This window comes from Microbacterium sp. H37-C3 (genome assembly GCF_027157935.1).
Lineage (GTDB): Bacteria > Actinomycetota > Actinomycetes > Actinomycetales > Microbacteriaceae > Microbacterium > Microbacterium plantarum.
This window is the reverse complement of record NZ_JAPVLR010000005.1, coordinates 168,004-224,941: the sequence shown is the minus strand read 5'-3', so window position 1 is coordinate 224,941 and position 56,938 is coordinate 168,004. Positions and strand designations below refer to the sequence as shown.

General features: G+C 66.9%; 53 protein-coding genes and 3 tRNA genes (2 of these 56 running past the window's edge). 22 read left to right on the top strand and 34 right to left on the bottom strand.

From position 1 onward, the window contains the following. From O1W71_RS14170 to O1W71_RS14140, 7 genes are all read right to left on the bottom strand, one after another. Nucleotides 1-525 carry the 5' portion of a F510_1955 family glycosylhydrolase gene (locus O1W71_RS14170; protein ID WP_269268461.1) on the bottom strand. 207 nt of this gene lie to the left of the window's left edge, so only the first 525 of its 732 coding nucleotides appear in the window; its start codon is at nt 523-525; its stop codon lies off the left edge, out of view. Nucleotides 526-730: 205 nt separating this feature from the next. Then, nucleotides 731-1,348, bottom strand: coding sequence for a DUF305 domain-containing protein (locus tag O1W71_RS14165; RefSeq protein WP_269268460.1), 618 nt, complete (start codon nt 1,346-1,348; stop codon nt 731-733). 84 nt (nt 1,349-1,432) lie between these two features. Next, nucleotides 1,433-1,768, bottom strand: coding sequence for a hypothetical protein (locus O1W71_RS16455; RefSeq protein ID WP_442924503.1), 336 nt, complete (start codon nt 1,766-1,768; stop codon nt 1,433-1,435). Between the two features lie 158 nt (nt 1,769-1,926). Beyond that, nucleotides 1,927-4,065 (bottom strand): heavy metal translocating P-type ATPase, encoded by a 2,139-nt coding sequence (locus O1W71_RS14155; protein ID WP_442924487.1) that lies wholly within the window; start codon nt 4,063-4,065, stop codon nt 1,927-1,929. A 43-nt stretch (nt 4,066-4,108) separates the two neighbouring features. Beyond that, nucleotides 4,109-6,376 (bottom strand): heavy metal translocating P-type ATPase, encoded by a 2,268-nt coding sequence (locus O1W71_RS14150; protein ID WP_269268458.1) that lies wholly within the window; start codon nt 6,374-6,376, stop codon nt 4,109-4,111. Further along, nucleotides 6,373-6,696: a heavy-metal-associated domain-containing protein gene (locus tag O1W71_RS14145; protein ID WP_269268456.1), complete on the bottom strand. Its 324-nt coding sequence runs from the start codon at nt 6,694-6,696 to the stop codon at nt 6,373-6,375. The genes O1W71_RS14150 and O1W71_RS14145 overlap by 4 nt, the downstream gene beginning before the upstream one ends. Nucleotides 6,697-6,720: 24 nt before the next feature. After that, nucleotides 6,721-7,002: a metal-sensitive transcriptional regulator gene (locus O1W71_RS14140; RefSeq protein ID WP_269268455.1), complete on the bottom strand. Its 282-nt coding sequence runs from the start codon at nt 7,000-7,002 to the stop codon at nt 6,721-6,723. A gap of 320 nt (nt 7,003-7,322) precedes the next feature. Here O1W71_RS14140 and O1W71_RS14135 point away from each other — a divergent pair, with 320 nt between their 5' ends. The 6 genes from O1W71_RS14135 (at nt 7,323) to O1W71_RS14110 (ending at nt 14,505) form a co-directional block, all read left to right on the top strand. Next, nucleotides 7,323-7,601, top strand: coding sequence for a hypothetical protein (locus O1W71_RS14135; protein WP_269268453.1), 279 nt, complete (start codon nt 7,323-7,325; stop codon nt 7,599-7,601). Nucleotides 7,602-8,124: 523 nt separating this feature from the next. Then, nucleotides 8,125-8,601, top strand: coding sequence for a DUF2975 domain-containing protein (locus O1W71_RS14130; protein WP_269268452.1), 477 nt, complete (start codon nt 8,125-8,127; stop codon nt 8,599-8,601). Further along, entirely contained in the window at nt 8,601-8,819 is a 219-nt protein-coding gene (locus tag O1W71_RS14125) for a helix-turn-helix domain-containing protein (protein ID WP_269268450.1), read from the top strand. Before O1W71_RS14130 ends, O1W71_RS14125 begins: the two co-directional genes overlap by 1 nt. A 121-nt stretch (nt 8,820-8,940) precedes the next feature. Further along, the gene (locus O1W71_RS14120; RefSeq protein ID WP_269268449.1) at nt 8,941-10,413 is read left to right on the top strand and encodes a DUF3375 domain-containing protein; all 1,473 of its coding nucleotides are present in this window, start codon (nt 8,941-8,943) and stop codon (nt 10,411-10,413) included. Continuing rightward, nucleotides 10,406-11,149 carry a DUF4194 domain-containing protein gene (locus O1W71_RS14115; protein ID WP_269268448.1) on the top strand — a complete coding sequence of 248 codons (744 nt, stop codon included), beginning with the start codon at nt 10,406-10,408 and terminating at the stop codon, nt 11,147-11,149. Before O1W71_RS14120 ends, O1W71_RS14115 begins: the two co-directional genes overlap by 8 nt. Next, nucleotides 11,146-14,505: an ATP-binding protein gene (locus tag O1W71_RS14110; RefSeq protein ID WP_269268447.1), complete on the top strand. Its 3,360-nt coding sequence runs from the start codon at nt 11,146-11,148 to the stop codon at nt 14,503-14,505. The genes O1W71_RS14115 and O1W71_RS14110 overlap by 4 nt, the downstream gene beginning before the upstream one ends. Here the strand turns inward: O1W71_RS14110 and O1W71_RS14105 are convergent. The 3 genes from O1W71_RS14105 to O1W71_RS14095 all read right to left on the bottom strand — a co-directional run bounded on the left by O1W71_RS14105 (nt 14,468) and on the right by O1W71_RS14095 (nt 15,884). Further along, a complete protein-coding gene (locus O1W71_RS14105; protein ID WP_269268446.1) occupies nt 14,468-15,064 on the bottom strand; it encodes a GNAT family N-acetyltransferase in 597 nt (198 codons plus the stop codon). The genes O1W71_RS14110 and O1W71_RS14105 overlap by 38 nt on opposite strands. Nucleotides 15,065-15,293: 229 nt before the next feature. Continuing rightward, the gene (locus tag O1W71_RS14100) at nt 15,294-15,692 is read right to left on the bottom strand and encodes a hypothetical protein (RefSeq protein WP_269268445.1); all 399 of its coding nucleotides are present in this window, start codon (nt 15,690-15,692) and stop codon (nt 15,294-15,296) included. Nucleotides 15,693-15,800: 108 nt separating this feature from the next. Continuing rightward, a tRNA-Leu gene (locus tag O1W71_RS14095) sits at nt 15,801-15,884 on the bottom strand. Between the two features lie 141 nt (nt 15,885-16,025). On the opposite strand from O1W71_RS14095, the gene O1W71_RS14090 reads away from it, so the two are divergent. Genes O1W71_RS14090 through pknB form a run of 7 tightly spaced genes read left to right on the top strand, consistent with a single transcriptional unit; the run spans nt 16,026 to nt 25,013 of the window. Then, nucleotides 16,026-16,766: an FhaA domain-containing protein gene (locus O1W71_RS14090; RefSeq protein ID WP_269268444.1), complete on the top strand. Its 741-nt coding sequence runs from the start codon at nt 16,026-16,028 to the stop codon at nt 16,764-16,766. Continuing rightward, nucleotides 16,763-17,320 (top strand): FHA domain-containing protein FhaB/FipA, encoded by a 558-nt coding sequence (locus O1W71_RS14085; protein ID WP_269268443.1) that lies wholly within the window; start codon nt 16,763-16,765, stop codon nt 17,318-17,320. Before O1W71_RS14090 ends, O1W71_RS14085 begins: the two co-directional genes overlap by 4 nt. Nucleotides 17,321-17,329: 9 nt before the next feature. Beyond that, entirely contained in the window at nt 17,330-18,565 is a 1,236-nt protein-coding gene (locus O1W71_RS14080) for a PP2C family protein-serine/threonine phosphatase (RefSeq protein WP_112615549.1), read from the top strand. Nucleotides 18,566-18,621: 56 nt separating this feature from the next. Continuing rightward, nucleotides 18,622-19,947, top strand: a complete 1,326-nt coding sequence (locus O1W71_RS14075) for an FtsW/RodA/SpoVE family cell cycle protein (protein ID WP_112616917.1) — start codon at nt 18,622-18,624, stop codon at nt 19,945-19,947. Continuing rightward, nucleotides 19,944-21,401 carry a peptidoglycan D,D-transpeptidase FtsI family protein gene (locus tag O1W71_RS14070; protein ID WP_269268442.1) on the top strand — a complete coding sequence of 486 codons (1,458 nt, stop codon included), beginning with the start codon at nt 19,944-19,946 and terminating at the stop codon, nt 21,399-21,401. Before O1W71_RS14075 ends, O1W71_RS14070 begins: the two co-directional genes overlap by 4 nt. Then, nucleotides 21,398-23,251 (top strand): serine/threonine-protein kinase, encoded by a 1,854-nt coding sequence (locus O1W71_RS14065; protein WP_269268441.1) that lies wholly within the window; start codon nt 21,398-21,400, stop codon nt 23,249-23,251. The genes O1W71_RS14070 and O1W71_RS14065 overlap by 4 nt, the downstream gene beginning before the upstream one ends. Nucleotides 23,252-23,264: 13 nt before the next feature. After that, nucleotides 23,265-25,013: a Stk1 family PASTA domain-containing Ser/Thr kinase gene (gene pknB / locus O1W71_RS14060; RefSeq protein ID WP_269268440.1), complete on the top strand. Its 1,749-nt coding sequence runs from the start codon at nt 23,265-23,267 to the stop codon at nt 25,011-25,013. A gap of 32 nt (nt 25,014-25,045) precedes the next feature. Here the strand turns inward: pknB and O1W71_RS14055 are convergent, their stop codons facing one another. Genes O1W71_RS14055 through O1W71_RS14045 form a run of 3 tightly spaced genes read right to left on the bottom strand, consistent with a single transcriptional unit; the run spans nt 25,046 to nt 26,567 of the window. Then, complete coding sequence (locus O1W71_RS14055) at nt 25,046-25,687, bottom strand: anthranilate synthase component II (RefSeq protein WP_269268439.1); 642 nt, start codon at nt 25,685-25,687, stop codon at nt 25,046-25,048. After that, nucleotides 25,684-25,842, bottom strand: a complete 159-nt coding sequence (locus O1W71_RS14050; RefSeq protein WP_181574158.1) for a hypothetical protein — start codon at nt 25,840-25,842, stop codon at nt 25,684-25,686. Before O1W71_RS14050 ends, O1W71_RS14055 begins: the two co-directional genes overlap by 4 nt. After that, nucleotides 25,842-26,567, bottom strand: coding sequence for a class E sortase (locus O1W71_RS14045; RefSeq protein ID WP_269268438.1), 726 nt, complete (start codon nt 26,565-26,567; stop codon nt 25,842-25,844). The genes O1W71_RS14050 and O1W71_RS14045 overlap by 1 nt, the downstream gene beginning before the upstream one ends. 202 nt (nt 26,568-26,769) lie before the next feature. On the opposite strand from O1W71_RS14045, the gene O1W71_RS14040 reads away from it, so the two are divergent. Continuing rightward, nucleotides 26,770-27,009 (top strand): cell division protein CrgA, encoded by a 240-nt coding sequence (locus O1W71_RS14040; RefSeq protein WP_023953414.1) that lies wholly within the window; start codon nt 26,770-26,772, stop codon nt 27,007-27,009. A gap of 76 nt (nt 27,010-27,085) precedes the next feature. Here O1W71_RS14040 and O1W71_RS14035 read toward each other — a convergent pair whose 3' ends face one another. Continuing rightward, the gene (locus O1W71_RS14035) at nt 27,086-27,985 is read right to left on the bottom strand and encodes a rhomboid family intramembrane serine protease (RefSeq protein ID WP_269268436.1); all 900 of its coding nucleotides are present in this window, start codon (nt 27,983-27,985) and stop codon (nt 27,086-27,088) included. 7 nt (nt 27,986-27,992) lie between these two features. Further along, nucleotides 27,993-28,550: a peptidylprolyl isomerase gene (locus tag O1W71_RS14030; RefSeq protein WP_269268435.1), complete on the bottom strand. Its 558-nt coding sequence runs from the start codon at nt 28,548-28,550 to the stop codon at nt 27,993-27,995. A gap of 92 nt (nt 28,551-28,642) precedes the next feature. Here O1W71_RS14030 and O1W71_RS14025 point away from each other — a divergent pair, with 92 nt between their 5' ends. The 3 genes from O1W71_RS14025 to O1W71_RS14015 all read left to right on the top strand — a co-directional run bounded on the left by O1W71_RS14025 (nt 28,643) and on the right by O1W71_RS14015 (nt 30,342). Continuing rightward, nucleotides 28,643-29,221, top strand: coding sequence for a DNA helicase (locus O1W71_RS14025; RefSeq protein WP_112615535.1), 579 nt, complete (start codon nt 28,643-28,645; stop codon nt 29,219-29,221). 5 nt (nt 29,222-29,226) lie between these two features. Continuing rightward, nucleotides 29,227-29,712 carry an aminoacyl-tRNA deacylase gene (locus tag O1W71_RS14020; protein ID WP_269268434.1) on the top strand — a complete coding sequence of 162 codons (486 nt, stop codon included), beginning with the start codon at nt 29,227-29,229 and terminating at the stop codon, nt 29,710-29,712. A 69-nt stretch (nt 29,713-29,781) separates the two neighbouring features. Further along, complete coding sequence (locus O1W71_RS14015; RefSeq protein WP_269268433.1) at nt 29,782-30,342, top strand: hypothetical protein; 561 nt, start codon at nt 29,782-29,784, stop codon at nt 30,340-30,342. On the opposite strand, the gene O1W71_RS14010 is transcribed toward O1W71_RS14015, so the two are convergent. The 7 genes from O1W71_RS14010 to O1W71_RS13980 are packed head-to-tail and all read right to left on the bottom strand — an operon-like array spanning nt 30,293 to nt 40,516. Then, entirely contained in the window at nt 30,293-31,108 is an 816-nt protein-coding gene (locus tag O1W71_RS14010; RefSeq protein ID WP_269268432.1) for an ABC transporter permease subunit, read from the bottom strand. The genes O1W71_RS14015 and O1W71_RS14010 overlap by 50 nt on opposite strands. Further along, on the bottom strand, nt 31,108-32,040 hold the full coding sequence (locus tag O1W71_RS14005; protein ID WP_269268431.1) for an ABC transporter ATP-binding protein: 933 nt from the start codon (nt 32,038-32,040) through the stop codon (nt 31,108-31,110). Before O1W71_RS14005 ends, O1W71_RS14010 begins: the two co-directional genes overlap by 1 nt. Beyond that, a complete protein-coding gene (locus O1W71_RS14000) occupies nt 32,037-33,311 on the bottom strand; it encodes a metalloprotease (protein ID WP_269268430.1) in 1,275 nt (424 codons plus the stop codon). The genes O1W71_RS14005 and O1W71_RS14000 overlap by 4 nt, the downstream gene beginning before the upstream one ends. Further along, nucleotides 33,308-34,390, bottom strand: coding sequence for a thiopeptide-type bacteriocin biosynthesis protein (locus tag O1W71_RS13995; RefSeq protein ID WP_269268429.1), 1,083 nt, complete (start codon nt 34,388-34,390; stop codon nt 33,308-33,310). The genes O1W71_RS14000 and O1W71_RS13995 overlap by 4 nt, the downstream gene beginning before the upstream one ends. Before the next feature lie 50 nt (nt 34,391-34,440). Continuing rightward, a complete protein-coding gene (locus O1W71_RS13990) occupies nt 34,441-37,197 on the bottom strand; it encodes a lantibiotic dehydratase (RefSeq protein WP_269268428.1) in 2,757 nt (918 codons plus the stop codon). A 2-nt stretch (nt 37,198-37,199) separates the two neighbouring features. After that, nucleotides 37,200-38,783 (bottom strand): nitroreductase family protein, encoded by a 1,584-nt coding sequence (locus tag O1W71_RS13985; RefSeq protein WP_269268427.1) that lies wholly within the window; start codon nt 38,781-38,783, stop codon nt 37,200-37,202. A gap of 29 nt (nt 38,784-38,812) precedes the next feature. After that, entirely contained in the window at nt 38,813-40,516 is a 1,704-nt protein-coding gene (locus O1W71_RS13980; protein WP_269268425.1) for a TOMM precursor leader peptide-binding protein, read from the bottom strand. Between the two features lie 75 nt (nt 40,517-40,591). On the opposite strand from O1W71_RS13980, the gene O1W71_RS13975 reads away from it, so the two are divergent. After that, nucleotides 40,592-40,750, top strand: coding sequence for a hypothetical protein (locus tag O1W71_RS13975; RefSeq protein ID WP_269268424.1), 159 nt, complete (start codon nt 40,592-40,594; stop codon nt 40,748-40,750). A 409-nt stretch (nt 40,751-41,159) separates the two neighbouring features. Here the strand turns inward: O1W71_RS13975 and O1W71_RS13970 are convergent, their stop codons facing one another. The 3 genes from O1W71_RS13970 to O1W71_RS13960 all read right to left on the bottom strand — a co-directional run bounded on the left by O1W71_RS13970 (nt 41,160) and on the right by O1W71_RS13960 (nt 44,712). Continuing rightward, the gene (locus O1W71_RS13970) at nt 41,160-41,336 is read right to left on the bottom strand and encodes a hypothetical protein (protein ID WP_269268423.1); all 177 of its coding nucleotides are present in this window, start codon (nt 41,334-41,336) and stop codon (nt 41,160-41,162) included. A gap of 119 nt (nt 41,337-41,455) precedes the next feature. After that, entirely contained in the window at nt 41,456-43,402 is a 1,947-nt protein-coding gene (locus O1W71_RS13965; RefSeq protein WP_269268422.1) for a hypothetical protein, read from the bottom strand. A gap of 164 nt (nt 43,403-43,566) precedes the next feature. Then, a complete protein-coding gene (locus O1W71_RS13960) occupies nt 43,567-44,712 on the bottom strand; it encodes a sensor histidine kinase (protein ID WP_269268421.1) in 1,146 nt (381 codons plus the stop codon). A gap of 257 nt (nt 44,713-44,969) precedes the next feature. Here O1W71_RS13960 and O1W71_RS13955 point away from each other — a divergent pair, with 257 nt between their 5' ends. Continuing rightward, on the top strand, nt 44,970-45,629 hold the full coding sequence (locus tag O1W71_RS13955; RefSeq protein WP_269268420.1) for a response regulator: 660 nt from the start codon (nt 44,970-44,972) through the stop codon (nt 45,627-45,629). 176 nt (nt 45,630-45,805) lie between these two features. Here the strand turns inward: O1W71_RS13955 and O1W71_RS13950 are convergent. The 9 genes from O1W71_RS13950 to dnaA all read right to left on the bottom strand — a co-directional run bounded on the left by O1W71_RS13950 (nt 45,806) and on the right by dnaA (nt 55,781). Then, a tRNA-Ala gene (locus tag O1W71_RS13950) sits at nt 45,806-45,878 on the bottom strand. A 14-nt stretch (nt 45,879-45,892) separates the two neighbouring features. Next, nucleotides 45,893-45,966 (bottom strand) — tRNA-Ile (locus O1W71_RS13945). 61 nt (nt 45,967-46,027) lie between these two features. After that, nucleotides 46,028-46,432, bottom strand: coding sequence for a DUF3566 domain-containing protein (locus O1W71_RS13940; RefSeq protein ID WP_112615523.1), 405 nt, complete (start codon nt 46,430-46,432; stop codon nt 46,028-46,030). Next, nucleotides 46,429-49,008 carry a DNA gyrase subunit A gene (gene gyrA / locus O1W71_RS13935; protein WP_112615521.1) on the bottom strand — a complete coding sequence of 860 codons (2,580 nt, stop codon included), beginning with the start codon at nt 49,006-49,008 and terminating at the stop codon, nt 46,429-46,431. The genes O1W71_RS13940 and gyrA overlap by 4 nt, the downstream gene beginning before the upstream one ends. Nucleotides 49,009-49,041: 33 nt before the next feature. Next, nucleotides 49,042-51,099, bottom strand: a complete 2,058-nt coding sequence (gene gyrB / locus O1W71_RS13930) for a DNA topoisomerase (ATP-hydrolyzing) subunit B (RefSeq protein WP_269268419.1) — start codon at nt 51,097-51,099, stop codon at nt 49,042-49,044. A gap of 123 nt (nt 51,100-51,222) precedes the next feature. Next, nucleotides 51,223-51,711 carry a DUF721 domain-containing protein gene (locus tag O1W71_RS13925; protein WP_112615518.1) on the bottom strand — a complete coding sequence of 163 codons (489 nt, stop codon included), beginning with the start codon at nt 51,709-51,711 and terminating at the stop codon, nt 51,223-51,225. Next, entirely contained in the window at nt 51,698-52,864 is a 1,167-nt protein-coding gene (recF, locus tag O1W71_RS13920) for a DNA replication/repair protein RecF (protein WP_269268418.1), read from the bottom strand. Before recF ends, O1W71_RS13925 begins: the two co-directional genes overlap by 14 nt. A gap of 58 nt (nt 52,865-52,922) precedes the next feature. Beyond that, complete coding sequence (gene dnaN / locus O1W71_RS13915) at nt 52,923-54,062, bottom strand: DNA polymerase III subunit beta (protein WP_269268417.1); 1,140 nt, start codon at nt 54,060-54,062, stop codon at nt 52,923-52,925. A gap of 393 nt (nt 54,063-54,455) precedes the next feature. Then, complete coding sequence (gene dnaA, locus O1W71_RS13910; protein WP_240309637.1) at nt 54,456-55,781, bottom strand: chromosomal replication initiator protein DnaA; 1,326 nt, start codon at nt 55,779-55,781, stop codon at nt 54,456-54,458. A gap of 396 nt (nt 55,782-56,177) precedes the next feature. On the opposite strand from dnaA, the gene rpmH reads away from it, so the two are divergent. The 3 genes in view from rpmH to yidD are tightly spaced (at most 13 nt apart) and all read left to right on the top strand, a layout consistent with a single transcriptional unit that may run on beyond the window. After that, entirely contained in the window at nt 56,178-56,315 is a 138-nt protein-coding gene (gene rpmH, locus O1W71_RS13905; RefSeq protein WP_036304730.1) for a 50S ribosomal protein L34, read from the top strand. Nucleotides 56,316-56,328: 13 nt separating this feature from the next. After that, nucleotides 56,329-56,667 (top strand): ribonuclease P protein component, encoded by a 339-nt coding sequence (gene rnpA, locus O1W71_RS13900; protein ID WP_023953438.1) that lies wholly within the window; start codon nt 56,329-56,331, stop codon nt 56,665-56,667. Further along, nucleotides 56,664-56,938 carry the 5' portion of a membrane protein insertion efficiency factor YidD gene (gene yidD / locus O1W71_RS13895; protein WP_269268416.1) on the top strand. The gene runs 82 nt beyond the window's last position, so the window shows 275 of its 357 coding nt (coding positions 1-275); it begins with the start codon at nt 56,664-56,666; the stop codon falls past the right edge of the window. Before rnpA ends, yidD begins: the two co-directional genes overlap by 4 nt.

Genomic DNA, 56,938 nt, shown 5'->3' with positions numbered 1-56,938 from the left:
GTTGAGCAGCGCGATCAACGGTGCTTCTTCCCAAGGGGTGAAGGTGGCTGCGTTGTTGGTGCTGAGTTGCAGTCCGTTGGGGGTGGACGCGATGATGCGGCCAGTCGCGTCAACGGTGAGGTTGAAAGCGGCGAGCGAGGCACCCGCAGGCGTCCACGTTTCTCCGAGGTTTGTGCTGGCGAGGATCTGTGAGCTGTCGGTGGTGATCCCGTAGACGGTCTGGTCGGGGCCGGCGGTGAGGACGTGGAAGTCTTTCTCGCCGGTGAACGCGAGCGGTTCCCAGGACTGCGCGCCGTCGGTGCTGCGGATGATTCCCAGGTGTGGGGACCCGAGCTCGGCCGGTGTGGTGAAGTCGGGGTGACCGGAAGCGAGGAGGGTGTCACCGGTGAGGGTGAGCCCCATGGCGTCGAAGGTGGGCCCCGGCACGGCGGCGCCGACTTGCCCATCTTCGGTGACGGTGAAGATGCCTTCGTGTGTGCCGAGGAGGAATCCCGGTTCGGTGGGGTTGGGGACGATGCCGTGCACGTGAGTGATCGGGATCTCCGCAGCCGATTCGGCAGGCGTTGTAGTGGAGGCGCAGCCTGCGAGGGCAAGCGCGGCCGCGAGGGCGACACCAGCGGCGGTGACAACGCGGCGGGCGGAGGATGTGGGGGCAGGGAAGAGGCGTGTCATGGTGGAACCTGCAGCGTGACCGGAGGTGGGGCGGCAGCTGCCACCCCACCAGGTTCGGTCAGAGGCTGGCGAGGATGTCCTCCATCGTCGCGATCTCGGCGGTCTGGTCGTCGATGATCTTCTGCGCGAGATCGACGGCGTCGGGATTCTGGCCGTTATCGACCTGATCCTGAGCCATATCTATCGCGCCGGTGTGGTGCTCGATCATCTGCTCGAGGAACAGCCGGGATGCCTCGGTACCGGTGGCGGTGTCGAGGGCCTGCATGTCTTCCTCGGTCATCATGCCGCCGCTGTGGTCCATGCCTTCCATGTCCATGTCGGCGGTGTCGGCGCCCCACTCGTCCAGCCATCCCTGCAACTGATCGATCTCAGGCTGCTGGGCGGCTTTGATCTGTTCGGCCAGGGCGGTGACCCGCTCGTCGATACCGTCCTTGGCCAGGAGGGTGTCTGACATGTCGATGGCTTGGGTGTGGTGTTCGATCATCATGCTCGCGAACATGATGTCGGCGTCATTCGCGTTCGCTGCCGGCGCCGCGCTGCTACTGCTGCTGCTGCTGCTTCCGCCGTGGTCCATGCCGGACATACCGCCGGACGCGTTGCCGTTGTCAGCGCAGCCGGCGAGGGCGAGAGCGGTGGTGAGGACGAGGGCGGCGGATGCCGCGGTACGGATCTTCATGAGTGTTCTCCAAGAGTCGGTGAGGTACCCGGCCGGGGGCGCGGGGTGACGCGTGTGCCTGCATGAGGGCAGGCGTCAGCGATCTCAGGTGCGACTGATGCAGAGAACGGTGAGCGAGGGGGGTCGTAGCGGGCGCGCCCGGGCGGGCAGTATGGCTGCCAACAGGGACGCCGCGTACGGTGTGGACCCTCGCCAGGAGCCGCGGTGGAAGCGGGCGATGAGGAGCAGGGTGACCAACAGTGCGAGGACGCAGGTCATCCACGACATATCGCCACCACCGGAGCAGTCGACACACCCGCTTGCCGGTGCCCCCTCAGGGGCGGGTGCAGCATCGGTGTGGTGGGAGCTGGTGTCTGCCGGTGCCGCCGCGACGGTATCGGCGTATCCGGCACCGGCGGGGTGGGTGTTGAGGGAGTGCATCGCGAGGAGACCGCCGACGATCCCAGCTGTGATAGCAACGAGGATCAGGAGGGTGCGGGTGAGGGTGCGCGATCGGTCCATCGCGTTTGCGAGTGTGATCAGCGACATCCTCACCTCCCTGTTCCTCCCAGCGTATGTGGGTGCGGTCGTGGTTTCGGCTACTTGCCAGTGACCTCATCGGGGTTTAGATGCAACCGGCGCAGCAGCTGCGCGTTGAGGGCGACGACGATCGTCGACAGCGACATCAAGAGCGCGCCGATCGACATCGGCAGCACGAACCCCACGGGTGCGAGGATTCCGGCGGCCAGCGGGACGGAGATCAGGTTGTATCCGGCCGCCCACCACAGGTTCTGCTTCATCTTCTGGTAGCTCGCACGGGACAGTTCGATCACTGACAGCACCGAGCGGGGGTCGTCGCTTGCGAGGATGACCCCGGCTGAGGCGATCGCGACATCAGTGCCGGCACCGATCGCGATTCCCACGTCGGCTTGGGCGAGGGCGGGGGCGTCATTCACGCCGTCTCCGACCATCGCTACCTTCCGGCCTTCGTCTTGCAGCTCTTTCACTTTCGAGGCTTTATCCTCGGGGCGCACCCCAGCGAAGTACCGGTCGATACCCAAGTCGGCGGCCACGGATGCGGCGACCGCGTCGGCGTCGCCGGTAATCATCACCACCTGCACGCCCCGGTCGTGAAGATCACTCACCGCGGCCCGCGACTCGGCGCGAATTTCATCCGCTAACCGCAGCGCCCCCGCAACTTTCCCATCCACCAGGACGTGGAGGATGATCGCGCCTTCCTTGCGCCACTCGTCTGCGACAGGGAGCTCGTGGGCGCCTTCCTGCTCAAGCAGGTACGGGCCACCCACCTGCACGGTACGACCGGCGACTTGGGCGCGAACGCCTACCGCCGGCGAGGACGCGAAGTCGGTTGATGCGGGAACGGGGAGCTGCTTGTCTTTCGCGGCGTTCACGATCGCCCGGGCCAGTGGATGCTCCGAGTCCGACTCGGCTGCCGCGGCCAATGCGAGCAGTTCGTCGGCTGGAACATCGCCAGCGGGGTAGATTGAGGTCACGGCGGGGGCACCCTTGGTGAGGGTGCCGGTCTTGTCGAACAGCACCGTGTTGACGGTGCGCATGCTCTCCAGTGCAAGCCGATCCTTCACCAGGACACCGCTGCGCGCGGCACGTTCGGTGGCGATCGAGACAACCAGCGGGATCGCCAGGCCCAATGCGTGCGGGCAGGCGATGACAAGAACAGTGATCGTGCGGATCACGGCGTCATCGGGCACCCCGACCACCGTCCATACGATCGCGGTGACGACCGCAGCGGCAAGGGCGAACCAGAACAGCCAGGCCGCGGCGCGGTCCGCGAGACGCTGCGCGCGAGAAGAGGAGTTCTGCGCGTCGGTGACGAGCTTCCGGATACCGGCCAGGGCGGTGTCCTCCCCGACAGCGGTGATCTGCACCCGCACCCCGGAGTCAGTGGCAACCGTTCCCGCGACGACCTGGTCGCCCTCGCTACGGCGAACCGGGCGGGATTCGCCGGTGATCATCGACTCATCCATGCTGGCCGAGCCCTGCACGATCCGCCCATCCGCGGGCACCCGCCCGCCCGGGCGGACCACCACGACATCATCAACCTGCAGGTCAGCGGGAGCGACCGTAACAGTTGTGTCCCCGTCGACCTTTTCAGCTTCGTCAGGCAGAAGGGCCGCCAGGGAATCAAGGGCGGAGGTCGTTTGGGCGAGAGAACGCATCTCGATCCAGTGACCGAGCAGCATGATCACGATCAGCAGCGCGAGCTCCCACCAAAAGTCGAGTTCGTGATCCAGCACGCCCAGGCTGGCCCCCCAGGACGCGATGAACGCGACGGTGATCGCCAACGCGATCAGCAGCATCATCCCGGGCTTGCGGGCACGCAGCTCACTGACAGCTCCGGTGAGGAACGGCGCACCGCCCCACACGTACATCACCGTTCCCAGCACCGGGGAGATCCACCCCACCCATGCGGCGTCCGGGAGGGGGTACCCGATGAGCATCGCGAACATCATCGAGAAACCCGCGACCGGGACGGCGAGGATCAGCATGATCCAGAACAGGCGCCGGAACCGGGCGACGTGATCGCCGTGCCCGGCGTGACCGCCATGGTCGGCGTGCCCCTGCTCGGAGTGACCCGCCGCCGGTGCGGGGTCGTGGTGACCGTGACCGCCCGTGTGGGCTCCTGCCGTGGCGGCACGGCCGCGCTGCGGGCTGTGGTTGTGGTTGTGGTTGTGGTTGTGGTGATCGAGCTGGCTCATCAGAGCCTCCTTCGCTAAGCGAGCCGGTGCCGGCTCCGCGGGGTCAGGTCAGCTGCGTCGCCGGGGCAGCCGTGGTTGGCGCCACCGGGGCGGGGTGGGGGCGGAACCGGCGAAGCCGGAGACTGTTGGTGACGACGAACACCGAGGACAGGGCCATGGCTGCAGCCGCTACCAGCGGGTTCAGCAGCGCCGCCATCGCCAATGGGATCGCGGCGACGTTGTACGCGAACGCCCAGAACAGGTTGCTCTTGATCGTCGCGAGGGTGCGGCGGGCCAGCCGGATCGCGTCGGCTACGACGAGGAGGTCACCGGAGACGATGGTGATGTCACTTGCGGCGATCGCCGCATCGGTGCCGCCGCCCATCGCTAGTCCCAGATCGGCTGCGGCGAGGGCTGCGGCGTCGTTGACCCCGTCGCCGACCATTGCCACCACACGCCCCTCCGCCTGCAGCTGGCGGATCACATCGAGCTTTCCCGCCGGGGTGACCCCTGCCCGCACGTCATCGATCCCAACCTCAGCCGCGATTCGCGCCGCAGTGGTCTCGTTGTCACCAGTCAGGAGAACCGGCGACAGCCCCAGGGAACGGAACCGGGCGATCGCTTCAGCACTCGTGGGTTTGAGGGTGTCGGCAACACCGATCACACCCAGATACTCCCCGTCACGAGCGACCGCGACGACCGTCCCCGTCTCAGCGAGCTCTCCCGCCCCGGCCAGCGCGGTTGGGGGGATAGTGATGCCCCACTGTTCCTGCAGCCAGCCCACCCGACCGGCAACGACAGCGGAGGAACCGGTCGTTCCCTGCACGCCGAAACCAGCGTGAGAGGCGAAGGTGTCCGCCGGGGGCACGGCACCAGCCTCCGTGACAATCGCGCGGGCGACGGGATGCTCGGACCCGGACTCAATGGCGGCCGCAGCACGGAGCACGTCGCCGCGGCTGATGCCGGCTGCGGGGCGCACATCGGTGACGCTCATCCGCCCAGTGGTGACCGTTCCGGTCTTATCAAGCACGACAGTGTCGACCTTGCGGGTCTGCTCGAGCACCTGCGGGCCACGGATAAGAATGCCCAGCTGCGAACCTCGGCCCGTGCCGACCATGAGGGCTGTGGGAGTGGCAAGCCCCAGCGCGCACGGGCACGCGATGATCAAGGTCGCAACCGCTGCAGTGAACGCGAGTTCCAATGATGCGCCGGCGATCACCCATCCCGCAAACGCAGCCACGGCCAGGGCGATAACCACCGGAACGAACACGGCTGAGACGCGGTCCGCGATCCGCTGCACCTTCGCCTTCCCGGTCTGAGCTTCCTCCATCAGCCGCCGCATCCGGGCCAGCTCCGTGTCCGCACCCACACGGGTGATCTCCACCACAAGGCGGCCGCCGACGTTAACCGTCGCGCCCACCACACGAGATCCTGCGGTCACTTCCACCGGCACCGACTCACCGGTGAGCATGCTCGCGTCCACCGCGGACGCCCCATCGGCCACCAGCCCATCAGAGGGAATCTTCTCGCCCGGACGAACCAAGACGATGTCCCCAACGATGAGCTGCGTTACCGGGACGGTGCGCTCGGCGCCGTCGACGAGTTTGGTGGCGTGTTTCGCTCCCATCTCCAACAGAGCGCGCAGCGCCTCCGAGGAAGACTTCTTCGCCCGCGCTTCGGCGTACCGTCCGGCGAGGATGAACACGGTGACAAGAGCTGCAACCTCGAGGTAGATCTCGTGCCCGCCGGCCTGCGGGGTGCCCACGAGGGTGAACGACATCGTCATCCCCGCCATCCCTGCACCCCCGAAGAACAGGGCGTACAACGACCACCCGAACGCGGCGATAACACCAACGCTGATCAGGGTGTCCATCGTCGCCGCACCGTGACGGGCGTTGATCGCCGCGGCACGGTGGAACGGCCACGCCCCCCACACCGCCACCGGCGCCGTCAACGTCAGCGCCAGCCATTGCCAGTTCTCGAACTGCAGCGCCGGAACCATCGACAGCACCGCGACCGGGAGGGACAGGGCGGCCGTAATCAACAGTCGGCGGCGCAGCTGTGCTGTCTCGTCGTCTTTCCCCTCCGCGGGGGCCGTTTCGCCGGTCTCGGGAGCAGGGGGCTGAGGGATCGCCGCTTGATACCCTGCGGATTCCACCGCGGCGATCAGGTCGGCGGTGTCGACGTCGGTCCCGCGAACGCGTGCCTTCTCCGTGGCGTAGTTAACCGTCGCTTCCACGCCGGGGAGCTTGTTTAGCTTGCGTTCGATCCGGTTCGCGCACGAGGCGCACGTCATCCCGGTGATATCGAGCTCGACGTCGACAGCACTCATGCGGACGCGCCCTCCAACGTGTAACCGGCCTCCTCCACCGCGGCCTGCACGGCCTGAACATCAACCGGGGCGGCGCTATGGATCGTGACGCGCGAGGTACCGCCAGCGTTCAGCTCAACCGACACGTTTTCCACGCCGTCGATAGCCGTCAGCTCCTCAGTCACACTCGACACACAGTGCGAACACGTCATTCCCGATACCAGAACCTCCTGCGTCGCGGCCGCGTTCGCGGAGACTGTCTGGTCAGAGGTGTCAGGGCCAGCGCAACACGCGCAGCCCGCGTTCGAGTCGGTCAAGCCCAGGTCGGTGCGATCAGTCATCAGAGTTCTCCTTGCAGTGGTCGGTCAAGAACGGACGAGACGGGCAATAGCGTCGTTGGCTTCGCGGATCTTCTCGGCAGCCACCTGGCCGCCCTCGGCGGTCGCTTCCGCGACGCAATGCGTCAGGTGATCCCCCAGCAGCGACAAAGCGACGGTCTCGAGCGCCTTCGTGGCGGCGGACACCTGCGTGAGGATGTCGATGCAGTACTGGTCCTCATCAACCATCCGCGCGATCCCGCGCACCTGACCCTCGATACGGCGAAGCCGCTTCTGCAGGTCCTCCTTATTGCCCTCGTAACCGTTCATGCTGAATACCATACCCCCCTAGGGTATGTGTGTCTAGGGTTGTGGGCTTTGCCACTCATGTCCCGACGACCCGTTCCTGGATTGCGGGGGCGGCTACCGCCGCGTCGTAGGCGGCGGTACGTATCGGCGCCGACGCACGAAGCTCACCCACTGGATAGTCAGAGCCCTCACCTCACCCCCACCGTCAAGAACGTCTGCCAAAACCCGGTTTCGGACAGTGTTTCTGACCAGGCCTTCGAGGCGGGAGGTCGCCCCCCCCCTGCCGCAAACGATCGTTATTGGCAGGCGCTGCCGGTGTGCTGGCCCGTAGGGTTGCCGCCATGACAGCCGACCGGAAGAACCTGCTTACTCGACGAGAGATCGTCGCAGCCTACGTCGCGGTGTTAGACCGGCTTGATGAGTTCGTCCAGATCTGCGCCACGACCCACGGCGGACGTGACCAGGTGAGAGCGGCCGTGCAGGACGCCTTCGGCCTTACCGAGATTCCTTCTGAGGCCGTCTTGACGACGCAGATGTACCGGCTGTCGCCGCCCGAGCGACAAAAGGTCAGAGATGAGCTTGCCGCTCTAGACGCAGAGATTGAGCGCAACGGGTACTGACCCCGGCGTTCTCGCCGGAATCGATCGTTTGCGGCGATCCCTGCTCCGGCGCCGGGCTGGTCGGGTTGCCGCTAGCCGACGACCTCAACCCCTTAAGGACTGCGCTGCGACCAACTACCTGCTCACCGACATTCGTGCCGCCGGTCAGACTGAAGCTCGGCGCGACTACAACACAGCCGCCGAGGTCTTACGGAAGTCAGCTCGGTCTGCAGGCCCGTTCGACATCTTCCTGAGCCACAGCTTCTACGACGCGGAACTCGTTCTCGGGGTACGGGCGATCCTGCAGCGCGCAGGGGAGAGCGTGTACGTCGACTGGATCGACGACCCCGAGCTCGACCGCTCCCGGGTCTCCATGCGGACGGCCGCACGCCTTGATTCGCGCTGTGGATCCCGCTGACCCGGCCGGCATCCCGGCCGCCCGCGGCCGCCTGACCGGCGTCTGCCGTGGCGCAACGCGTCCAGGGGGTAGACGCCTATCGAAAAACGATCTATTGTTTCTCGATACTTAGTGAAGGAGCGCGATATGAACCGGACCCTGATCGCCGCCGCCAAGATCGTCTTCGCCGTACTTGCCCTCATCGGGCTCGCGCTCCAGCTCTTCATCATCCCCGCGAACGTCGCCGGCCTCGCCAGCGCCTACGCGGAGGTCGCCCGCATCGAGCCCGTCATCATCGGGTGGGGAGCCTTCGTCATCGCCTGCGGTCAGGCAGCGGTCATCGTCACGTGGCCCTTGCTCGATCTTGTGCGCGACGACAGCATCTTCACGACCGACGCCTTCACGTGGGTGCGCGCGCTGACGTGGTGCCTCGCCGCGATTGGGCTCAGCACCCTCGCGATGTTCGTGGTGCTCAACGCCGCGCACGTCACGCCGCCGGCGCTCATGCTCGGCATGCTCGCCGCGATCGGAGTCAGTGCCGCGGCGACGTTGATTCTGGCCGTGCTGTTCACGCTGCTGCGGCAGTCCGCCTCCATGCGATACGACCTTGCGGAGGTCATCTGATGCCGATCGTCGTCGACATCGACCGGCTTATGGAAGAGCGCGGGATGACCGTCGCTGAATTGTCCGCGGCGATAGGAATCACGCCAGCGAACCTTGCCGTGCTCAAGAACGGTCGCGCGAAGGCCGTCCGCTTCTCCACGCTCTCTGCGCTCTGTGAGGCGCTCTGCTGCCAGCCCGGCGACATACTCCGATACGACAACGCCCCAGCCGTCACGTAGGCTCGGGCATCCGCCGGTGTCTTGCATCCGGTCGCCGGACGTGCGGATGGCGAGATTCGCCCACGCTCGACGGGATCTGACCTGACAGCTCGATGTCGGCGCGCCGGATACTGTTGCATGGATGGGAAGTACTCGCGCTGAGGCCGCATATCTGCGTGCGTTGTCGGCGTTCCGTACCCCCACACTCGACCTCCTCCACGGCCGTTACGCGCCCTTCGTGGTCGCGACGCTCTCGCTCGTCTTCTCCGTCGACCGGCCGTCCGTCGAGATCTCGGATGCGCACGCCGAAGTCGCCGAGATCCTCGACGAGCTGCGTGCGGCCGGATACGACGAGGACGATCGCGCACTCCCGGCGGGCACCGCCCGTGAGATCTGTCGCTACTGGGTGCGGGTGGGATGGCTCGTCCCCCAGATCGACGGCGACGTCGAGGTCTACCGGCTGACGGCGCATGCGGTGGGCGCCCTGGAGATCACCGGGCGCACCACCGGGGGACGCACCCGGGTCTCGAACTCCCGTGTCCGCACCCTCCTGGAGGCCGTCGAGCGGCTCTCCGACCACGCTGAGACCGACCCTGAGGTGCGCCTCGCGCGCCTCATCCGCGAACGCGACGCGCTCGACGCCGAGATCGCGCGCCTTCAGCTCGGGGAATCCGAGCCGATCGACGATGAGCAGCTCCTCGAAGAGGCGGAGAACGTGCTGCATCTCGCGCGTGAGCTGCCCGCCGACTTCACGCGCGTCGCGGAGTCGATCAAGGCCATGCAGCGCGATGTCATCGCCGACCTCCGGCGCGACGTGCGCCCCACCGGCGAGGTACTGCGCGAGTACCTGCAGCGCGGACAGTACGTCATGCAGTCGACGCCGGAAGGCCGGGCGTTCGCCGGCGCGCTCCGGCTGATCGGCGATCCCGAGCGCATCGACAGCCTCACAGACCAGCTGCACACCCTGCTCACACAGCCCTTCGCGCGTCTGATGGACGCCGAGCAGCGCGCCGAGCTCGACGCGATCTCGAGGCGCGTCGAGCTCGGCGTCGAAGAGGTTCTGACCGCCCAGCGCCGTGCGTCGCGGGTCATCACCGCGCAGGTGCGCACGCACGACCCCATCCGCGATCGCCACGTCGACGATCTGCTGCGCGATGTCATGGCCGGTCTGCAGGCCTGGACGCACAGCACGTCATCCGAGGCCACCGTCGACATGATCCGCAGCCTGCCCACAGCCGACATTCGCCACCTGCGGCAGTCGACGACCGATATCCGCCCACCGCGTGCGCCGGCACCGCTGTCGGCGTCCGACGAAGACGCGGAGATTCTGGATGCCGATACACGCGCGTGGGGCGGTCCGCGCTACGCCGAGCTCGAGGCTCACGTCGCTGCCCTCGGCGAGGAGTTCGATCTGGGTGAGGCCTTCCTCGCCGCGGACGACGACGTGCGCCGTCCGGTCGACCTGGTCGGACTCCTCGAGATCGCCCACCGCAACGGCATGCGCGAGAGCGACGACCTCTCGGTGGTCGAGGCGCGCCGCCCCGACGGGACGACACGGCGCTTCGCGTTCGGATCCGTGACCGCCCGCACCTCGAAGGAGCCCGACGATGACTGACACCGCCAGCCTCGGCACAGCCGAAGACGAGGCCCCGGGTGACGGCGCATTCGTCGAGCCCGCTGCGATGGAGGACGACCTCGGCGAGCTCTTCCCCGGGGATCGCGGGGTGCTCGATCCCGCGGTGCGCCGCGTGCTCGTCCACCTGCTGCAGCGGCGGTTCGTGCTCGCCGACCGCAACCGCGAGGAGTGGACGGCCCTGCTCGACAATCAGCAGCTCGTCGAATCTCGCCTCAATGACCTGTTCGTGCGGCTCGTGATCGACCACGACCGCGGCGTCGCCTACAAGCAGCAGGTGCGCTCGGACGAGCTCGATGTTCCGATCCTGCTTCGGGATGCCGCATACACGCGCTCCGAGACCCTCGTCCTCGTACACCTGCGCACGGTGTATCAGCGGGAGTCGGCGGCCGGTGAGCCGGCCGCCCGGGTCGACATCGAGGACGTCGAGCAGACCGTGATGAGCTACTTCGCGGATGCCGACGGCGACACCGCCAAGCGGCAGAGACTGATCCGCAAGGCGATGGACCGGCTCGCTCGTGACGGCATCGTCGACGAGGAGACGACGGGACGCTTCCGCATCAGTCCGCTCGTCGAGATCGTCCTCAGCGCCGAGAAGCTGCGGGAGCTGCGCGATTGGCTGCGCGACCGGTCGGACGCGGACGACACCGGTGGCGTCGCGGACGACGAAAGCGAAGACGAAGAAGGCGACGACGAGCCTCAGGAGGTGGAGCTGTGACGATGCTCGAGACGCTGTTCGGGCTCATCCCGGCGGCATCCCGCGGCCAGCAGTGGCTCGCCGAAGACCTTCAGCTCATCAACTGGGGCGGCTACGAGGGCGCCCATCGTGTGCGCTTCTCCCCCGGTGCCACTCTTCTGTGCGGCGGCTCGGGGTCGGGCAAGTCAACGCTGATGGACGCCTACATCGCGCTCATGATGCCCCACACCACTCCCTTCAACGGCGCCTCGAACGGTGGCGTCACCGGGCGTCCGCGCGGCTCCGAGCAGCGCAACATCCTGTCCTACGGCCGCGGCAAGATCGACGAGTCGCGCACCGAGGACGGCACGAAGATGACCGTCCTCCGCGGCGACGGCGAAGACACCTGGACCGCGGTGTCGATGACGTGGATCGATCACGACGGGTCGCAGTTCACGGCGGTGCGCGCCTGGTACATCCCGGCCAGCGCGCGCGTGCTCGAGGACACCGTGCGTGTGCGGGCGACGACCGATCGGGCCTTCGATCTCCGCTCACTCGAGCCGGCCGCGGCGCAGCGACTTTCCGATTCCGCCGTGCGCGCTACGGGCCTGGAGCCCGTCGGAACGGACCGCGAGTTCTCGGCCCGCCTGCACGCCGTGCTGGGCATCGGGGCGGCTGGGGCCGGGGCCAAGGCGATGAGCCTGCTCGCGCGCATCCAGGCCGGCCAGCAGATCACGACCGTCGACGACCTCTACAAGCGTCTCGTGCTCGAAGAGCCCGAGACGATGGAGACCGCCGACGCGGTCGTCGCGCACTTCGACGGACTCGAGAGCACCCGCATGCGCATGCTGACGGCCCGGCAGCAGGTCACCGCGCTCACGCCCATCCCGCAGTTGCGGGCGAAGATGGCCGCCGCGACCGAGCGCGTGAATCTGATCGACGAGGTCGGCTCCTTCTCGGATGCCGGGTCGCTCGCCACCCTCTGGCGAGCGGACAGACGCCTCGGGATGCTGCGCGACGTCGAGACCGAGCTGCGCGAGCGCAAGACCGCGGCCGAGGTCACGCTGCGCGAGAAGCGTGCGCTCGCAGACGGCGCCGAGGCCGAACGCGACGGCCTGATCGACGTGCTCCGGCTCTCCGGCGGTGATCGCCTGGCGACGGCGCAGCGCGAACTGCGCGAGGTGGAACGGCGGCTCACCGACGTCCGGCGACACCGCGAGGTGCTCGATGCCGCCCTCCGCGGTCTGGGCGTCGAGCTCTCGAACCGCGACGAGTTCACCGCGTTCATCTCCCGCGCGCGGGCAGAGCTCGCCGACTCCGATGCGAAGGCGCGTGCCCGCTCCGCCTTCGCTGAAGCCGCGTCCACAGCGAAAGCCGCGCGGATCGAGGTCGCAGAACTGGAGGCGGAGGCTGAGCGCGTGGCCTCTCGTCACGGCAACATCCCGCCCGCTCTGCACGAGTCGCGAGAGCGGCTCGCGGAGGCCGCGGGACTCACGACCGCAGACCTTCCCTTCGTCGGCGAGCTCGTCGAGGTGCGCACCGAGTTCGAGCCGTGGCGCGAGGCGTTCAACCTCGCGCTCGGCGGCTTTGCCACCACGGTGCTGATCGACACCGCTCACCTGGGACGCTTCCGCGCGGCGATCGAATCGGTCCACACCCCCGTGCGATTGCGATTCGAGGGCGTGCACGCCGGCATGGAGCCGGTCGCCAACCTCGATCCACAGACCCTGCCCGGGCGTCTCGACTACCAGAGCTCGCCGTTCACCGGTTGGCTGCAGGAGCGGCTCGAGACCCGTCACGGATACGTCTGCGTCGATTCCAGCGCCGAGCCACCGAAGCACCGCATGGCTCTCACGATCACGGGTCAGGTCGCGCAGGGCAATCGTGGCGCGCACGGTGGCCACGGTCGCGAGAACGTCCTCGGATTCTCCAACGAGCGACGCCGGCACGACGTGGCACGTCTCATTGACGACGCTCGCCGCCGCCTCGACGACGCCCTCCGAGAGCGGAAGGTCGCCGAGACCGAGCTCGACACCGTCGACTCGCGCCTTGCCGTGTACGCCAAGATCACCGACCTGACCTGGGAAGAAGTCGACGTCGAGGCGGTCACCGCGGAACGGGATCGTTGGATCGGCGTGCAGAGCGACGTCACAGCCGCCAACCCCGAGATCGCCGATGTGCAGCGACGGATCGCCGACATCAAGGACCGGATCTCCCACCTGCGGGACGAGATCGCCCGTGTGTCGATCGAGCGTGATCAGATCGAGGCGCAGTGGGCCGAGGTGATCGACGACGTCGATTCCGATCAGTCCGTGCTCGACGACGCGGAGCGGGCAGAGCGCACTCTCACCGCCGCACAGTCCGCGTTCCTCGACGAGCGATTCCATCTCGATGGGCCGACCTCGGACGCCAGCCCGTCCCAGGCGCTGAACCGCTTCTCCGCAGCCCTCGCGACGGCCGCGCAGCGCCTCGCAGAGGACCGACGCGCGGCCGTCGATGCCCTCGACGAGAGCCGGGAGAGCCTCCGACGCATCATGGTGAGCTTCCTCGAGCGGTGGCCGAATCCGAATCTGCTGCCCGACCCCGACAGCTCGATCGACGACTTCGAACGCGCTCTCGAGGCCCTCGAGACCAGTGGGCTGCATGAGCTCGAGGCCGAGTGGCGCGACAGCCTCCTCAAACTGTCGGGCAACGACCTCACGAACCTCGACTCGACGCTCAGCCGATCGATACGCGAGATCCGTGATCGCATCGACCCGATCAACCGCATCATGCAGGACCTGCCGTTCTACGACGACGACCATCGCCTGCAGATCACCACGCGCGAGAACCAGTCCGAACCTCGCCGTCGCTTCCGGCGCGAGCTGCGCGAGGTGCGCGGGCTGATCGAGAACGCCACGACGGATGATGAGCGCGAACACGCGTACCGCCGGATGTCGCGCCTCATCGGGCATATGCGCCGGTCGGCGCCCGATTTCGGCGACCTCATCGACGTCCGCAACCACGTTCGCGTGAGCGCAGAGCGCGTGGATGCCATGACGAAGAAGCACGTCGCGCTCTACGACCACATCGGCGAGAAGTCCGGCGGAGAGTCGCAGGAACTCATTGCGTTCATCGTCGGCGCGGCCCTCCGCTATCAGCTCGGTGACGCCAGCGCCGAACGCCCCCGCTACGCCCCCGTGTTCATGGACGAGGCCCTGATCAAGGCCGACGCGCACTTCACCAAGCGGGCGATCGGAGCATGGCGCGGACTCGGTTTCCAGCTCGTCATCGGCGCACCGAACGACAAGTACAGCGCCATCGAGCCGCACGTCGACGTCGAGTACGACATCCTCAAAGACACGCGCGGTCGCTCGTGGGCTAAGCCGAAGGTCGCCCTGGAGGCGCCGACGTCCTGACGGCGCCTGGCATCACCTTCTCGAACCGGAACATCAACTCCGGTACGTCCTCGTCCCCCTCGATCGCAGGGCTTTCTCCTGTCGGCGCCTCGCCGGGGTGTTCGAGCGGATGCCCGGGGTGGAAGAACTCGACGATGTGGAAGCCGCACACGTTGACGTAGAAGTGGATGTTGCGCACTTCGAAGTGGGGTGTGTGGGTCTCCCAGATCCGGGTGTCCGGGTAGCGCGCCTCGATCGCGTACCAGGCAGTCCGCCCGAGCCCGAGCCCGCGCCCGTGAGCACCGGCATCGATGAAGAAGAGCTCGAGCGCGCGGCGATCGTCGTCGCCCGCGACGACCGCGCCGCCCACGATCTCGCCCTCCGCCACGATGTCGAGCACCTCCGATGCGGCGTCGTCGAACGAGGCGAACACCTCACGGTCGGACGGCGTCGGGACGTCCGAGCTCAGACCGTGATCGGTCACGGCGAGGGCGAACGCCGCCTGGAGACGCCGGGCGAACGACATCCGGTCGCTTGGGTCGGTACGTCTGAGATCGACCTGTCGGGCGGTCGCGTTCATAGGGAGTCCTCTCCTCGCGTGGCGCGCCCCGCGCCCGCGGCGCGAACGTATCCACACGCGATGTGCGGCGCGTAAGACACCGCTGACAGGCATCCTGTATGACGATCACGGCGCAAGCGGTGGATAGCGGTCGCTTGATCGCCGCGTACCCGACCGCCGGCAGCACCTGCTAGAGCTTGGCGCGCGACGTGTCTGATTCATGATCAGTAGTCACGTTCATGATCAGTAGTCACGTCGCGCCCCGAAAACTCGGGATGACGTCGAAGTCCGACCAGAGGGCCTTCTCTACGACTGTGAACAATCGCTCGCCCTGTTCCAGCCACTCGCTGCGATGCTCGTCGGAACGCCGCGCTGTCGGAAAGACGTATCCCTCCTCGAACCGTTGCTGCCACAGCGTGAGGTCTCGGACCACGTCCTCGGGGAGGCGTCGAGCGACGTCATCCATAGCGTCGGTGTCTTCGGGCCAGAGCGGCACAACACAGCCGTATTCGGGCTCCATCCTGACCGTCCGCACCGCGCCGGCTTCTCGGCGACGCGAGCGATCGACAGCTTCCTCACCGGTCGCGAATTCGGGCACGATGACTTCTAACCACGTCTGCGGATCGACGATCGTCCTCTGCGTGCCCATGGGGTGATGCTACGAGCTTTAGCCGGCTGGCCGATCGTCGTTCACACCAAACCCCGGAAACGCCGAAGGCCTCCGCCGGTTTCCCGGTCGGAGGCCTTCGTCTCACTGTGCGCGAGGGGGGACTTGAACCCCCACGCCCTTGCGGGCACTGGCACCTGAAGCCAGCGCGTCTACCTATTCCGCCACTCGCGCGAGAACGTGTTTCCACGAACTCAACTTCCCGAGGATATCACGCCGATGACGGCTCCTGAGCCGCGATTCGAGCCCCAATGCATGGTCCGTTCAGCCTCGCTGACTACGATGAAGCAACCATCCGCCTGCCTGAGGAGCCCCGTGGGACTACTTGACAGCTTCGAGAAGGGTCTCGAGCGTGCCGTCAACGGCGCGTTCGCCAAGACCTTCCGCAGCGGCGTCCAGCCAGTGGAGATCGCCTCCGCCCTCCGCAGCGAACTCGATAAGAAGGCCGCCGTCGTCAGCCGCGACCGCATCCTCGTTCCGAACGCCTTCACGGTGCGCCTGTCCGACAACGACGCCGAGCGCATGAACGCGATCGGGCCCGCTCTCCTCGACGAACTCCGCGGTCTGGTCGAGAAGCACGCCAAGGCTCAGGGCTACTCGTTCTCGGGTGCCGTCTCGGTCTCCCTGCAGGACGACCCGCAGCTCTCGACCGGCACCGTCCGCGTCGACTCCAACTCCGATGCCGGGGCCCGCGTGTCGTGGCAGGCCGTGCTCGACATCGACGGCACGCGGCATCCGATCGTCGCAGCGCGCACCGTCATCGGACGCGGCAGCGACGCCGACATCACCATCCCGGATGCTGGAACCAGCCGGAAGCACGTCGAGATCCTCTGGGACGGCGAGCGCGCCATGGTGCGCGACCTCGGTTCCACCAACGGCACCCAGCTCAACGGCGCGCGGGTCAGCGAGGCCGCCCTGCCGTCGGAGGGCGTCGTGCGCATCGGTCGCACCGACATCGTCTTCCGCGTCGTCCCGCAGGCGCAGGCTCCCGCGCGGCCCCGGATGTCGGCGGCCGACGCGACCCGCATGTACGACACGCGAGGTGAGGTCCGATGAGTCCGCTCACCCTCCTGCTGCTGCAGATCGGCTTCCTGGTCCTGCTGTGGTTCTTCGTCTTCGCCGTCGTGTACTCGCTGCGCGCCGACCTGTTCGGCGTCAAGGTGCGCAAGCTCCCCGAGCCGGCGGCCGCCGGAGCCGCGCCGGCGGCGAGCCCCGCGGTCACCCGTCCGCCCACGTCATCTCCGGATGCCGCGACTGCCGCCGTCGGCGCGGTCGGCACCCCGGCCCCGGCAGGCAAGGGCGGAAAGGCGACGACCGACGCCGTGTCGCGCATCGTCATCACCAGCGGGCCCAAGGCCGGCCTCGAGCTTCCGCTCGGCTCCGAGCCGCTGACCATCGGCCGCTCGAGCGAGTCGGGTCTCGTCATCCGCGACGACTACACGTCGAGCCACCACGCGCGTCTGGTGCTGTGGGGAAATCAGTGGATGATCCAGGACCTCGACTCGACCAACGGCACGTGGCACGACGGCGAGCGCGTCGCTTCTCCGGTTCCGATCGTCGTGGGCGCGCCGATCAAGGTCGGCGCGACGACGTTCGAACTGCGGAAGTAGCCCGCACGTATGGTCTTCCAGGGCTCCAGCGCCGCCATCTCGCATACCGGGAAGGTGCGCTCCAACAACCAGGACTCGGGCTTCTGCGGTTCGAACCTGTTCGTCGTCGCCGATGGCATGGGCGGGCATGCCGGTGGTGACGTCGCCTCGAGCCTCGCGGTTCGACGGCTCGAGAGCCTCGACCAAGCGTTCTCCACGACCACCGAGGCCGAGGCCGCCCTGCGCGAGGCGCTGGCCGACACCGCTGCAGAGCTGATCAGCACCGTCAAGGTGCGCCCCGAGCTCGCCGGCATGGGCACGACCGTCAGCGCGCTCGTCATGGTCGACGAGTACGCGGTGATCGCGCACATCGGCGACTCGCGCCTGTACCTCTTCCGCGACGGGGCGCTCACCCAGATCACCACGGACCACACGTTCGTGCAGCGTCTGGTCGACTCGGGCCGCATCACCCCCGAAGAGGCCCGCTACCACCCGCGCCGTTCGGTGCTCATGCGTGTGCTCGGCGACATGGACCCCGATCCCGAGATCGACACGTTCATCATGCCCACGCAGCCCGGCGACCGGTGGCTGCTGTGCTCCGACGGACTGTCGGGCGTCGTCGACGACGCCCACACCGCGAAGGCACTCGGGCAGGGTTGGGCTCCGGGCCGCACGGCCGACAGCCTCCTCAAGCAGGCCCTCGACGGCGGTGCGCCCGACAACGTCACGATCGTCATCGTCGACGTCGGAGGCCAGCACCCGCTGTTCAGCGGACCACCGACGGTCGTGGGGTCGGCGTCGCACCCGCTCGGTATCGAGGTGCCCGCCGCTCGCCCGCAGCGCAGCAGCTGGCTGCATCCCGCTCGCCAGGCCGCGAACGAGCCCACGCACTTCGAGCCGGCCGCCGAGTTCCTCGAGGAGCTGATCGAGGAGGACCGCCGCCGCGCACGTCGCCGCCGGATCACCTGGTTCGCCGGCTTCATCGTCATCCTGGCGGCGATCGGGGTCGTGCTCTTCGGTGCCTACAGCTGGACGCAGACGCGCTACTTCGTCGGCGTCGACGAAGACACGGTCGTGATCTACCGCGGCATCCCGCCGAGCATCGGACCGATCTCGCTCTCCTCGCCCGAGGAGGACACCGGAATCCCGCTCGCCGACCTGGCTCCCTACCAGCTCGACCTGGTGAAGCAGACCATCTCAGCCGACTCGCTCGCCGAGGCCCAAGCCATCGTCGAGAATCTGCGCGTGGACGGAGGATCATCGTGACCGGCACCGCCGTCTCGGCCGACACCTCGGTCATCAAGGCGCTGCGCAAACTGCGGATGCCGCAGACGCAGCGCAACCGCGAGCTGGGCCTGCTCCTGTTCGCGTTCGTCATCAACGCCGCGGCCCTCGCCCTCGTGCAGCTCGGAAAGAACGGGGCGATCGACTCGTCGTTCCTGATCTACTGCGCCGTGCTCGACGCGCTCGCACTGGCCATCCACGTCGTGCTGCGCCTCCGGGCGCGCGACGCCGACCCGTTCGTGGTCCCGATCGCGACGCTCCTCTCGGGCATCGGCATCGCCATGATCTATCGGATCGACCTGGAGGGCACCTCAGCTGGCTGGGACATGCTGGCCGTGCGTCAGATCGTGTGGTGCGCGATCGCCCTCGTGGCAGCCCTCATCGTCGTCATCGCCCTGCGCAACTATCGTGTGCTGTTCCGGTACACCTACGTGTTCGGGTTCGCCGGCATCGCGCTGCTTCTCCTTCCGTTCGTCCCGGGCCTCGGCGTCGAAGCCGGCGCCGACGTCTGGGTGTCGATCGGCGGCATCGTGTCGTTCCAGCCCGGCGAGCTGGCGAAGATCGCCCTCGCGATCTTCTTCGCGGGCTACCTCGTCCGCACGCGCGAATCCCTCACATCGGTCGGAACTCGATTCCTCGGGGTGACCTGGCCGCGAGCTCGCGAGCTCGGTCCGGTCCTCGTGATCTGGGCGATCTCGCTGGGCATCATTGTGCTGCAGCGCGACCTCGGCACCGGAACCCTGATCTTCGGCATGTTCATCGCGATGCTCTACGTCGCGACCGGTAAGACCAGCTGGGTCATGATCGGCCTGAGCCTGGTTCTCGCCGGCGTGATCCTCGCCTCGCAGGTGCTCCCCTACGTCAACGGCCGCTTCCAGAACTGGCTGAACCCGTTCGACCCGAACAACGTCGACGCGGCCGGCGGAAGCTTCCAGCTCATCAACGGCCTGTACGGCCTCGCCAAGGGCGGCTTCATCGGCACGGGGCTCGGCCAGGGTCGCCCCTGGATGACGCCCTTGTCGCAGAGCGACTACATCTTCCCGAGCCTCGGTGAGGAGCTCGGCCTCATCGGCGTCTTCGCCCTGCTGTGCCTCTACATGGTGTTCACGAGCCGCGGCGTGCGCATCGGCCTCGCCGGTCAGGACGACTTCGGCAAGCTCCTCGCGACGGGCCTGTCGTTCACGATCGCGCTGCAGGTGTTCATCATGGTCGGCGGTGTGACCCGCGTCATCCCGCTGACGGGGCTGACGACACCGTTCCTGGCTGCCGGCGGCTCGTCCCTCGTGGCCAACTGGATCATCGTGGCCCTCCTCCTCCGCATCTCGGATGCGGTTCGCTCTCGACCCCGGGTGGTGATCGGATGACCAAGGAATTGCGACGACTCAGCTTCGTGATGCTGGCGATGTTCCTCGCCCTGTTCATCTCGACCAGCTGGATCCAGGTGATTCAGGCCCAGGCGCTCATCGAGAACCCGGGCAACCGGCGGACGCTGTACGACTCGTTCGAGGTGCAGCGCGGTTCGATCATCGCGGGCGGTTCGGTCGTGGCGGCATCCGTGCCGAGCGGCGACATCTACTCCTGGCAGCGCCAGTACACGGATGCCGCGATGTGGGCGCCCCTCACCGGCTGGATCAACCCGGTGCTCGGGTCGTCGTCGGGGATCGAGCAGATCATGAACCAGTCGCTCTCCGGCACCGACGACACCCAGTTCCTCGCTCGTCTCGAGCAGATCATCTCGGGCGCACCGGCGCGCGGATCGAACGTCCTGCTCACGGTGGACCCGAGAATCCAGCAGACGGCCTTCGACGCACTCCAGGGCTACGAGGGCGCCGTCGTCGCGAGCGACCCCTCGACCGGACGCATCCTCGCCATGGTCACGAGCCCGAGCTTCGACACCAACCTGCTGGCGTCGCACGACTCCGCCGGCGTCAACGCCGCGTACGACGAACTCGCGGCCGACCCGCTCAAGCCGCTCTTCAACCGCGCGATCGACGGCGATCTCAACCCGCCGGGATCGACGTTCAAGCTCGTCGTGGCCTCCGCCGCGCTGTCGTCGGGCAAGTACACGCCCGAGTCGACGTTCCCGAACCCGGCCACGTGGACCATCCCCGGCACGAGCAACACGTTGCACAACTTCGACCTCGGCACCTGTGGCCCCGGCGACACGGTCACTCTCGCGACCGCGCTGCGGCTCAGCTGCAATATCCCGATGGCCGAACTGGCTGTCGAGCTCGGCGACGACGCCATCCGCGAAGAGGCCGAGAAGTTCGGCTTCAACAGCGAGATGGAGATCCCGCTCGCGACCGCCGCGTCGCAGTACCCCCGCGGGCTGAACGACGCCCGCACGGCGCTCTCGGGGTTCGGTCAGGGGGACGTGACCGCGACGCCGCTGCAGATCAACCAGGTCTCGGCCGGCATCGCGAACGGCGGCATGGTGATGAAGCCGCAGCTTCTCGACTCCGTCGTCGCACCCGATCTGACCGTGCAGGAGAAGTTCGAGCCGAGCGAGTTCGGCCGTGCTCTCAGCAAGGATGTCGCCGAGCAGATGCGGACGCTCATGGTCGCCAATGTCCGTGACGGAGCGGCGAGCGGTGCAAGAATAGACGGCGTCGATGTCGCCGGAAAAACGGGCACTGCGGAGCACGGTCCAGGCGATCCGTACACGTTGTGGTTCACCGGCTTCGCGCCGGCGGACAACCCCCAGGTGGCCGTCACTGTGATGGTCGAGAACGGGGGCGGCCAGGGGCAGGCCGGGACGAGCAGCGGGATCGCAGCCCCCATTGCGAAGAAGGTTATCGAGGCGGTGCTGAACAGATGAGACCCATGCAAGGCGTGAGCTTCGGCGGGCGTTACGAACTGGATTCGCGGATCGCGATCGGCGGTATGGGCGAGGTGTGGGAAGCCACTGACCACGTCATCGGCCGCACCGTCGCGATCAAGATCCTCAAAGACGAGTACATGGGCGACCCCGGGTTCCTCGAGCGCTTCCGCGCCGAGGCCCGTCACGCAGCGCTCGTGAACCACGAGGGCATCGCGAGCGTCTTCGACTACGGCGAGGAGAACGGCAGCGCCTTCCTGGTGATGGAGCTGGTGCCCGGCGAGGCGCTGTCGACGATCCTCGAGCGCGAGGGCTCGCTGTCGTCCGACAAGACGCTCGACATCGTCGCCCAGACCGCCTCGGCGCTGCAGGCTGCGCACGCCGCGGGCCTCGTGCACCGCGACATCAAGCCCGGCAACCTGCTCATCACGCCCGACGGCCGTGTGAAGATCACCGACTTCGGTATCGCGCGTATCGCCGACCAGGTTCCGCTCACCGCGACCGGTCAGGTCATGGGCACCGTCCAGTACCTCTCCCCCGAGCAGGCCTCGGGGCACCCGGCCTCGCCGGCCACGGACATCTACTCGCTCGGCATCGTCGCGTACGAGTCCGTGGCGGGCAAGCGTCCGTTCACGGGCGAGTCGCAGGTCGCGATCGCCATGGCGCAGATCAACGAGCAGCCGCCGCCGCTGCCCGCCACGGTCTCCGACCCGGTGCAGAAGCTCATCCTCGCGATGATCGCGAAGAAGCCCGACGACCGTCCGGCATCCGCCTCGGCCGTCGCGCGCGCGGCATCCGCTCTTCGCCGTGGCGATCTCGCCGCGGCGCATGCCGCGGTGCCGGCGATCGCGGCCGGTGCGGGCACGAGCGACGTCACGCAGCTGATGCCCTCCGCAGGCGGCGACACGGCGACGTTGCTGCTCCCGGCCGGAGCCGCCGCTGCCGGGGCGGGCCTCGCGGCCGCGGGTGCGGCGGGCGCTGCGTCCGAAGCCGCTGCTGCGGACGACAACCTCGCCGAGACGCCGAAGCGCAAGCGCAGCCGGTGGACCTGGCCGCTCGTCGCGCTTATCGCCCTGCTCGTCATCGTGCTCGGCGGCACGCTGTTCGCCCTGCTCTCCGGAGGCGGCGACCCCGAGCCTGCGCCCTCGAGTCCGACGAGCTCGGCACCGTCGACCCCCGCGGACACTCCCTCGGCGCCCCCGAGCCCGAGTGGCCCCTCGACGATCAATGTCGACGGTCTCGGACTCACCGGCCGCTCGTGCGAGGACGCCCTCGCCGTCGCGGCACAGGCGGGCCTCGAGAACGTGACCTGCGCGCCGGGCAACCCGGCCCCGAGCGAGGACCAGATCGGCCAGGTCTACGAGGTCGTTCCGCTCGGCAACGTCAAGCCGACCGACTCGGTGACTCTGACCTCGTACGCCGAGCAGAGCCCCCTCGATGCGCCGGCGGCGCCGACGATCCAGTCGAACGGCCAGACCGTCACGAGCGTCACCGCACGATCGAGTGTGCAGGTCATGTGGTCGAGCTACTCTTGCCCGGCTGGGCTCACGCCCTCGGAGTACCGCTTCACCGTTTCGGGCGGCACCTTCGCCAACGGCCAGACCACCTCGAGCTTCAGCCTCAACCAGCGCCCCGCCACGGTCACCGTGGGCGACTCCGGCGCGCTGTCGGTGACGTACACCGTGACGTGCGCAGGCGAGAGCGGCGACCGGACGTCCCCCGTCTCCTCGGAGGCTGCCGCTACGATCCAGCCGGCTCAGTCGCCGCAGCCCAGTCAGCCGGGCAACGGCGGCAGCAACGGCGGCGGGAACGGCAACGGCGGCGGAAACGGCAGCGGAAGCGACGACTGATTCCGGTTCGGCCATGAGTCCCACATCCGAGTACGAGTCGAACGCAGGGAGTGACGTGTCGGCAGAGCAACGTGTGCTGTCAGGGCGCTACCGCATCGACGAGCCCATCGGGCGCGGCGGAATGGCGAGCGTGTACCGGGGGTACGACGTCACCCTCGGGCGTGACGTGGCGATCAAGGTGCTCAAGCGCGAGCTGGCCGACGACCCCGGCTTCCGCATGCGGTTCCGTCTCGAGGCGCAGGCCGCGTCGCGGATGGCCCACCCGTCGATCGTCCGTGTGTTCGACGCCGGTGAGGACACCGAGACCGACCCTGACGGCAGTGACCACTCCGTGCCGTACATCGTCATGGAGCTCGTGACGGGTCGACTGCTGAAGGACATGGTCGAAGCCGGCCCCATCAGCGAGTCGGATGCGGTGCGCTACGTCGACGGCATCCTCGAAGCCCTCGAGTACTCGCACCGCGCCGGGGTCGTGCACCGCGACATCAAGCCGGGCAACGTCATGATCACCGACGCCGGCACCGTGAAGGTCATGGACTTCGGCATCGCCCGGGCCGTTTCGGACTCGTCGTCGACGGTCGCGGAGACCACGGCGATCATCGGCACGGCGGCCTATTTCTCCCCCGAGCAGGCCAAGGGCGAGCCGGTCGACGCGCGCGCCGACCTCTACTCGACCGGTGTCGTGCTCTACGAACTGCTCACCGGGCGGGCGCCGTTTCGCGGCGAGACGCCGGTTGCCGTCGCCTACCAGCACGTGAGTGAAGCTCCCCTGCCGCCGTCGGAGATCGTCGAGAACGTGCCGCGTGCGCTGGATGCCGTCGTGCTGCGCGCTCTCGCGAAGAGCCCGTTCCAACGATTCCAGGACGCGACGGAGTTCCGGGCCGCGCTCGACCAGGCGGTCGGCGGCAAGCAGCCGACCAAGCGTCAGATGGGGGCCCTCGCGAGCGAGCTGTACGGGCCGGATCCGCGGCACGCGGCCGAGACGGCACGATCCCTGCGTCAGCTCAGCACCGACAACACGATGCGCCGCACGCAGTCCGGCCCGCCCGTCAGCTGGATCTGGGCCGGAGTGGCGGTGCTCGCCGCCCTGCTCATCGCGGTGCTCATCTGGGTCCTGGCATTCCGTGACACGACCACGACCGTGCCCAGTACGTCGCGGGTCGTGCCGGAGGTCGCCGGCAAGTCGTGGGACCTGGCGGAGAATCTCATCGAAGAAGCCGAGCTGGATCCGGTCCGTTCCGACCGCAGCGACGACGCGGTGCCACCGGGCGACGTCATCAGCACCGAGCCCGCAGCAGGCATCACCCTCTCGCCGGGCCAGCGCGTGACCGTCTACGTCTCGACGGGCCAAGAGATGGCTACCGTCCCGACCCTCCAGAACCTCTCACGCACCGAGGCGACCGAAGCTCTGCAACGTGCCGGGCTGCAGCTGGGCACCGTTCGATCGCGCAACGATCCGACCCTGCCTGCCGGCACGGTCATCGAGGCGTCGGCGCCCGAGGGCTCGGCTCTCGCCATGGGATCGTCGGTCAACCTCGTCGTCGCCAGCGGCACCGTGACCCTCGTCGACCTGACCGGGTACACCGTCGAGGCCGCCGAGCGCGAGCTGCAGCAGGAATCGCGTCAGCTGATCCCCGAGGTCGTCGAAGACCCGGGCTGCGCGGCAGCAGCGGGCGGTCGCACCGTCTCGTCGCAGTCGCTGGCACCGGGCGAGGTCCCGATCGGATCGACCGTCACGCTCCGGGTCTGCACCGGCAGCTGAGACCCGCGCCTCACCGGCTCCGGCGCACCGGTTCAGGTGACGGTTGCATCCCGTCGATGCGGGTGCAACCGCGCTCCGCGCTCCTGCGCGCCGTTCAGTCCGACCGACGCCAACCAGTTCCCCAGCATCCGGTAGCCGCCATCGGTCAGCACGGATTCGGGATGGAACTGCACGCCGACGACGGGTGCGTCACGGTGGGCGATCGCCATGACCGTGCCGCCCGGCGCGCGCGCGGTGACCCGCAGCTCGGTGGGCACCGTCGCGGCGTCGACGGCGAGAGAGTGGTACCTGCCCGCCGTAAATGTCGTCGGCACGCCCTCGAACAGGAAAGACCCGTCGTGTCGCACGTCCGACGTCATCCCGTGCATGAGTTCCGGCGCCTCCCCCACCGTCGCGCCGAACGCGACCGCGATGGCCTGATGCCCGAGACACACCCCGAGCAGCGGAACCGCGGATGCCGCGGCTGCGCGCACGACGTCGATCGAGGCGCCCGCATCCTCCGGAGTGCCCGGTCCCGGCGACACGAGGACGCCGTCGAAGCCCGCCATCACGTGTGTGGGGTCGCTCACGGCATCCGACTCCACCATCTCGGTCCCGGCGCCGAGCTCATGGAGATAGCCGACCAGAGTGTGGATGAAGCTGTCGTGATTGTCGATCACGAGGATCGCGGTCACCCGACCGTCGACTCCTCGCCCGGCGCGAAGAACGGCGCGATGGCGGGGAACACCCAGAAGAACAGGGCATAGACGACCGCAGCCGCGAGGATGAGCAGGAAGAACAGCCGGAGCCACCAGGGTCCGGGGAGAACTCGCCACAGTGCTCCGTACATCAGGCGGAGACTCCCTCTGTCAGCGACGCCGGCGGACCCGCCGAGGTCGGGGTGAACTCTTCGAAGACCGCGTACGAGATGATGCGCTCGAGCATGTTGAGTTTCGGGGCGCAGCTCGTGAGGGTGAGGTACTTGCCGTTGGCGCTGAGGTCGACCTGCTGGGGAACCGGGTTGAGTACCTCGATCGCGGTGTCCTGCACGTACTCGACGTTGCGGAATCGGTAGGTGTACCAGCCGTCTTGGGTCTGGATGACAATGGCGTCGCCGACCACGAGCCGGTCGACCGGGTCGAAGGGCGCACCCGAGGTCCACCGGTGCGCGGCGACAGCCATGTTGCCGTCGGCGCCCGGCATCGCGGAACCCTCGTAGTGACCGATGTGGCCCTTGTCGAGGATCGCCTTCTTCGCCGTGCCGTTCGCGATGGTGAATTGCCAGTCGGGACCGAAACGCGGGATGTACATGATGCCGAACTCCGCGCCCGGCTCGGGCTCGGCGAGCACGGGAATCGCGGCAGGGTCCGCCGGCTCGGGCTCCCCAGTAGGCGTCTCGGCCGGCGTCGGAGACTCTTCGGCCTGGGTCTGCCACTGCTGCGCGAGCGCCGCGGCCTCCGCCTGCTTCTGCGATCCGATGATCATGTCGCCGAACCACATCTGCCAGCTCACGAAGAGCAGCATCACCACACCGGCGGTCAGAAGGAGCTCGCCGAAGACGCTGATCACACTCACGCGTCGCCGCGGGCGCGACGGCGAGCGACGTGAGCGTCGGGACGACGTGCGAGTGCTCTCCACAGTCGCAGAGTTTAGCCCGCAGCCCTGGGGGCGATCGCAGAGAACGGCACTATTTCACCCGATGATCGGCCGACGGGTGAACCGGTGACCCGATCGGCGCTGCCCAGGATGCTCGAAGTCCGACGGCTAGGATTCTCCCATGGCATCTTCCAGCGACCACGACGACCCGACCGTGGAGCGACGCCCCGCAGATGACGCACCTAACCCGGTCTGGTTCAAGCCGATCATGCTGGGACTGATGCTCATCGGACTCGTGTGGGTGCTCGTCTTCTATCTCAGCAACTCCACTCTTCCCGTGCCCGGCATCGGGGGTTGGAACCTGGTGATCGGCTTCGGCATCGCCTTCGTGGGCTTCCTCATGACCACGCGGTGGCGCTGACCGGTTGTCCACATGGGGTGAATCACACCGGTGTGATTCCATCCCCACCTGGGGATAGACCTGTGGATAACTTTCGTCAGTAGAGGGCGAGCGGCACCGCGAGCAGAGCGACCAGCCCGGCGGCGGTGGCCCCGAGCAGCCAGATCTGCAAGCGCTGACGGCGAATCGTCCGCGTGCGCGCGAAGATGAACCCGATGAATGCGCCCACGGCCAGGCCGCCGACGTGCGCCTGCCACGAGATCTGCGTGCCGCCGCCTCCTCCGAGCCCGCTCAGGAGCAGCGGCAGGAACGTGATGACGAGGTTGATCCCCAGAACCACGGCGATTCCCGTGATGTTCGCGCCGATGTGACGGCCGATCACCAGCAGAGCTCCGAAGAGCCCGAAGATCGCGCCGGATGCTCCGACGACAGCCGATGAGAATCCGAACAGCACGACAGCGACGGATCCGCCGAGGCCGCTGAGCAGATAGAGCGCGAGAAAGCGGCCACGGCCGAGCATCGGCTCGAGGCTGCGCCCCAGCATCCAGAGCGCGAGCATGTTGAGCCCGACATGCCAGAAGCCGCTGTGGACGAGCAGCACGGTGAACAGCCGCCACGGCTCGAAGGTGCCGCTGAACCCCGGATAAAGCAGCGGCGGGTACATCGCCAGGGTCGATGTGACCACGGACCCCAGGCCCGGGATGAGTCCGACGATGAACACGAAGAACGTCACGCCGATGATCCCGTACGTAACCAACGGGCGGGAGTCGTCGGAGCGCACCACACGCAGGACGCGCGGCGCGCGGCGGGGACGCGGCGCGTCCGAGCTCTTCTGCTGATCACGCAGACATTCGGGGCAGATCACTCCGACGGGCATCTGGGTCTGGCACTCCGCGCAGATCGTGCGCAGGCACCGCTGGCAGAGCACGAAGCTCTGCCGATCGGGATGCCGGTAACAGAAGTTGTCGGGGTTGCTCCGCAGCTCGGACGCGCTCACGTACCGCTCAGACCGTGACGACGTCGACCGACGAGATGACCACCGGGTCGACCGGACGGTCCTGTGCGCCGGTCTTCACCGAGGCGATCGTGTCAACGACCTGGCGCGACGCGTCATCCGCGACCTCGCCGAAGATGGTGTGCTTGCCCTGCAGCCAGGGAGTGGGGTCGGTGGTGATGAAGAACTGCGAGCCGTTCGTGCCCTCGGCCTTGCCGGTGATCGCGTTGCGGCGCAGGCCCGCGTTCGCCATCGCGAGGATGTAGGGCTTCTGGAAGTCCAGCTCGGGGCTGATCTCGTCGTCGAAGTTGTAGCCGGGGCCGCCGATGCCCTGACCGAGCGGGTCGCCGCCCTGGATCATGAAGTTCGGGATGATGCGGTGGAAGATGACGTCGGTGTAGAGGGGGCCCTCGCCGGGCTTGCCCGTGGCGGGGTTGGTCCACTCCTGCGAACCGTCGGCGAGACCGATGAAGTTCTTCACCGTGCGGGGGGCCTGGTCGCCGAAAAGGTTGACGACGATGTCGCCGTGGTTGGTGTGGATCGTCGCTACTGCAGTGTGCTGAGGCATGTGTGCCATTCTCGCACCTGTCAATGCCCTGCTGGCTGGAGCGCTCTCTGGCAAGATGAGGGAAAACGTCCCACGATGCAGGGAGGGCCCACGTGAGCCTCAGCCGCAAGCGCAAGAAGCAACTCCGCAAGCTCCAGAAGCAGGCGAACACCCTGTGGGAGTCGCAGCAGGTCCTGATGGGAGAGGCCGCCAAAGTCGCACGCGACGCCGGCCACCAGCTGGGCAACTACAACCGCGAGCACGTCAAGCCCGCCGTTCAGAACACCTATGAGCAGTACGCCGCGCCGTACGTCGACAAGAGCGTCCGCGCGACCCGCAAGGTCTACAACGGCGCTCTCATCCCCGCCGCCGGCGCCGTCGTGGGCGGCGCACTCTCCGTGTGGGATGCGGCGAACGACACCCGTGGACGCCTCGCCCACGGCCGTGGTGTCGACCTCGACCTCTCCTCGGTGAAGAAGAACGCCGCCAAGTACGGCAAGAAGGCGACGAAGAAGTTCCAGTCGCGTGCCGCTCTGCCCGAGCCGAAGAAGAAGCGCGGCGCCGGTGGCGTCATCGCTCTGATCCTCGGCGTCACCGCCGCCGCCGGCGTGCTCTACGCCGCCTGGCAGACGCTCCGCGCGGACGACGAGCTGTGGGTTGCCGACGACCCGCTGCGCGCTCCCGACGCCTGAATCGGATGACCGAAGATCTCGAGCCCACGTCTCGGGTTCGCCTCGCGGCGGCCGAGCGTGGGCTCGATGTCGTCATTCGGCCGCGTCCGGATGCCGCCAGCCTCGATGAGGCCGCCGCGCTCCTCGGTCTCGAACCCGACGACATCGTCAAGACACTCGTGGTCAAGCGGAGTGACGACAGCTACCTGTTCGCGCTCGTCCCGGGCGACCGGGTGATCTCGTGGCCGAAGCTCCGCGCCCTCGTGGGGGTCAACAAGCTGCGCCTGCCCGAGCCCGAGCTCGCCCTCGCGGCGACCGGGTACGAACGCGGCACGATCGTGCCGATCGGCAGCACCCATGACTGGCCGGTCTTCGCCGATTCGTCCATCGCGGGCCGACGCATCGCGATGGGCGCCGGCGCGCACGGCTACAGCCTGTTCGTCGACGCCGACGCTCTCATCGCCGCCTACGCCGCCACGGTCGCCGACATCACGGAACCGCGTTCGCGCTGACGGGTCGCTCCCGATCGTCGCGCGGGGTCACCGCGTGAGAGAACGTCCGGCCCCTAAGCGCAGGACGACGTGGACGCGCAACTCGTCGACGTCGTACTGCAACACGACGACGTCGAGCACGAGCAGGTCGAGGTGGTGCTGCATGCGCTGCTCGTCGTGCTCGTCGAAGCCGCCGAGAGATCGTCGGTCATGGCGAGGTCGTACACCTCGAATGTCTCGACCTCCAGCGCCGCCATTTCGGCCCGCAGCATCGTCATGGTGCCATCCTTTCGTCGTCGCGATCTAAGAGAACGTCATTCCGAATACAGTCGACGAGGCGATCAGACACAGCACGGCGATGATCGCGAAGACCGCCTTCTGACCGCTCGACCTGCTCGTGACCGCGGCGACACCCGCCGCGAATGCGCCGATCATTCCGACGAAGGCGAGCGTGCGGGCCGCTCCGACGTCGGCGAAGCCGAAGTGCAGCACAGACGCGGCGACGGCGCTCGCAACTCCGATCACAGCGCCGACGGCCGCGAATCGCTGGAGACCGCGCGGGTGGATAGATTTTTCAGTCGTCATTTCGGCTTTCTCCCTGTCATCGGATGTCACGCGCACGGAACACCACCGCCGCCACGCCCGCGCTGAGGATGCACCATGCGACGAGCACGAGGATCGCGATCCCCAGGGGGGCGTCGGGGACGCCGCCCGGCATGGTGGCGATACCGGCGGCGTCTGCGAGGACCGCGGACGCCCCGCTGATGAGCCCGACGCGCACGGGCGCCAACACGGTGGCCACCGCCGCAAGCCCGTGAACCATCTGCTCGACGACAAGCGCCCACAGCACGCCGATCGCGATGCTGGCCGCGAGCGAACGGGTAACGATACCCAGCATGAAGCCGAACATCGCCCAGGCCACGGCAATCAGCCAGGAAGCCGCGGTGTCGGCGACGATCGCGACAGCGTTCCATCGCATCGACGCTCCGTCGATGGCCGAGAAGACGACGGCGCACACGGCGGCCGTGACCATCGACAGCACGATGACGACGGAGACCAGCAGGAGGAGCGCCGTGAGCTTACCCACCAGCACGGTAGCGCGCTCGGGCACGCGGCTCAGAGTGAGACGGAGGATTCCCGATCTCTCGTCTCCGGCTGCCATGAGCGCGCCGAGGATGATCAGCACCGGGGCTCCGTACATCGGAAGCGAGCCGAGGACGGCCGCAGACGCTGCGTCCGTGCTCAGACTCGCTTTCATCGCGTCGCGTTGCCCGTCGGTGAGGCCGTCGACGGTCTCCGCGACGACGAAGTTCGCGAGGTAGGCGAAGAGCACGATCTGGAGAAGCCAGACGATGGGCAGGACGGTGAAAGCCCTACGGTGCCGCATCCCGTACAGCTCTGCATCCACCGTGGACATCATGAGCTCCTCCGTTCGTCGGCCGCGGTCATCTGCAGGAAGACATCTTCCAGAGAGCGGTGGTCCCGCCGGACACCCGTCACATCCACTCCGGCCGAAACCAGGGCCACCGTGACCGACGCCGAGATGTCCTTCGCCGCGACGACCTCGACGCCCTCGCCGGTAGGCCGGACCTCGTCGACCTCCGCGTGCGAGCGCAGTACGTCGAGCGCAGCCTCGACGTCGGTGGTCGTCACGATGATTTTCGGCGCCTCCCCGTGCGCAGCTTCGATCTCGGCAGGGGTGCCGATCGCGATGATCCGCCCGTGGTGGAGCACCGCCACGCGATCGCACACGTGGGCGACCTCGGCGAGCAGATGGCTGGACAGCAGCACCGAGCGGCCCCGCTGCGACTGCGCGCGGATCAGATCGCGCATCGCCGAAATACCGGCGGGATCGAGCCCGTTGGTCGGCTCGTCGAGAATCAGCAGCTCTGGTTCTCCGAGCAGCGCGGCGGCGAGTCCGAGGCGCTGCTTCATCCCGAGCGAATACGTCCTGAAAACGTCATCCCCGCGATCACCCAGCTCGACCGCCTCCAGCGCGGTGTCGACGGCTGTCCGGGCGAGGCCGGCGTACTTGGCGATGAGCACGAGGTTCTGGCGCCCCGTCATACCGGGGTAGAAGGCCGGGCCCTCGATCATCGTGCCCACTCTCCGCAGCACGTCGTTGCTCAGCGTCGCACTCCCGAGTACCGAGAACGAACCGCTGCTCGGTCGCGCGAGACCGACGAGCATCCGCATGAACGTCGTCTTCCCGGCGCCGTTGAGACCGACGAACCCATAGACCTCGCCCCGTCTCACCTGCAGGCTGACGGCGTCAACCGCGGTCCCGCGGCGGAAGGTCTTCGTCAACGCGGTCGTGCTGATCGCGTTGTCCGTGTCGCTGATCGTCATGTCTGACCCCATCTCTTCGATATCGGTGTCCTGGTGCCCGTCTGCGCCCTGCGCTTGGCCCGCGTCCGCCGCGTCGCCAGCACCCCGATGGCGAAGGTTGCCAGCACCCCGCTGCACACCACGACTACCGCGGGCCACGGACCGAGCAGCGGTTGGAGGGCCAGATATCCCGCGACCGCGAATCCGAACACCATCGCGCTCATGAACAGGAGCGAGAAGAGGCCGTACACCAGCGACGCGGTTCGGTGGCCGGATTCCCGACTGCCCGCTTCGCGGCTGCGACGTGCGAGGCCGACCAGCGCCGCTCGTGAGGAAGCCTCGAGATCGAAGGCGCCGAGAGTGTGCATGAGCGCGTAGTAGCCGTCCATGTGAAAGAGCGGGACGAGATTGATCAGGCCGGTGAGCAGACCGAACGTCATCATCGCCGCACAGACGGTGGCGAGCGTCCCGTCGGCGACGAGCGACAGCGGCCAGAACGGTAGACACACCGCGACGGATACCGTCACGCCCGCGAGAGCCACCCTCACCCTGCGGGAGCGATCGTGGAAGAGCATCGTGTCGTCGACCTTGCAATAGGGCGAGATGAACGGAAATCGCCACATGACGCCGATCTCGATGTCACGCGCCCCGTAGGCCCACGCCGTCGCGCCGTGAGCAAGCTCATGAAGAACGAGGGAGGCCCACATGACGACGATGAAGACGGCGATCGCCACCGGATCCGTCCAGAGCGACCGGGCGGCGGGCCAGAGCACATCCCAGTTGGAGCTGACATGAACAACCAGCGCGGCCGCGGCCACCCAGACCAGCAGCCAGACGGCGAGATGATCGAGCACCCGCACCGCGACGGCCATGCGGCGAAGGATCCGATCCGCCTTCACGATCGGCATCCGGGCGTGCAGCCATGTGCGAGCCTCTCCGCGTTCTCGCTCTCGGGCGTCTCGCAGGCTCTGCAGCTGGACCGGCGTAGCCGACCCCACCAGGAGGCCTCGCTGAGCGAGCAGTCCGAGCAGGGAATTCCACAGCGGCTCGGTGAGTCGCCGTTCGTAATGCTCGATGAACTCGTCTTCCAGCTGGTCGACGGTGCGCACGCCGTCCATACGTGAAACAAGGAATTGCTCGTGCTCGCCGATGCGGAAATACCATCCCGTCCGCGCATCGTGCATCACGAAGCGTGTCGACGGAACATCCCAGAGGCCGGGACCGATGCGCACATCATCGACCAGCTGCGGGCGCGCATCGCGCAGCAGGTCGAGAGTGTCGCCGCCATTCATCGGTCGGCCCCTGTCCCCCCGAACATGAACTGCAGGTCGGTGCTGGCGGAATCGGCTCCACCCTGAGTGAGGGCATGCTCGATGAGGTAGGCGATGTAACACTCGTCGATGATGCTCACCCCCAGACGGTTGTTCGTCATGTGCAGATACCCACTGAGGAGAGCCTGTGCCCCCGTCGTGATGTCGACGGGGATCGTGCCGCCGTCCGGGCCGAGCGGGAACGTGAGCTCTCCCCTGTCGGCGACAGCAGAAAGCGTGTCGTGAAGGTCGATGCAGTGCTCGGCCCATTCCTTCAAGAAGCCGTTCAGTTCATCGGTATCCCTGCGAGCGGCAGCCTCGTACACCGTGCCGAGGTGTTCGCGCAGACCGCCCTGCATGGTGTCGAACGCTCGAGCGTATGCATCGTGGCGCGGCGCCGCCTCGCCCGAGCCCGATCGCTCCCAGTACGTGCGGTATGCCGACAGGAAGAGCGCCGATCGGTCGATGTCGTCCTGGAACACGCCCAGCATCACCGTCATCAGCTGCGCGGAAAGCCCGAACAGCACCGATCGCACGTGCACATTCGTCGTCTCCACGAGCGTGCGCACCAGGTCGCTGGATGCCTCGAAGTGCTTCTCCGCCACGCTGATCGCCTCGGTACCCCCATATCGTCCGACTTCGGGCTCGTAGCGCATGACGACGTAGCTGTTGTTCGGGCGCATAGGCATGGAGCCGGTCTCTCCGTACAGCTCATTCCACTGCTGCTCGTCGTATTCGCCGAGGAACATCTCCTTGAACAGGCCGGACGTCTCACGCTCGTCCATCTCGTAGAGAGCAGGACGGTCGTCGAGGAACGCGTCGAGAGCCGAGAACAGCCGGTCGACGACCATCTGCTGATCGCCCATACGTCTCGGCTTGAGTCGCACGCGCAGATGCGGCCCCTCCATCCAGTACCTGATGAAGAACCACGATTCCAGCAGCCCGTCTCGGCGAAGCCCGTCGATGACAGGTCCAACGGCGTCGACGAGCAACGGGTGGTTGTTGCTCGAATAGTAGACGTGCACGGCAATCCATTCGCCGGCGGCATCTGGATCCACCACGGGGGGCAATTCGGCCTCGACGGCGACGGGCGATATCGGACGAACCGCGGTCATCGTGTCACCGCCGGAGCGTTGAACTCGAAGGTGATCTCCGAGACGTGGCGTTCCCCAGCCGCATTCCGCGCGGGCAGGCTCTCCGGTACCGGCAGCATCTCGGTGAAGACCAGGCGCCGATTCGCGCGCTGGGCCAACTGGTCGAGGATGTCGAGACAGAAATGGTCCTCGAAGTCGACGAACTGCGGCTTACCGAAACGCACGGCGGAGTCATCACCCTCGCCCTCGTCCCCACCGGCGGCATCGGGCGTGACGAAGACGTAACGCGGTAGACCGTGCCTGCGCGTCCACCGTCTCCAGCCGAGCATCCGTTCCGCGCCATCCGCGCCTAACAGACCCTCGGGGAGCGAAGCCGGGTCCGTCTTCCACACTCGTCGGACGAGCACCAGGTCGCCTAGCCGCACCCGCGGATGGCCGCCTATCTCGCCCCCGCCCAGAGGTTCGTCGGTCCCCGTCCAGAGGTCGAGGCTCGCGATCCGACTCTGCGAGAACGCCAGGAGCAGCCGCTGCATCTCCGGCAGTGCCATGGGCATGAGGAAACCCAGATAGACCGGGATCACCTCGACGTCCAGTCGCCGTGAGCGGAGGAGAAGCCGGCCGCACGAGGGGTCACGGACGATCGAGAGATCCTCCACAGGCAACTGCTCGTCCGTGTCGCGGAACGAGACCTCACCGGGACAGACGATCTCGTACGGCGTGACGACGGAATGCAGGTTCAGGTTCGACGTGTCGTATCCCCCGGTGATCTCTGCGAAGACGGCGCCGGGCGGAGTGATGCTGCGCAGGTGCTCTCGCAACGCGTCGACGAGAGAGGTGTCGCCGGACTCCGCGAAGCAGTGGTGGAAACGCGAGAACAGCAGTGACAAGCCCGTATAGGTGCGATTCAGGACGCACCGATCGCGGCCGTCTATCTCGCCGATCTGGCCGAAGTAGGCGCGCGGGTCCAGCCGGTCGCCCAGATCGGGTAGCGCGGCCGCCACCTCCTCGACGAAGGCGTCGTCGAGAACGAGGTCACCGGCACCATCGTGCGCGGCATACCGCGAGCGCATCGCACGAACCAGGGTGCGCCGTGCCTCATCGAGAGCGCGGACCTCGTCCATCTTGAACCAGTTCTCCTGGTCCTGATATTCGTTGTCGACGAAAGGCCGTCTGTTGGCCGAGTAGCGGAGGTACTGGTCGTAGACGTCGAGGTGGAAGTCGTGGGTGAACTTCACGATGTCGTCGCATGTTCCGCGTGCCCCGTAGCGGGCGTCGAAGAACCCGCGCACCATCAACCGGTGCGGGGTGAGGGAGTCGAAGACGGGCAAGATGCGAGCAAGCGAGGCGAAGTCGCCGGACAGCCCGCTTTCCCAGGCATCGAGCGACGCACGGACGCTGCCGCGCGGCAGCGCAGAGTCCTCGTAGACCACCGTGCGGAGCCGCTCCGGTTGCTGCACACCTATCCCGCGCATCATCGCGTCGTAGTGAGAGTGCAGATCGCGGATGATGAGCCGTCTCTCGTCAACGCTGGCCTGCGCGTAGGTCCCTACGAGGTCGGTCATCCGACGGATGTCGGTCGAAAGCGTGGAAGCCCATGGCGCCTCCAGTCCTGCGATCCTGTCCGCGAAGTGAACAGCGGGATCCACCGCATGGATGTCCATCGTCAGCACAGGCGCGGTCAGCAGATTCAACCTCAGGAGATGCCGCAGGTAGTGCCACACATCGTCGAGGGGACGGTCGTGCGGAAGCTGGGAGTGGAGCGCGATCTGCAGGCGGCCCATGGTCATCGTGCGGTCTCCGAGCACACGGAAGAGATCGTCGACGATGTCGCTGTGCGCAAGGAAGAACACGTTCTCGTCGAAGGTGTCGAGGGTCATCGCCGCATCGGCGTCACCGACCTTGCGCTGCCTTCGCATGTACCTGACGCGCCGACGATCGCTCGTCCATCCACGCGAGACCATCACGGGGAGGTCGACGAGATGCTCGTCGGACGCCAGGATGGCCTCGCTCACCCGTGCCAGCATGGCCATGTTCAACCGGGGATTGCTCCGGGCTGCTTGGGAGTCCAGAACCTCGGGATCGACCTCGAGCACACCGCCAGCATCGCCCGAGAAGTCGCCCAGCGCGACGTCGGTGAGTGTGCTGAAGGGACTCGTCTTGCAGACCGTCCGATAGACATAATCGCTCGCCGACCGCTCGATGCGCCGGGCGCGCTTCGACAGGCTGGCGGGATCGGCGGCCAGGTAACGCGGGATGGCCTCGTCGAGAGATGGCGACGCCAGAAGAATCCCGGAGCGCAGTACTGGTGTCGCGATAAGCCGTTGCAGGGCCGCTCTCCGCAACGGGAGCTCGGCGCGGAACACATCGGCGCCGCTTCGGCGCACGTCACGCGTCTGCTGCGCGAGATCGATCCACTCGAGGATGTCACCCGCCAGGCCATCGGGGAGAATCGCGAGCGCTGCCCGGGTGGCCTCGATGTCGCGCGGCACACGGGCGTTGAAGATGTCACGGCGGAGATTGATCAGTGCGTGACGGACCCCGTCATCTTCTTGGCCGCCGATGAACTCCTGCACGCGGTCCGGAAGGGTTCGGGCAGCATCGTCGAGTCGCGCCTCGGCGTCGAGCACGACGTCGGCCCATGCGACGGTCCGAGAGAATGCCAGTCCCTGCAGCCGTTCCCAGGGCAGCGGCGCGACTCGGAACATGAAGTGGGGGGGCGTCGACTTCGCGACGGAAGAGATCCGTGGGTGAGCGAGGGCTGAGAGGTTGGTCATGACTACTCCTTCGCGTCGAGATCCAGCGGTGCGGCGAAATCCGCCTGATCGACGCGATCGCGGCCGATCATGATCATGATCAAGGGCCATTCGCCGGTGTCGATCACGCGCAAACGCTCGGCGTACGCGACGTTGTCGAACCCCAGGGCAGCACCACACGCGAGCCCGAGGTCGGTAGCCGCAAGGTAGGCGGACTGGGTCGCCGCACCCACGACTGCGTTCAGCAGACGCACGGTCCGCGAGCCACCTGCGGCGAGCACGTCGTCGGCCGGCACGAGGATGGCGAGCACGGCCGCCGCCTGCTCGACGTTGTAGTTGTCGAGGAAGTACGTGGCCTGAAGGAAGAGCCCGGGATCTTCGTCGTCGATACGGACCAGGGCGTCCCGCTCGTGGTCGTACACGTATCCACCCGGCGAGATCCCCTCGACGTGGTTACAGAAAACGGCCACCCGGGCGAACTGCGCCCGTCCGGCGTCGGTGAGCAGCCGCGCACCTCGATCGGTGGTGCGAAGCACATGGGCAAGCTCCGCGAGACCCAGCGGGATGTTGGAGCTGAAGGTGCCGAAACTGGACCGCCTGGCGGCCAGAAGATCCGACAGTCCGAGCGCGGAGCTCGACTCCGCGCTCGGAGGCAGCGACGTCATCTGACCCGACGACGTCCGCGCGAGCACCACATCTATCGCAGGAGCGATCGTGTCCGCGAAGGAGTCGCGCATGACGTCGACCACCTGAGGGAAGCGCGTCGACCCGGGAAAGCGCTCCGCCTCCTCGAACCGCACCCCCGCCTCGGAGGTGACGGTCCCGCTTTTCAGGTCGCCGGCCCCCGGCGGGAGTGGCAAGACCGCCAAGGTCGTCTCCTCGAACGGGTCGAGGCCGAGCAGGCCGTCGAGACCCGCGGAGTCGAACCACAGGCGGGGAGTCCGCGCGGCCGAGTCGCCCGACAACCCGGACAGTGCGAGTGTGGCGAGCACCGTCCCGAGGTCCATGGTGACCACGTGGTGGCTGAAGCTGTTGTATTTGAAAGCGTTCTTCCAGAGCTTGACCGTCACCAGCAGGAACTGGTCGGTCCCGCAGTCGTCGTCGATCGCGGCGCGAACCCTGTCGTGTGCATCGCCGACAAGAAGCCTTTGCATCGTTCCCGAGGCCGTGTTCCAGTGATACACACCGGGAAGCTGCCGCGCCGAAGAACCGCTCACCCAGTAGAACTCGAGCGGATAGAGACCGCCACCATTCGCCGTGCCCCGGGAGTACGTGCTCACCGCGCTCACCGTCTTGTTGACCGCATCATCGTTGCCGGTCACGCGCAGACGACGCGAGAGGAGACCATATGTGTCGTGGAGGGCGCGGCCCATGCTACCGACGTCCAGCACATCGCTCGGCGACGTCGACGGGGATGAGAGCGCATCCGACAGCCGTGTACGGCACTTCTCGCCGACGGGCATCTCGAACTGCGCGGCGTCGGAGAAGACCTTGTGGCGCCGGGGCTGCTGGTCCCACAGCACCACGTGGTCGAGCGGTGGCATCGGCGTACGGGCGCGCCGTACGACATCATCGACGTACTTCCTGACGCGTGTCGTCGTGGGCATGTGGGCTCCTGTCGGAATGACGGCGGTCATCAGGGGAACGGGTGCGGTACCGGGTTGATGTCCTCGAACCGCAACGCGGTGGCGCGAAGCCCCGCGTCGCGGTGAGCGGTGCGGGTCCGGTCCATGTGGAAGGCTCGCTGTTTGTGCCAGCCGAAGTCGATCGGGATCAGCCCCGGCACGACCGTGGCATACGTGTTCAGACCCATCGACCGTTGCTCGGGCGACGTTTGATCCACCGCGAGGAGATCGAACCCCCTGTCGTCTAGCGCGGCGATGACCCACCGCAGGTCGTCCGAGAGGTCGAGGTTCCGGGGACGTGTCCTGTTCCATTCCTCGTAGACAACCCCCATCGGCTGCGCGCGGCGCTCGCTGAGCAGAAAGTCTGAATGCTCGACCATCTCGTCCATTCCGTGGAGGAGAGCATGGTGCTTGAGCTCGCGAACCAAGCCGAAGTCGTTCAACATCGCGCGAGCCTCGGCAGCGCCGCTCGTCATCCGCCGGTCGAAGCTCGGGACATACGATGCGACCTCGCACAGCGCCGCCCGCATCGCCTGCACCGGGTCCAGCGACGAGCCGGCGGCGAAGCACAGTGCGCCCGGACGTCCGTCGGTCCGCACGGCGACGGCGGTCACGACGGGAACCGGCAAGTCGACCCTGGTGTCGAACATGCGCACGTCGAAGCCCTCGAGCGCCATCCGCGCCACCATGATCGAGATGTCCGAAGCGCCGCTGCTGAGCGGATCGATCTCGACCGCAGGATGACGAGCGAACCAGGTCAACAGGAAAGAGTCCCGTTCGATGAGCTCGAGGACTCCGTGCAGGATGGCCTCCTCAGGGCTTCCCCCGGTAGCGCAACCGTTCGAGCATTCATCGACGAATGCCGGGCCCGTCTGATCCAGATAATGCACGAGTCGCTGCGGCACGAACGTATCCGTGTCGGTGGTGAGGTTGCGACCCCAGACCCAGGGGATCTCGAGGTCCTCGGTGAACTCGACGAAATAGGGCGTGTTGAAGTCGTAGAACTCGCGCGGATAGAGGGTGCACGCACGAGGATCGAGAGCGGGCACGTCCAGGTCGCGAAGCGCAGCCCAGACGGGTTCGGGCAGGCCGCGGGCCAGGAGGCCGGCATACCGCTCGAGACCCTCCAGCACAGCGAGCCGCCGCGAGTCCTCGATGTTGTCGGCGTGGCCGCTCCAGAAGAACTCGTAGAGGTGCGCTGCCCCGCGCACGTAGCTGTAGCCCGTGACGGGGATCGTCGTCGGGTTGTCGAAAGCGGCGGGAGCCTGGGGGCCCAACACGCCACACACCGGGTTCGCGAACACGTCGATGTCCATGGCGTAGTCGCGCAGCGAGGTCAGACGGTAGGTGTCGACGTCGGGTTTCGGGCGGGGTGCGAACGGGACCGCCGCCCGCGACGGCGAGTTGGCCGGGGTCATGCCGCATGCGGGACAATCGGGGTCCGCCAGGAGGGGGAATGTCCGGGTCGCGAGAGTGTCGAGCTGCAGCCTGCGCACGGGGGTCTCCCCCATGGTCGAGGGATGGACACGGGTATCGTCTTCCACCATCAGCTGCAGCGCGTCGAGCACCAGTGGCGTCAGCCAGACGCCCGACGGCAGCGCGCAGGAACTTCCCGCCATCTCGAGAGCGTCGCGCTCGTCCTCCCGACGAATGGCTTGCCAGCGGCGATGGAAGCAGAGAGCACAGGCAGCTCGTTCAGATTCGACTCCTGTCATCACGTACGCGTCGCGCCCGTGAAGGTGCACCGTTGTGACCTCCCTCTCGGGGAACAGCGTCGTGTCGACGGCACCGTGGATTCCCAGGACATCGGTCGCGCCGAGTTCCAGGACACGTGCACGTGGGCGATCGCTCCGTCGCGGCTGGGCGTCGAGATACGCCTGTACCGTGTCCGCGGCTCGCACTATTACGGGTGCCGTCATTTCTCCTCCATCGCCGCCGAGGCGGCCTAGATCACTTACTGGTCGACCCGCAGCTGGACGAACACCCGCAGCAGCTGCCGCAACTCGAACTCGAACAACCGCAGCAGCTCGAGGTCGAGCAGCTCGACCACTGGAGCGCTTCGTCCTGCGACAGCTGGGCGAAATCGTCTATCTCGAAGGTCTGCGCCTCGAGATCGGCGATCTGTCGTGCAAGGGGATTCATCATCACCCCTCCTCTCCGTTGGTCTGGGTCGTCACGCACACGACGATGTAGAGCTGCAGCTCGAACTCGTCGTCGAGCAGCACGACGAGCACGAGCACGAGCACGTCGATGTGGTGCTGCACGCGCAGCTGGTACTGGTCGAAGCCGCCATGTCTTCGGCGGGTGTGAAGTCGAGCACCTCGAAGGTCTCCGCCTCGAGAACCGCGATGTGGGCTTTCAACTGGGACATTCGTTCACCTCCTTTCCGGTTGTGCGTGGGCGTGTGGCGCCCGTTCGGGTCAGCCGATATGGCTGCAGCTGGTCGTCGATGTCGAGCTCGTGGCGCTGCAACTCGTCGAGCTGCAGCTGCAGGTCGTGCATCCACAGCAGCTGGACGTCGAACAGCTCGACCACGCGAACCCCTGCTGGTCCATCAGCAGCTCGGCGCTGTCGAGGATCTCGAACGTCTCGGTCTCGAGTGCTGCGAGGTCCGCCCGCAATCCGTTCTCCATGTCTTCCTCCCTTCTCGCAGGTCAACTGTCGGCCGGAAGCAGAACTCGCACGGTGTGGAGCGCCCCCGTCGCCCGGATATCGGCGGTCGTCGTATCTACCACCACCGTGTCGAGGGACGCCTCGGTCGACCCGGTGAAGGGCTCGGACACCGTCCGCAACGCAAGAGTCGACACATCGAGATCCGGGATGAGCATCCGGTCCGGTTCGGCCCCGGTCGGAGCCACGAGCACGCGGCCGAGGAGTCGGAGCAAGGCATCCTGGGCGGCCTGATCGACGTCCCACCCGGAGCCGAGCGTGTGCTCGCCGGACCGCAGGTCTCGCGCGAGCAACACGGTCCCCACCGCGGTGTGCGGAAGCTCGACGAGAACCGGGTCCAGACCCTTCAAGCGAGCCGCGTCGAGCAGGTACGCATTCTGCGCGTTGAGACCGTCGGCGGGGATGTCGTGCACGTCGCCCTCGCGCACCAGCGAGGACAGCGCGCGGAAGGCTGCGGCTGACAGCAGGCCGGCGGCTACAGCTTCGGCAAGGGTGGCACCCGCTCCCTCGCCGGCAGTGGTGCGTTCGAACGCGCCGCGTGAGTTCACTGCATGGCGCGACCACACCGCTGCCTGGGGGACGAGAACTCGCTCGCCACCGAGGGTGATTCCGGGGACGAGAGGCATGTCGTCGGCCTCGACGGGGCCGAGACCCGTTGCGATCTCGAGCTCGGTGGCGAGAATGCGTCTGAATGCGGACGACTCCTGCGGCTCACGCGGACCGACGTTGCTGACATGGAGGAGCGCGGCGGCCTCCATTGCGCGCCGACGAGCGTCTCCGAGGTTGTCCAGCGAGAACCCCAGCACCGTGGTCGACGTACCCGACCGCCGGTGCACGGCGCGCGCGATCTTGATCGGCGACTGGTCGACCAGCTCGTCGGTGAATCCCGTGACGACGCCGACCTTCTCGCCGACGAGGCGCAGATAGCGCTGCAGCCTGTCGGAGTCCACGTCGTTGTCGACGCTGTCCATCGCTGTTGGCCATGATCGGACCTCGGCGGCATCCGGTGGCCGGATGCCGGATGATCGCGGGTCTGGAAGGACCGCTTCGCGAGAGGTGTCACCGGTGGTGAGGTCGACGATCACGATCGCGTCGTCTGCTTCGGCCGGTGGGGCCGCCGTGAGGTAGCGGAAAGCGTCGTAGGCCACCGTGGTCCCGAGGATGCCCAGCTGCACGCGCGAGAGGGACGCCACAGACACACGATGGGCGGGATCTGAGATCGCCCGCCACATCTGGAGGGAGCCGGGTGTCTCGTCGTTGTCGGTCAGCCGGGCCATCGCCGCAGCCCAGTTGATCGCGGAACCGGGACGGGTGATCGGGCCGAGGATGACCTGGTCTCCGATCCGCGTCACGGGGTAGACGGCGCTGCCGGGCTCACGAGTGGCTCGGGCGATCGCCGAGGCGTCGCCGGTGGTGTCAATGACGATCCGCAGTGCGGCGGCGCCGGCCGCGGGTGTCTCATCCGCGTCCGCCGTGCGGAGCAGGCCGTTGCGCTGCAGGCCCCGTCGGACGACGTCGCTGACTTCTGGGTCGCCCTCGACGGTGACATGCGCAGCGCGGAAGCGACGAAACCGCTCGAGACCATCGTTCGCGTAATGGTCGATGTAGGCGATCTGTGCTCGAAACGGGGCAAGAGGCCCCGTCGGGTCGACCGGGTCTCCGTCGATCAGTGACACCGCGTCATGGTCGCGGAGAACGGCGAGAAGACTGTCGACCATCTGGGATCGAGACTCATCAAGTCCGGCCACCAGCTCCTCGGCCGTGCGTGAGCCGTCGAGGAACGGGGCGAGGCTGGCGAGCCACCGATACGTCGTCTGCCCGCGCAGAACGAAACCTCCGTCGGAGTGCCGGACCAGGGCTCCGCCGGGCACCTGCGCGAAAACCAGATCATGGCGCAGCCGCAGCCTGCTCGCCGCCTTCTCGGACTGCATTGCGATATTCATCGGCCCCCCACTCGATCTCGACCACACGCGTCGTGTCGACCTCGACGGTGGTCTCGCTCGAACACATGCTCATCTTGTGGGAGAAGGATCCGCACAGAAGTGCCGATTAGATGGCACGAAAGTACGGCCGCAGGAGAGGCCTGCGGGTCGGGTCACTCGCTCTCGTGACCCGTCGGCACACGGACCGACAGCGTCCACACCCCCGAGGACGCGGCGGCGGAGAGATGTCCGCCCACCCTCGAGACACGCTCACGCATCCGGACCAGGCCGAACCCGCCGGATGGTACGCGTTGGATTCTGCGTCCTTCCTCGACGGAATTCGTGATCTCGAACTCGACGGCGGCCCGCGACGTCCGCACCGCAAGGGCGACCTCCGTGCCGCTCGAGTGCTTCAGCACGTTCGTGGTCGCCTCGCGCACGAGCCGGGACAAGGTCAGGTCCACGATCCGAGGCAGCTGTGTCCCGTCGACGGCGTCGACATCCGCACGTACGGTCATCCCGGCGCGCTCCAGCGTGTGACACCCGTCTGCGATGGCGCCCCGAAACTCGGAAACCGACGCGGAGGTCGTTTCTGTGGGCTGAACGTGCGATTGCCCCACAACGCGCCTGAGGTCCTCCAGCGCGCGACGCGAAGAGGAGCGGATCGCGTCGAGTGACGTGCCGTGCGCATCGCATTCGACGATCAAGTCGACGTGCATGGCGATGATCGTCAGATCGTGTGCAACCACGTCGTGCAGCTCATCCGCTATTCGCAAACGCTCCGCCATCACGGACTCGTGCTCCGCCCGCGCACGCTCCGCCAACTGCTCACGCAGTCGGCGCGACCCCGCCTCGATTCTGCGCATGATGAGCCCGCTGGACGCCGACACCACCCCCACGGCCATGAGGACGATCGCCTCGGTGACAGGCGTCGCGTCAGCGAGGATGCTCCACGCGAGCCCGCCTGACCACACCATGGCGTACACGAGTATGACGCGAAGGTCGCACGTGCGGACCACGAGGGCCAGCGCCACAGCGGCTACCACGAGGGCGAGTGCTTGCGTATCCCCCAGGAAGGCGCCGAGGAGGAGAACGACGATGACCGCAGCCGAGAGTCGGGGCGAGAAAGCGAACCCGGCCAGGGAGACGGTGAAAAAGGACTCGAAGATGGCCGTCGACAACGGATCCCCGGCGGTTGCGTGCATGGCGATTCCGGCGACGAGCAGCACACCTGCGAGAGTGAGCAGCGTGATGCGCTCGGGACGACTGAGAGGCGAGACGTGGCGGAGCCCGTGACCGAAGCCGTCGCTACGCTTCACCGTCCCCACGCTCACAGGACCATTGTGCGTCGCTGAGGCCCGGGCGAGTCAACCGCCACATCGCGCCAGTGTCAGTGTCAGTGGCACACTCCGAGCATCTTGCAGAGTTCGGACCAGAAGCCGCCCGCCATCATCCCGTGAATCACGCACATCACCTCCCCCGGTGTCATCGCCTCCAGCATCACGCGAAGAGAGCGGCCCATTCGTCTCGATCCGTCGCACTTTCGTACCGAAGAATCCCGGATATTCTCGACGACGTGACCGAGATCCGCGTGCTGATCGCTGATGATGAGGAACTCATGCGCAGCGCTCTGGCGATCTTCGTGGAACGCTCGCCGTCGATGACGGTTCTCGGGACCGCCGAGGACGGTGCCGTCGCGGTCGACATGGCCGAGCGTCTTCGTCCCGATGTGGTGCTCATGGATCTGAACATGCCGCGAATCGACGGTTTCGAGGCGGCACAGCGTCTGCAGCGCGCAGGAAACCCCGCACAGATCATCGCGATCACGACGCTCGGCACCACCGACGCCATCACCCGTGCACTGAGAGGTGGATTCGCCGGCTACCTGTTGAAGGATTCTCCGCCGGATGCGGTCGTTGCTGCGATCGCGGCGGTGCACAGCGGTTCGGGCGTCCTGTCCCCCGAAATGACCAAGCGTCTGGTACTCGACGTCAAGCGGCACGACGTCATCGATGCGCACGCGGTCGAGAGCCTCAACGACCGCGAAGCGGCGATACTCCGCGAGCTCGCGCTCGGTAAAAGCAACAGCGAGATCGCGGATGCGCTCCATCTGTCCGAAAGCACCGTCAAGACCCACCTCGGCGTCGTCATGAAGAAGTGGGATGTACGAGACCGAGTGCAGGTCCTCATCACGGCGGTCAGGGCCGGACTCGTCGATCTGTTTCCGGCGGACTGAAGCGGACTATCGTCGCCGTCGTGATGGACGGGGTCGCAAGCACGGCCGCAGGCACCGAGCGAGCAGATCACTCGCACGCCTGAACTCCCGCGTTTCGTTGCGGCTCGAACTTCCCGGCGCCGACGAAAAAAGTGACGCCGGGTATCCGTGGGAACGGATACCCGGCGTCTTGTCTGTGGAGCCTAGGAGATTCGAACTCCTGACATCCTGCTTGCAAAGCAGGCGCTCTACCAGCTGAGCTAAGGCCCCGAGGGGGTTCGGGGTGGGGCTACCAGGACTTGAACCTGGGACCTCTTCATTATCAGTGAAGCGCTCTAACCGTCTGAGCTATAGCCCCGTACCGACGCGCTTCACGCGCCGGCAACCTCCAAGACTTTACCCGATGATCCGGGAATCTACTAATTGGAGGTGAAGCCGACCAGCAGTCCGCCGGTGACCTTGACCATCACGTTGTAGATGCCGGCGACGACAGCGCCCAGCACCGTGATGACGATGAGGTTGAGGATGGCGACGACGGCCGCGAACGCCATGACCTGCGGCAGGTCGAGGAACTGCTTGATGGAGAAGTCACCGTTCGAGAACGCCACGAACAGCTCGTCCACCCGGTCGATGAGACCGGTGGTGCTGAGCACCATGAAGACGAGGAAGGTGGCGACGACCGTCACGATCGCCAGGGCCACCGCGGCGAGGAACGACAGCTTCACGGCCGACCAGAAGTCGACGTAGACGAGGCGCAGGCGGACCTGCTTCGCGCTGGTCTTGCTCGTGGACTTCTTGGCGAGTTTGTCGGCGACCGTGCTCATGCGTCAGAACCACTCTCTTCGGTATCCGCGGACGGGGGTGCATCCGGGGCGGAGGCATCCTCGGATGCCGCGTCTTCGGTCAGTCCACGCTCACCGTTCCGGGCGATGGCGAGGATGCGGTCGTCGTCACCGAACCGGGCGAAAACGACGCCCATGGTGTCGCGACCCTTGGCCGGGACCTCGGCCACGGAGGAGCGTACCACCTTGCCGCTGGCAAGAACCACGAGGACCTCGTCGGTCTCCGACACGATGAGACCGCCCGCGAGCACCCCGCGATCGTCGTTCAGCTTGGCCACCTTGATGCCCAAGCCGCCGCGGCTCTGGGTGCGGTACTGGTCGACCGACGTGCGCTTGGCGTACCCACCGTCCGTGACGACGAACACGTAGCCCTCGTCCCGCACGACCGATGCCGACAGCAGGCTGTCGTCCTCACGGAACGAGATGCCCTTCACACCTTCGGTCGATCGGCCCATCGGGCGCAACGCGTCGTCGGTGGCCGCGAAGCGCAGCGACATCCCCTTGCGCGTGATGAGAAGGATGTCGTCGCCCTCGTCGACGAGCAGCGCGCTGACGAGCTCGTCGCCGCCGGCCTCGTCGTCCTGGCCGCGCAGGCGGATCGCGATGACACCGCCCTGGCGGTTGGTGTCGTACTCGGTCAGCGCGGTCTTCTTGACCTTGCCGTCGCGGGTCGCGAGTACCAGGTACTGCGCCGCGGCGTAGTCGCGGATGTCGAGGATCTGCGCGATCTCCTCGCCCGGCTGAAGCGCGAGGAGATTGGCGACGTGCTGGCCCTTCGCGTCGCGGCCGGCCTCGGGAAGCTCGTACGCCTTGGTGCGGTAGACGCGGCCCTTCGTCGTGAAGAACAGGAGCCAGTGGTGCGTCGTCGTGACGAAGAAGTGCTCGACGACGTCATCCGCGCGCAGCTGGGCGCCCTTGACTCCCTTGCCGCCTCGGTGCTGCGAACGGTAGTTGTCGCTCCGCGTGCGCTTGATGTACCCGTCGCGGGTCACCGTGACCACCATCTCCTCTTCGGGGATGAGGTCTTCCATCGACATGTCGCCGTCGAACCCGTGGAGGATGTGCGTGCGCCGCTCGTCGCCGTACTTGTCGACGATCGCGGTCAGCTCTTCGCCGATGATCGAGCGCTGACGCGCGGGGGTGGCGAGGATGTCGTTGAGGTCGGCGATCTTCAGCTCGAGCTCGGTCGCCTCGTCGATGATCTTCTGACGCTCGAGCGCCGCGAGGCGGCGCAGCTGCATCGACAGGATCGCGTCGGCCTGCAGATCGTCGATGTCGAGAAGGGCCTTCAGTCCCTCTCGGGCTTCCTCGACCGTAGGGGAGCGGCGGATGAGCGCGATGACCTCGTCGAGGGCATCGAGCGCCTTGAGGTATCCGCGCAGGATGTGCATGCGCTTCTCGGCCTCGTTGAGGCGGTAGCGCGTGCGGCGGACGATGACCTCGATCTGGTGGGTGATCCAGTACGAGATGAATCCGTCGAGCGGGAGGGTGCGGGGCACGCCGTCGACGATCGCCAGCATGTTGGCGCCGAAGTTCTCCTGCAGCTGCGTGTGCTTGTACAGGTTGTTCAGCACGACCTTCGCGACGGCGTCGCGCTTGAGCACGACGACGAGGCGCTGACCCGTGCGATCGCTCGTCTCGTCGCGGATGTCGGCGATGCCGGTGATCTTGCCGTCACGAGCGAGGTCGCGGATCTTCAGCGCGACGTTGTCGGGGTTGACCTGGTACGGCAGCTCGGTGATCACGAGGCAGTTGCGGCCCTGGATCTCCTCGACCTCGACGACAGCGCGCATCGTGATCGAGCCGCGACCGGTGCGGTACGCCTCGCGGATGCCCTTCGTACCGAGGATCTGCGCCCCGGTGGGGAAGTCGGGGCCGTGGATGCGCGACATCAACGCTTCGAGGAGTTCCTCACGCGACGCGTCCGGGTTCTCGAGCGACCACAGGGCGCCCTCCGCGACCTCGCGAAGGTTGTGCGGCGGGATGTTCGTGGCCATGCCGACCGCGATACCCACCGAACCGTTCACGAGCAGGTTCGGGAAGCGCGAGGGCAGGACGACCGGTTCCTGGGTCTTGCCGTCGTAGTTGTCCTCGAAGTCGACGGTGTCCTCGTCGATGTCGCGGACCATCTCCATGGCGAGAGCGGCCATCTTGGTCTCGGTGTACCGCGGGGCCGCGGCACCCTGATTGCCCGGCGAGCCGAAGTTGCCCTGCCCGTCGGCGAGCGGGTACCTCAGCGACCACGGCTGCACGAGGCGGACGAGCGCATCGTAGATCGCGCTGTCACCGTGCGGGTGGTATTGACCCATGACCTCGCCGACGACGCGGGCGCACTTCGAGTAGCTCTTGTCGGGGCGGTAGCCGCCGTCGTACATGCCGTAGATGACGCGGCGGTGCACCGGCTTGAGGCCGTCCTCGACGCGGGGGAGCGCGCGCCCCACGATGACGCTCATCGCGTAGTCGAGGTAGCTCCGCTGCATCTCGACCTGGAGGTCGACCTGATCGATGTTGCCGTGGTTGTGGGCAGGCGTGAGGTCGGGACGTTCTTCGTCAGACATACGTTCTCAGTTTCTCGATGTCGCTCGGCTCGATCAGATGTCGAGGAAGCGGACGTCCTTGGCGTTGCGCTGGATGAAGGTGCGGCGGGACTCGACGTCTTCGCCCATGAGCACCGAGAAGATCTCGTCGGCGGCGGCCGCGTCGTCGATCGTCACCTGGCGCAGGGTGCGGGTGCTGTGGTCCATCGTGGTCTCCCACAGCTCTTTCGGGTTCATCTCGCCGAGACCCTTGTAGCGCTGGATGCCGGATTCCTTGGGGATGCGCTTGCCGTTGGCGAGCCCGTCGGCGAGAAGAGCGTCGCGCTCCTTGTCGCTGAACACGTACTCGTGGTCGGCATTCGTCCACTTCAGGCGGTACAGCGGCGGCATCGCCAGATAGACATAACCCGCTTCGATGAGCCCGCGCATGTAGCGGAACAGCAGCGTCAGCAGCAGCGTCGTGATGTGCTGCCCGTCGACATCGGCGTCCGCCATCAGCACGATCTTGTGGTACCGCGCCTTCTCGACGGCGAAGTCCTCGCCGATGCCGGTTCCGAACGCGGAGATGATCGCCTGGATCTCGTTGTTGCCGAGAGCACGATCGAGTCGCGCCTTCTCGACGTTCAGGACCTTGCCGCGCAGCGAGAGGATCGCCTGCGTCTCGGGGTCACGGCCGCGCACAGCCGAACCGCCGGCCGAGTCACCCTCGACGAGGAAGATCTCGGAGATCGACGGGTCCTTGCTCGTGCAGTCCTTGAGCTTGTCAGGCATCGACGCCGACTCGAAGACGCTCTTGCGGCGGGCGGTCTCGCGGGCCTTGCGCGCGGCGAGACGCGCGGTCGCGGCATCCACCGCCTTCATGATGACGCGCTTGGCCTGGGCAGGGTTGCGGTCGAGCCAGTCCGTCAGCTGGTCGCCGACGATCTTCTGGACGAACGCCTTCGCCTCGGTGTTGCCGAGCTTCGTCTTGGTCTGACCCTCGAACTGCGGCTCGGAGAGCTTGACGGAGATGACGGCGGTGAGTCCCTCGCGGATGTCGTCACCGGTGAGGTTGTCGTCCTTCTCCTTGAGGAGGCCCTTATCGCGCGCGTAGGCGTTGACGCGCGTCGTCAGCGCCGCCCGGAAACCCTCTTCGTGGGTACCGCCCTCGTGCGTGTTGATCGTGTTCGCGAAGGTGAACACGTTCTCGGTGTAGCTCGTGGTCCACTGCATCGCGAGCTCGAGCGAGATGTGGCGCACGGTGTCCTCGGACTCGATCTCGATGATCTCGTCGTTGACCACCTCGGTCTTGCGCAGCTTGTTCAGGTACTCGACGTAATCGACGAGGCCACGCTCGTAGTGGAAGTCATCGTGTCGCTGCTGCGACTCGGAACCACCCTCGTCGAGGTCGACGACCACGGCCGCCTCGGGGCGCTCGTCGGTCAGCGTGATCCGCAGCCCCTTGTTGAGGAATGCGGTCTGCTGGAAGCGCGTGCGAAGAGTGTCGTAATCGAACGAGATCGTCTCGAAGATGTCGCCGTCGGGCCAGAAGGTGACGGTCGTTCCGGTCTCGTCGTTGTCCTCGCCCTTCGCCAGGGGAGCCTGCGGCTTGCCGCCGTCGGCGAAGGTCTGGCGCCAGACCGATCCCTGACGCTTGATCTCGACCTCGAAGCGCGTCGAGAGCGCGTTGACGACCGACGATCCGACGCCGTGCAGTCCACCGGAGACGGCGTAGCCGCCGCCGCCGAACTTTCCACCGGCGTGCAGGACGGTCAGCACGACCTCGACGGTCGACTTCGTCGGATCGGAGGCGTGGGGATCCACCGGGATGCCGCGGCCGTTGTCGACCACCCGGAGCCCACCGTCTTCGAGGATCGTCACGTGGATCGTGTCGCAGTAGCCGGCCAGCGCCTCATCGACCGCGTTGTCGACGATTTCGTAGACGAGGTGGTGCAGACCACGCTCACCCGTGGATCCGATGTACATTCCCGGACGCTTCCGCACCGCCTCGAGGCCTTCGAGCACCTGGATCGCGTCGGCGCCGTACTCGTTGGGCACCTTCGCCGAGGTCTCCTCAGCCGAATCGGGGGTTTCGGGGTCTTCGGGAACGCTGTCGGGATTCTGAGACGTCATAGGTTTCGAGCGCTCCACATCGGTTCGGTCAGTCCCGCTCAGTCTACCCGTTCGGTCGCTCTCACGCGGCCCTCAGCGCCCGTATGGCGAACGAAAGTCGGATTCGATGACTGGGGACGTGGCTCATCCGTAGGTATCGCGAGGGCCACGGCCTGGAACGGCTCTGGGGCCCCATTTCCAGGAGGGGACGTCCGGGCCTACGAAACGCACCGACTCGACCCCCGACTGTGGGAACGCTTTCACGAGCTGAGTCGTGATGACCGTCCGCATCAGATGGAGGTTCTTCGCCCACGCCGTCGAGTCGCACTGCACGGTGAGCACGCCGTCGGAGAGCGCGACGGGGGATGCGTGGCGCGCGGTCTCCTCGCCGGCGACCTCCGCCCAGCGCAGCACGAGATCCTCGCGGGAGAGCTGGGCATCCCACCCGGCCTGACGAGTAAGGTCGGCGATGACGTCACCGAGTCCCTTGGGGTCGCGTCCGGACGTGAAGGGCTGGTTCTCGTCGTCGTCCGTCCGCTGCCGACGGCGCTTCTTCCACCGGCCCGAGGGCTCGAGCCCGCGCAGACGCAGGTACGTGGAGATCGTCTCCGGCGCTTCGTCAGACGGCAGCATCGGAATCCTCGTGCAGCGTGCCGGCCTCGACGCGAACGGTGCGTGCACGCAGACCGAGCGGAACGTCTTCGGAGACCGCCGCCGTCACGATGACCTGTTCGTAGTCGGCGACGATGCCGGCCAGGCGCGCGCGCCGATCGGCATCGAGCTCGGCGAAGACGTCGTCCAGGATCACGATGGGGTCGCCCAGGGTCGATTCCGCGCGCAGCAGCTCGGCCGACGCGAGGCGGAGGGAGAGGGCGACGGACCACGATTCGCCGTGCGACGCGTAGCCCTTCACCGGAAGATCGCGGATGCGCAGGATCAGGTCGTCGCGGTGCGGGCCGACGAGCGTGATGCCGCGGTCGAGCTCCGCGCTGCGACGATCGGCGAGGGCGGTGCGGAAGAGCTGCTCGATCGCCGCCGCGTCGGCGATGCCGGCGTCGGCAGGGGAGTCGTCCTCTTCCGGATCGGCTCCGCCCACGGAGAGCGCCCACTGGAGTTGGGGTCGATGGTCGGCACCGGCGATGGCGGTGTAGGCGCGGGCGACCGGGCCGGCGAGTTCGGATGCCAGTCGCAGACGGGCCCGGATGACGTCGGTGCCGAGCGAGACGAGCTTGTCGTCCCATACCTCGAGTGTCGAGAGCCCGTCTCCACGGACACCGCGGGCGCGAGCGGATTTCAGCAGGGCGTTGCGCTGCTTGAGCACGCGGTCGTAGTCGGCGAGGACGCCCGCAAGCCGCGGGGCACGCTGAATGAGCAGCTGATCGGCGAATCGCCGGCGCGCCGACGGATCACCGCGCACGATCTGCAGGTCTTCCGGTGCGAAGAGGACGACCTGTGCGTAGCGAGGGAGTTCCGCCGTGCGCACGGGCGAACCGTTGACGCGAGCCTTGTTGGAGCCCATGCGATTGAGCTGCGCTTCGAGCTGCACCCGTCGCTGACCGTGAGCGAGCCGGGCTCGGACGAAGGCGGAATCCGCGCCGTCGCGCACCATGGGTGCGTCCTGCGACACTCGGTGGGAACCGAGCGTCGCGAAGTAGCCGATCGCCTCGGCGAGATTCGTCTTTCCCTGACCGTTGCGCCCGACGAACACATTCGCCCCGGGAGTGAGAGAGAGCTCGGCAGCCGCGTAGTTGCGGAAGTCCACCAGGCTCAGCTGCTCCACGATCATCAGATCACCCTAGTTCTCGTCTCCGACAGTCCCACCGAGGTGGTCGTGCTGGGGGCGATCAGCGCAGGAGGAGGTTGGGCTGCAGCAGGTACTTGAACGACTCCACGCCGCCCGAGGTCTGCGGGGTGATGAGGATCGGGCTGAGCTTGTTCGCGTTCTCGCTCGAGGTGAAGGTGACGCGCGTGAACTCGCTCTTCACGGCCGCGAGCGCCTCGAGCAGGTACTGCGGGTTCAGGCCGATGACGACCTCGTCGCCCGTCAGTGTCGCGTCGACCGACTCGGTCGCGCGTGCCTGCTCAGTGCCCGACGCATCCATCGAGACCCCGTCGGCGCCGAACGTGAAACGCAGCGGAGCCGAACGGTCGAGCACGAGGGCGACACGCCGCACGGCTTCGGTGAGCTCACCGGTGTTGACGACGGCGTGGTGGTCGGTCGCCTCGGGGAACAGGCGGCGGACCGGCGGGAAGTTCCCCTTGATGAGCAACGACGTGACCGTCTTGTTGCCGGCGGTGAAGGCGATGATCTCGCGGTCGCCGGAACCGGAGAACGACACCGTGATGTCGCCGGAGTGGGCGAACGTCTTACCCACCTCGGTGAGTGTGCGTGCCGGGACGAGCGCGGTGGTGGTGTTCTCGTCGGCGACGATCCCGCTGTCGAACGGGATGTCGCGGAGCGCCACGCGGTAACGGTCGGTGGCGACGAGACTGAGCTGGGTGCCGCTCACCTCGAGCTGAACACCGGTGAGCACGGGAGTCACGTCATCGCGCGACGCCGCGAAGGCGACCTGCGAGATCGCCGTGGCGAAGTCCTCGGCCGGCACGACACCCGATTCGCCCGAGACCTCAGGGATCGCGGGATATTCCTGTACCGGCATCGACGCGAGCGTGAAGCGCGCGGATCCACAGGTGAGGAGGATCCCGTCGTCGTCGACGGCGATCTGGATCGGCGCGTTCGGCAGGCGGCTGGCGATCTCCGACAGCAGACGACCGTGCACAAGGATCGTGCCCGGGTCGTCGACGGTGGCCTCGATCGTCGTGCGTGCGGACGCCTCGTAGTCGAACGCCGACAGCGAGAGACCCGCCTCGGTGGCTTCGATCAGCACACCCGCCAGGATCGGCTGCGGGTTGCGCTGGGGGAGGAGCTTCACGACGAACGACACAGCCTCGCTGAAGACGTCGCGATTGACCTGGAACTTCACTGGCGCTCCCTTGTCGTGGATGAAAGCTCTCCCATGCTAGTGCCCAACCCGAGCGGTTCCCGAAGCACGGTTGCGACCGGCCTCACCGCCGTCGAGGTGATCGAATCGCAAATTCTCTAGATGTAACTGTCTTCTTCATCTCCGCTGTGGAAACTGTGGACAACTCGGTGGATACCAGTCGGGAGACGGGAACCACACGGATGTAACTTGTGAGCCGGCTGCGGATGATCGTGGGATGACGTCGGCCGCGCTCGGATCGCTGTCGAGCGGCGATCCACAGGAGATGTGTGATTCGTTCACAACTCTTCGACGACGAATCGAAGTTATCCACAGGTTTTCCACACTGTGCAGAACGGCATGATGGGACGTGGCGCGACCCCTGTCAAGCTGAGCTCAGCGTCGGCCGAGCTGCGACGTGATCTCGGAGACCTGGTTGTAGATCGAGCGGCGCTCCTTCATGAGCTCGCTGATCTTCTTGTAGGCGTACATCACGGTGGTGTGGTCGCGGTTGCCGAAGAGCTGACCGATCTTGGGCAGCGACAGGCTGGTGCGCTCGCGGCAGAGGTACATGGCGATCTGTCGTGCGGTGGCCACGGCCTGCGAACGGCTCGAACCGTACAGATCGTCGACGGACAGTCGGAAGTACTGCGCAGTCGCCGTGATGATGTCGGTGGGGGAGATGACGTTCGCGTCATCCTGATCCACGATGTCGCGCAGCACGGTCTGTGCGAGGGAGATGTCGAGGTTCGACCGGTTGAGGCTCGCGAACGCCGACACGCGGATGAGCGCGCCTTCGAGCTCGCGGATGTTCGACGAGACCTTCGTGGCGATGTACTCGAGGACGTCGTCGGGGACGAGGAGCCGCTCGGACTGCGCCTTCTTGCGCAGAATCGCGATGCGGGTCTCGAGGTCGGGTGCCTGCACGTCGGTGATCAGGCCCCACTCGAAGCGACTCCGCATGCGGTCCTCGAAACCGGTGAGGTGTCGAGGGGGCACGTCGCTCGTGATCACGACCTGCTTGTCGTGATCGTGGAGGGTGTTGAACGTGTGGAAGAACGCTTCCTGCGTCTCGGCGCGACCCTGCAGGAATTGGATGTCGTCGATCAGCAGGATGTCGACCTCGCGGTATCGCGCCTGGAAGGCCGAACCGCGGTTGTTGGCGATCGAGTTGATGAAGTCGTTGGTGAACTCTTCGCTCGACACGTACCTGACACGGATGCCGGTGTACAGGTTGAGCGCGTAGTCGCCGATCGCGTGGAGGAGGTGCGTCTTGCCGAGCCCCGAGTCGCCGTAGATGAACAGCGGGTTGTATGCCTTCGCGGGAGCCTCGGCCACGGCGACCGCGGCCGCGTGGGCGAAGCGGTTGGACTGCCCGATCACGAAGTTGTCGAACGTGTACTTCGGGTTCAGTCGTGTGTCATGGCGCGAGGTGGAGACGGGCGCTTCGACGTATTCCTCGCCGGCCGGCCGCAGCGGTGCCGGCGCAGCCGCGGATTGAACCGGGATCGGCGCCGTGAGGTGCGCGTCGGCGAGCTCCGGGTTGACGACGACGCGGTAGCTCGAGGCACCGGGCTCGACATGGACGTGTGCGAGCGCTTCCATGATCGGCTGGCGCAGGCGCTTGTTGAGCTGGGCGGCGGTGAGGTCGTTCGGAACGTCGAGGTAGAGCGTTCCCCCCATCACGCCCTGAGCCACAGCGAGACTCAGGAACCCCTGCATCTGCGGGGTCACCCGGTCATCGTCGGCGAGCAGGTCGAGGACCGCGTTCCACACCGGTACGTCCGGGAGATCGTGCTGAGCCAAGAGTTCCCCCGCGGATGATCGATGCTTTTCCACACAGCTACGCGCCAAACTGGGGATAGCTGTGGATAACTGCCCGTGACACGCTAGTCATGCGGTGTCGGGAGCGCCAAATCCACTGTAGTTCCGGCCCGCGTGTCGCCGCCAGGGCCTGTGTACAGCGGTGGATAATTGCGGGTTCCCGTCGCTCCGGTTTGAGTTACCGGGCATCGCGACGTACCCTTAGTCGGTTGACTTATGCCCGCGAGGGCAGTCCTGTACCCCCGTGTCCCCGGTCTGAAGCGTTCCGGTGACCGCCGATCCGGAGTGATCCCTATGAGCAAGCGCACGTTCCAGCCCAACAACCGCCGCCGCGCCAAGAAGCACGGCTTCCGCGCCCGCATGCGCACCCGCGCCGGTCGCGCCATCCTGTCGGCTCGCCGCGGCAAGGGCCGCACCGAGCTGTCGGCCTGACACAGCCTCTTCTGTGCTGGCGCGCGGAAACCGGATCACGCGCGGGGCGGATTACAAGGCCGTCGTCCGCGGGGGTGCTCGCTGTGCCGGTGCGCACACCGTGACCTACGTGGTGTCCACCGGTGCGAGCAGAGCTCCCCGGTTCGGTTTCATCGTCAGTAAGCAAGTCGGATCAGCCGTCGTGCGCAATACAGTGCGCCGACGGCTGAAGGCCGTTTGCGCGCAAGCGCTTCCCGACGTCCGTGAGGGCGCCGACATCGTGATCCGAGCGCTCCCCTCAGCGGCGCGCTCGGATTTCGCTGATCTGAGAGACGAGGTGGAACGGTGTCTGCGACGGCGAGCGGCGGTATGAGCTGGTCGACGCTGCCCACCGCTTCCGTCGGTGAGGGACACCTGGCCGCGACATCCGTGCTCCGCGCGGCGCCGCTCGTTCCGCGCAATGCCGGGATCGCGCTGCTGCACGCCTACCGTTCCGTTGTCTCGCCGCTGTACGGCGACGTCTGCAAGTACTACCCGAGCTGTTCCGCGTACGCGGTGGGGGCCGTGCAGCAGCACGGGCTCGTGAAGGGCTCCGCCCTCGCCGCCGCTCGGCTCGCCCGATGCCACCCGTGGGCGCAGGGGGG

Excerpts from the sequence above, each read along its gene's own strand:
- O1W71_RS14010 (WP_269268432.1), bottom strand. The coding sequence starts at position 31,108 with ATGTCCACGGTGGATGCAGAGCTGTACGGGATGCGGCACCGTAGGGCT.
- O1W71_RS14150 (WP_269268458.1), bottom strand. The coding sequence starts at position 6,376 with ATGAGTGCTGTCGACGTCGAGCTCGATATCACCGGGATGACGTGCGCC.
- O1W71_RS14120 (WP_269268449.1), top strand. The coding sequence starts at position 8,941 with ATGGGAAGTACTCGCGCTGAGGCCGCATATCTGCGTGCGTTGTCGGCG.
- O1W71_RS14155 (WP_442924487.1), bottom strand. The coding sequence starts at position 4,065 with ATGAGCCAGCTCGATCACCACAACCACAACCACAACCACAACCACAGC.
- O1W71_RS13980 (WP_269268425.1), bottom strand. The coding sequence starts at position 40,516 with ATGACAGGAGTCGAATCTGAACGAGCTGCCTGTGCTCTCTGCTTCCAT.
- O1W71_RS13940 (WP_112615523.1), bottom strand. The coding sequence starts at position 46,432 with ATGAGCACGGTCGCCGACAAACTCGCCAAGAAGTCCACGAGCAAGACC.
- O1W71_RS13925 (WP_112615518.1), bottom strand. The coding sequence starts at position 51,711 with ATGCTGCCGTCTGACGAAGCGCCGGAGACGATCTCCACGTACCTGCGT.
- pknB (WP_269268440.1), top strand. The coding sequence starts at position 23,265 with ATGAGTCCCACATCCGAGTACGAGTCGAACGCAGGGAGTGACGTGTCG.
- O1W71_RS13985 (WP_269268427.1), bottom strand. The coding sequence starts at position 38,783 with ATGCCCACGACGACACGCGTCAGGAAGTACGTCGATGATGTCGTACGG.
- O1W71_RS14085 (WP_269268443.1), top strand. The coding sequence starts at position 16,763 with ATGAGTCCGCTCACCCTCCTGCTGCTGCAGATCGGCTTCCTGGTCCTG.
- O1W71_RS14065 (WP_269268441.1), top strand. The coding sequence starts at position 21,398 with ATGAGACCCATGCAAGGCGTGAGCTTCGGCGGGCGTTACGAACTGGAT.
- O1W71_RS14005 (WP_269268431.1), bottom strand. The coding sequence starts at position 32,040 with ATGACGATCAGCGACACGGACAACGCGATCAGCACGACCGCGTTGACG.
- O1W71_RS14145 (WP_269268456.1), bottom strand. The coding sequence starts at position 6,696 with ATGACTGATCGCACCGACCTGGGCTTGACCGACTCGAACGCGGGCTGC.
- O1W71_RS16455 (WP_442924503.1), bottom strand. The coding sequence starts at position 1,768 with ATGCACTCCCTCAACACCCACCCCGCCGGTGCCGGATACGCCGATACC.
- O1W71_RS14105 (WP_269268446.1), bottom strand. The coding sequence starts at position 15,064 with ATGAACGCGACCGCCCGACAGGTCGATCTCAGACGTACCGACCCAAGC.
- rpmH (WP_036304730.1), top strand. The coding sequence starts at position 56,178 with ATGAGCAAGCGCACGTTCCAGCCCAACAACCGCCGCCGCGCCAAGAAG.
- O1W71_RS13990 (WP_269268428.1), bottom strand. The coding sequence starts at position 37,197 with ATGACCAACCTCTCAGCCCTCGCTCACCCACGGATCTCTTCCGTCGCG.
- O1W71_RS14050 (WP_181574158.1), bottom strand. The coding sequence starts at position 25,842 with ATGTACGGAGCACTGTGGCGAGTTCTCCCCGGACCCTGGTGGCTCCGG.
- O1W71_RS13965 (WP_269268422.1), bottom strand. The coding sequence starts at position 43,402 with ATGCAGTCCGAGAAGGCGGCGAGCAGGCTGCGGCTGCGCCATGATCTG.
- O1W71_RS14030 (WP_269268435.1), bottom strand. The coding sequence starts at position 28,550 with ATGCCTCAGCACACTGCAGTAGCGACGATCCACACCAACCACGGCGAC.
- O1W71_RS14000 (WP_269268430.1), bottom strand. The coding sequence starts at position 33,311 with ATGAATGGCGGCGACACTCTCGACCTGCTGCGCGATGCGCGCCCGCAG.
- gyrB (WP_269268419.1), bottom strand. The coding sequence starts at position 51,099 with ATGACGTCTCAGAATCCCGACAGCGTTCCCGAAGACCCCGAAACCCCC.
- O1W71_RS14165 (WP_269268460.1), bottom strand. The coding sequence starts at position 1,348 with ATGAAGATCCGTACCGCGGCATCCGCCGCCCTCGTCCTCACCACCGCT.
- O1W71_RS14080 (WP_112615549.1), top strand. The coding sequence starts at position 17,330 with ATGGTCTTCCAGGGCTCCAGCGCCGCCATCTCGCATACCGGGAAGGTG.
- gyrA (WP_112615521.1), bottom strand. The coding sequence starts at position 49,008 with ATGTCTGACGAAGAACGTCCCGACCTCACGCCTGCCCACAACCACGGC.
- O1W71_RS14115 (WP_269268448.1), top strand. The coding sequence starts at position 10,406 with ATGACTGACACCGCCAGCCTCGGCACAGCCGAAGACGAGGCCCCGGGT.
- recF (WP_269268418.1), bottom strand. The coding sequence starts at position 52,864 with ATGATCGTGGAGCAGCTGAGCCTGGTGGACTTCCGCAACTACGCGGCT.
- O1W71_RS14140 (WP_269268455.1), bottom strand. The coding sequence starts at position 7,002 with ATGAACGGTTACGAGGGCAATAAGGAGGACCTGCAGAAGCGGCTTCGC.
- O1W71_RS14100 (WP_269268445.1), bottom strand. The coding sequence starts at position 15,692 with ATGGGCACGCAGAGGACGATCGTCGATCCGCAGACGTGGTTAGAAGTC.
- O1W71_RS14075 (WP_112616917.1), top strand. The coding sequence starts at position 18,622 with ATGCCGCAGACGCAGCGCAACCGCGAGCTGGGCCTGCTCCTGTTCGCG.
- O1W71_RS14070 (WP_269268442.1), top strand. The coding sequence starts at position 19,944 with ATGACCAAGGAATTGCGACGACTCAGCTTCGTGATGCTGGCGATGTTC.
- O1W71_RS14125 (WP_269268450.1), top strand. The coding sequence starts at position 8,601 with ATGCCGATCGTCGTCGACATCGACCGGCTTATGGAAGAGCGCGGGATG.
- dnaA (WP_240309637.1), bottom strand. The coding sequence starts at position 55,781 with ATGCAGGGGTTCCTGAGTCTCGCTGTGGCTCAGGGCGTGATGGGGGGA.
- O1W71_RS14130 (WP_269268452.1), top strand. The coding sequence starts at position 8,125 with ATGAACCGGACCCTGATCGCCGCCGCCAAGATCGTCTTCGCCGTACTT.
- O1W71_RS14135 (WP_269268453.1), top strand. The coding sequence starts at position 7,323 with ATGACAGCCGACCGGAAGAACCTGCTTACTCGACGAGAGATCGTCGCA.
- O1W71_RS14040 (WP_023953414.1), top strand. The coding sequence starts at position 26,770 with ATGGCATCTTCCAGCGACCACGACGACCCGACCGTGGAGCGACGCCCC.
- O1W71_RS14020 (WP_269268434.1), top strand. The coding sequence starts at position 29,227 with ATGACCGAAGATCTCGAGCCCACGTCTCGGGTTCGCCTCGCGGCGGCC.